Raw genomic sequence first — 57,671 nt, forward strand, 5'->3', positions numbered from 1 at the left:
CGTCGAAAGTGCATACTACACTTTGGAAGAAGCTCTCAATCGACTGATCTTTAAAGCCGACTTGAGTTCTTTACAGGCTGTGGTCGACTATGCTAAGTCGCTCTGTCTTGAGGATTATCGCTCAGAGGGGCAAAAAGAATTCCAAGAAGCGCTTACAAAGGCAGAAACCATTCTGGAGAAAGGCGCAGGGGCTGTCACGCAGGAGAAGGCCGACGCAGCAGCTGCTGCGCTTACCAAGGCGATAGAGAATCTACGCAGAATTCCAGATAAGGACGCTTTGGAAGATCTCATTGCACAGGTAGAGAACATGGATTTGAGCAATTATACGGCTGCATCGGTGCGAGCGTTAAATGGCGCATTGCAAAGCGCACGGGAGGTAGTGAAGGACCCGCAAGCGACTCGCGACCAAATTGTCAAAGCGTATGACGAGGTAGAGGATAGAGTCGAGCAATTGGAAACGAAAAAGCAGAATGGTTCCCATTCCGGAGGTTCCAGCAGCAGTTCTTCAGCGGGGAATTCCTATGGAGTAGGAACGGCTCCCGCAACAACGGTTCCAGTGCTACCGACAGAGAATTGCCAGACACAGGTGTTTGTTGTTTCCGACACAACACTTCCGTTTACTTTAAAACGAGGCAGTGCCTATTGCTTTAAGATGACTGTAAACGGCAGTATGACGGCTGTTCCAAGCTTTACCGTTGGCAATGGTGATGTACTCAAAACGCAATTTGTGGCAAAGGTTGGGAACGACTATTACTTCAGGGTTTGGGCAATCGGTACCCCAGGAACCAGTACAGGCGTATATACCACTTTGCCGGGCCAGAATGCACAGCTGCATTGTACAGTGACCGTTGGTTGAGTACTGGATAACTTGCGAATGGTATAAACCCATTCGGTTAGGTAGCAGTCGACGGAAACGCGCTTTCATAGAAAACGCCGTAGGCGCAGAAGACGCTATGCGTCCACCGGGCGAGGGTACGGGAGGTCTATACGACCTTGCCGGTGCGGAATGCGCAGCTGCATTGTATAGTGACCGTTGGTTGAGTACTGGATAACTTGCGAATGGTATAAACCCATTCGGTTAGGTAGCAGTCGACGGAAACGCGCTTTCATAGAAAACGCCGTAGGCGCGGAAGACGCTGTGCGTCCGCCGGGTCAGAGCACGGAAGTCTATACCGCATTACCTAGTCAGAATGCACAGCTGCATTGTACGGTGGCCGTTGGTTGAGCACTGGATAACTTACAAATGGTATAAACCCATTCAGTTAGGTAGCAGATGACGGAAGCGCGCTTTCATAGAAAACGCCGTAGGAGCGAAAGACACTGTGCGTCCGCCGGGTCAGATCATGGGAGGTCTATACAACCTTGCCAGTGCAGAATGCGTAGATGCATTGTACGGTGGCTGTCGGCTGAGTACTGGATAACTTGCGAATAGCATAAGTCATTCAGTTAGGTAGCAGATGACGGAAGCGCGCATTCGTAGAAAACGCCGTAGGAGCGAAAGACACTGTGCGTCCACTGGGTCAGAGTACGGGCGTCTATACGACCTTGCCGGGCCAGAATGCACAGATACATTGTACGGTGACCGCCGACCGAGTGGAAATGGCAACCTTTGCTCTATGCAGAAGAGGCGCAGTTATTCCAGTGAAAATAAGGGATCGGTTGTCCAGATAAGTGCATATTATGTGTAGCTTTCGATAGATCCGATCTTTCCAAAGAAGTAGTCACCGTAAAGTGAATGAAACCAGGAAAAGCAAATAATAAACCAAGCCCCCTGATGTAGAGACACAGAACTACATCAGGGGGCTTTCCTTTTAAATATGCAGTATCGAAGTATACCATTGATCGAATATTGAGACGATCACCTCAGTTTAATTTTATAAGAACCCAATTACATCGACTGGAATAAACTGAACGCGCAGAGCTATGGGATAGACTTCTTCCTGAAAGATCAATCAAATAGGCTGAGTTGCTTCACCTCAGAAGGGCGTTTCCTGCCACCAGCAGATACAGTGTGGAGTTGTTCCTTGGGAATGCTTTCCAGAAAGCAGGAAGGTTCTTTGGAAGTCAGAAGAATTAATTCGTCCTGCGCACGAGTCATCCCGACATAGAAAAGCCGGCGTTCTTCTTCGAAGTCCACAGGATGTTTTGGGGATTCCAATGGTATTTTCCCTCGACGGACACCGCTTAGAAATACTACAGGATATTCAAGGCCCTTAGAGCCGTGTAAGGTCATTAATGTTACCGCGCCAGCTTCATATAATTTGCCTGTGGCACTGCGCATCAAATCGCTCTCCTGGCCAAGGAGCAGGTTTTGCAAGAAGGATGCCATATCCTTATGAAATACGGCAGTATTCAAGAATCGCTGGAAGGGTTCGGAGGAAGTGAGGTCGTGTTGTTTGGCCCATGTATCCAACATCTTCCGCGGCTTGTCTTTTCCCACACGCGGCAAGAACTCCTGTGCTTGTAAAAAGAAAGGTTGTAAAACAGCAACATCCGCATATTCAGAGGCCGCCATTTGCAATGTTTCTTGAAGGGAGGCTTGCCCATGGGAACGGGTCCAAAGTTGTGTGAGATGGTCGATCAAGTCTGCCGGACAGTTCCAAACAAGCTTTAGACAGGCGCGAAGAGCGGGAACATTATGGGAGTCCATTAAAAAGTGAAAGAATCCTACAGCACCGCGTACGGCGTCATCCGCTAAAAAGTCGTCGCGGCCAGAAATTATACAGGGAATTCCTTCACGGCGTAGACATTTTTCAATGATGTCAGCCTGACGGTGAGTACGATACAACACGGCAATATCGGAAAAGCTGCGCGGAGGAGCGTCTTCGGAACGGGAGAAGCCAGCATCGCTGTCCAACATGTCGATTCCACCCACCATGCGGTTGATCTCTTTAGCAATATAGATTCCCTCGGACAAATCACTTTCTGTGGTGACACAACTCACACGCGGCCCTTTCGGACGTTGCGCTTCTAAACAGCGCGTTTTCCCCGGATTTTCGGCAATGACGGAAAGAGCACAGTTTAAGATTTCCGGCGTAGAACGATAGTTTTTCAAGAGAACAACCTCACGCAGATTGGGAAAATCAGCCCGCAAGCGTTCGAAACAGTGGGCATCGGAACCACGGAACCCATAAATGGATTGGTCGGGATCACCAATCACGAAAAGATTCTTTCCATTTCGATTCCAAGCCTGAATCAGCCGAAACTGTAGCGCGTTGATGTCCTGGAATTCATCGACCAGCAGATAATGGAAACGCTTCTGCCATTTTGCATGTTTGTCCACTTCTGTTTCCGCCATTTCTAAAGCTTGAATCAACAAGTCGTCGAAGTCCAGAACCTGCGTTGTACACAGATATTCCTGGTAAGCGTCGAACGCCTCTGAAGAAAGCGTACTGTCCTCCGCTGCAATTCCATTCTTTTTGCGAGAAACTTCCTGCAAAAAAGCAGTGGGGGATAATTTGCAATCATGTGTTTTCATGATCTCCTCGGCGATTTCCCGTGCATCATATGCATCCAGAAGAGCGATGGTTGGATTCTGTTCGGTCAAAAGTTGGAGACTGATTGCATGAAAGGTGCCGATGGTCATAGCGCGGACAGCTCGTTTTCCACCGAGCTGTTTTTCCAAGCGTTCGCGCATCTCCCCAGCAGCCTTGTTGGTAAAGGTCACAGCCGTGATTTCGGCAGGTTTTACGCCGCGTTCCTGGATCAGATAAGCAATTCGTGAGACCAATGTCTTAGTTTTGCCCGTACCAGGACCAGCGACAACCGATATGGCTCGTTCCGGTGCGGTCACAGCGGCCAGCTGTTCCTCATTGAGGCTGTCGAGAGGTCCGGAAACTTTTTCCTGTACGGTTTCTACAGGAACGGATTTACATGTCGCTGGCGAATGTTCTTGCTGTTTTACCGACGCTTTTTTGGCTTCGGAAGCAGGGCGGATAAAGAAGCAGATTTGCCCGTTCAGCGCATCGATTTCGTCCGGACGCAAGAGCTGAATTCTACCATAAGCGCCATCGTATCCGGGGGAACGTTGGACCTTTCCGGCCCGCAGCCGGCGTATTCCTTCGGCAACACAGGGGCCGGCAATGCGTTCAATATCTTCCGGAGCAATTTCGCGCAGAATGGAAAACTCCGGCCCAAGCTGTCGCAACATGGATTCGTATTGTGTAGTTACTTTACTTCCGGTAGCTGACAACCCGGTCGACCCAGCAATGACTTCCGGCAGAGGCGCTAGACTTTCAAATGGGTTTGCGTTTGGCGCGCGGGCGCCGTCGTCTCGATCTGCAAGCTGTTCCACACGATGTTGCACGCCAATGGTTAACTTACGCCCGCAGACGGGACAGATCCCACCATATCGCTCGGCCTCGGCTGGACTCAGACAGAGATTGCAGTTTCGGTGGCCGTCAAAATGGTACTTTCCCTCCTCTGGGAAAAATTCAATGGTTCCGGCAAGCCCTTCCCCTGTTTGCAGGGCATGGGAAAGGGCCGGATAGGACAGCGGCCCCTCCAACAGATTGGCCTCCCGCCCCAATTTGGAAGGAGAGTGTGCATCCGAATTGGAGACCAGATGATAGCCGTCCAATGCGGATAAGCGCCAGTTCATCGGCGGGTCCGAAGAGAGGCCTGTCTCCAAAGCGTGAATATGAGGGGTTAAGTCCTCAAAGCATTCTTCAATAGTGTTGAATCCAGAAAAGGCGCCAAACAGGGAAAAATGAGGCGTCCAAATGTGTGCGGGAATGAACACAGCATCGGGACAAGCTTCCAATGTGATTTCAAGAAGATCGCGGCAATCCAGCCCCAAAATGGGTCGTCCGTCCGAGTGAATATTACCAATTGCCTCCAGCTTTTGCGAAAGAAGCTCTGCTGCTTCCAGGCTAGGCAATAGGATAACATTGTGAACCTTACGGACTTTACCCCCTTTTTTGTAGATGGAACTGATTTCACCCGTTACGACAAAACGTGGACGCAACAATCCGTCGGTACAGGCATCGTGCAGCCGGAAATCTTCCCGCAGAATGTAAAGACCTTCCTCTGCGGGAATCAATTTTTCGTTTAATTCCTCCCGCCAGGCTGGATGGGTAAAATCTCCCGTACCGATCAGATGAATTCCCTTGCGGCGGGCCCAGAGCTCCAAATACTCGGGGATACATTCCCGACTGGTCGCTCGGGAGTACTTGGAATGGATATGTAAATCGGCAATATACATGCTTCTCACCTATTTTCGTCAAAATTCGCATCCTTATTATAGAGCGTCTTTTGGTGACTTGCAATCAATGTGCCACCGAACGCACTAGACGAAACCTTGCCTTTTTCGACAGAACGCGATACAATAAGTTTGTTATGCCTGAGAAGGGCGCGCCCTTCTTGCTGGAACAAGTACCCGCTGCGCGGGAAATCCAAAATGAGGAGAATGGATCTATGAAAAGTTTGGGCTTCTATCCGGCAAATGTCCTTCTGCCCGATGGAGTGGACCTCAAAAAGTGGAGCGTTGTTGCATGCGATCAATATACATCACAACCTGCTTACTGGCAGGAAGTGGAAGAGATTGTAGGGGAAGCTCCCTCCACGCTGCGGATGATCGTACCGGAACTCTACCTGGAGGAACCGGGTGTCCAGCAGCGGATTGAGGCGGTGAACGCAGCGATGGACCGGTATCTTACAGAAGGACTCTTCCGCACGGTGGACAACTTTATCTATGTGCGCAGGACCCTTCGAGACGGAAAAGTACGCCGAGGTCTGATGGGCGTAGTAGACTTGGAAAGATACGACTTTACTAAGGGATCACAGTCTCTGATTCGGGCGACAGAGGGAACGGTTTTGGAACGAATTCCACCGCGTGTGAAAGTACGCGAGCATGCGGCACTGGAATGCCCGCATATTATGTTGCTGATTGACGACCCCATGAAAACCGTGATTGAGCCGGTCGAGGACCGTGTGGCTGAACTGGAATCGGTATATCAATTTGACCTGATGCAGGATAGCGGCTCGCTTGAAGGAATCCTCTGCGATGATTCCGAAGCACGGCGTATATTAGCTGCTTTGGATGAGCTGGGTGATCCAGAGGCATTTAATGCGCGGAACCAACTCACAGGAAAAGCTCCTCTGCTTTTTGCAGTAGGCGACGGCAATCACTCCTTGGCAACAGCAAAGACCTGTTATGAAAATTTGAAAAAGACCCTTTCTCCGGAGGAAGCACGGATACATCCGGCGCGTTACGCACTGGTTGAAGTTGTGAATCTGCACGACGATTCTTTGGAGTTTGAACCGATTCACCGCGTCGTTTTTGGTGTAGATGAAGAAAAACTGCTGCATTCGCTAAAGGCACAGTGCGGGGCATCGGATGGCCAGCGTGTGGTCGTTTGCAAGGGAAAACAAAAAACAGAGCTGTATTTTTCCCAGACGTCGTCCAATCTTCCGGTCGGTACCCTCCAGCAGTTTTTGGATGCTTATATAGAAGAGAACGGTGGTAGAGTCGATTACATTCACGGAGCGGAAGTTGTGGAAGAACTCTCCGCGCAGACGGGAAATGTTGGATTCTTACTGGAAGCCATGCCGAAAAGCGAGCTTTTTAAAACCGTTGTTCTGGACGGCGCTTTGCCACGGAAAACATTCTCCATGGGGCATGCGTGGGACAAGCGCTTTTATATGGAGTGCAGACAGATTCAGGAATAAATTTCTTAAAAGGGGAAGAGCTTTTGCATCTCAGTAGAAGACGCAAGGCCTTCCCCTTTTTGGATTAGGAACCGGAGGGCTTGTCCCGATTCGTGCGCTCCAAGTCACCAAAGTATTTCGCAATGGCATATAGCTGATCCAACTTGCAATAGAGTTCATTCTGATTTTGAATGATTGCGTTAAGATTCTGGTTGATGAGCTTTAATTCCTGACACATTTTCCGATTACGATGTCGACGTTTCATTACAAATCCCCCCATTCTACGTCTCAAGTATACCATATTTTACTTCATAGGCAATATCTCGTAAAGAGACACAGCCCGGAATTATGAGAATAAAATAGGGGGGAAAGGAGGAAATCGGTTTGAACACCCAACAAATGCTCTATCAATTGGAGACCGTACGCCGCTCTATTTTGACCATACAAAAGCTTCAAAGCCGCGCATGTCAGACCCAGGCTTTGCTTCAAACAGTGGGGTATGCAGCAAATTTGTATTCATGGATTGACGCGATAAACCACTTTCGATATCCGGTGCGAAGCTGTCCGCGAAGACGCAGGTTTTAAACAATTCAATTTTCTCTTACATTTTTATCCAATAATGTGCTAAAATAAAGATACAGTATGCAAACTTGCGATGCCGAGGATCGGTAAGATCGTTGCATACAACGATGTTCGAGCAAATGGTGAATGCATGTTATGAAAAGGAGGCCAGAACGTGTGTAAGGGTCTGGAATCCCGATGAGAATGGATGCAAAATCGCCCATTTGTTGACGTTGCAGAAGATACGTTGGTGAGATGTACGTTTGGAGGGCGAAAAATGTTTCAGAAAAATGATTTAATTGTTTATGGGAACACAGGAATTTGCCGTGTAGAAGAGATTGGCACGCCGGAGAGCCTGCCAGGGGTTGATAAAGGGAAACTCTATTACAAATTAGTACCTGTACGAAGTGCCAGCACCATCTATACTCCGGTGGATACGCATGTGTTCATGCGTCCAGCGATGACAAAAGAAGAGGCCGACCAATTGATTGATCGGATTCCACAGATTTCAGAGGATTCCTTTGAATGCCGTGACCCACGCGTCTTGGCTGAGCATTATCGTACCTCGCTGCAAACACATGAGTGCGAAGACTTGGTTCGTTTAATTAAAACGGTTTATCAAAAGAGTCAAAAGTTGGTTCAGAATGGAAAGAAACCTGGAAAGACCGATCAGCAATATCGCAAACGTGCAGAAGAATTGCTCAACGAAGAATTGTCCGTGGCGTTGGGCATCCCCTATGATGAGGTACCTGCCTATATTGAGCAGCGAATTTCCGGTTTGGAAGTGGCGCAGGGGGCATAAATCTGCGAAAAATCCAGATGATAAAAAACCGGGCTGTCTGCTTTTCATCAAAACAGATGGCCCGATTTTTTCAGCTCGTTTTAGAAATATCAATTGTACATACAATCATGTATCCATTTACTCATGCAGACCACAAGCACATTCTTCGCATTCGGTGAGTTTCCCTACGATTGAAGTGGGATCCATGCCTTGCCGTTTGTAGTAGTCCGCAATTGCTGCCTTGATTGCCTGCTCGGCCAGGACAGAGCAATGAACTTTGACGGACGGCAAGCCGTCCAGGGCTTCCATCACAGCCTTGTTTGTAAGTTTGAGCGCATCATTGATGGTTTTACCTTTGATGAGTTCTGTCGCCATCGAACTAGTAGCAATTGCGGCGCCACATCCGAACGTTTTAAATGTCACATCTGTGATGACATCGTCTTTTACTTTAATATACATACGCATAATGTCGCCACAACGGGGATTTCCCACCTCTCCGACGCCACTAGGTTCTTTTATTTCTCCCACATTGCGGGGATTTGTAAAATGATCCATGACTTTTTCACTGTATGCCATAAAGAACAACCTCTTTCTTTGTTATCATTCATACGACGTTTGACCAGCAAGAATTTTCTCCCATAAGGGACTCATAGAGCGCAGCCGCTCCACAATGCCGGGTAAGACTTCGAGAATATAGTCGACATCCTCCTCGGTGTTTTGGTCACTCAAGGAGAGGCGTAGTGAACCATGCGCGATTTCGTGCGGCAAGCCGATCGCAAGCAGTACATGGCTAGGGTCCAGAGAACCAGAGGTGCAAGCAGAGCCGGAGGAACCGCATATACCATTCAGATCAAGTAAAAGCAGAAGAGATTCCCCTTCAATTCCTTCAAAACACAGATTCACATTGCCAGGCAAACGTTTCGCACGGTCACCGTTGAGGTGGGAACGTTCGATTTGTAGAGCGCCGTCAATCAGGCGATCCCGCATAGAACGCAGGCGTTTATTACGCTCATCCATTGTGGCACAGGCCTCTTTTAAAGCTACGCTAAGGCCCACAATACCAGCCACATTTTCGGTGCCGGCCCTGCGGCCGCGTTCCTGTGCGCCTCCATCGATCAGATTTGGAAGGGAGATGCCCTTTCGAATCGCTAATACCCCTACGCCTTTGGGACCATGTAATTTGTGCGCAGAAAGGGATAGTAAGTCGATGTTTTGCTCCTTCATTTGAATCGGTACGTTTCCGGCTGCTTGGACCGCATCGGTGTGAAACAGTACACCATGTTTTTTGCAGATTGCTCCAAGCTCTGGGATCGGCTGAATGGTACCGATCTCATTGTTTGCATACATAATAGTGACTAAAGCGGTATCTTCCCGAATTGCCGCTTCAAGTTCCTCTGGGCGGACAAGACCGTCGGAATGAACATCTAGGTAGGTGACAGAGAACCCCTCTTGTTCCAGAGCCGCACATGTATGCAATACAGCGTGATGTTCAAATTTTGAGGTGATGATGTGTTTCTTGCCCTTTTTGGCCAGTTGATGGGCAACGCCTTTAATCGCCCAGTTGTCAGATTCACTGCCGCCAGACGTAAAAAATATTTCATGAGGTTCTACCCCAAGGCAGCTTGCCACATCTGCACGAGCCAATTCCAGATATTTTTTTGCGTCCCGCCCGATGGCGTATAGGCTGGATGGATTTCCGTATAAATCGGTATAAAATGGTTTCATTGCCTCAAATACTGTGGGAGAAACCGGAGTAGTTGCAGCATTGTCTGCATAAACAAAGCGTGCCATAATTTTCACCTTTACTTTCTTCCTTTAGAAGGGGGATTTCCACACCCCTATGCTAAGCTTTCCCTATGAAGGAAATTTTAATCCTTACTAATTTACTATGAATTGAATATACACCATTTCAGTCTACATTGCAAGGGCTTTTAGCAAAAAGTTTCTGTAGGCTGATTTTTTGAAAGGGCAAAATGTGCAGCCGTGGAAACCATTCGGAAGTTTTCCACGGCTGCACATTTTATTGATATATAGAATATACATATTTGTTATCAATCTTTGTCTTTTGAAAACGGAAACAAAAACAATGGCATGTTTTGCATATGAGGAGTATAAACAATGATTTTATCGAGAAAAGGGCGTATCCAATCTATCTGAAACCGGCTTCATAGCAGGGATTCTTTTCAGCGGAATATGAACTCATCGGATAGGCTGCCTGTGAAATTAAATGGTTTTTCCCGTAGCTTTGGCACGATCGGCTCCGGCGACCGCCAAACGGTCGCATCGTTCGTTTTCAGGATGCCCGTTGTGCCCGCGTACCCATACAATATCCACTTGATGAACATCCAGCAATTGAAGAAGAAGGTCCCAAAGGTCGGAGTTGAGTGCAGGACTTTTATCTGCCTTTCGCCAACCGTTTTGTTTCCACTTTTTCGCCCAACCTTTTTCTATGGCATTGCATACATATTGTGAATCGCTGCAAAGGGTTACCGAACAAGGTTCCTTCAAACATTGCAGGGCACGAATTACCGCAGTAAGCTCCATTCGGTTGTTGGTAGTAGCGGGATCACCACCGCTGATTTCTTTTTCGATACCGTTAAAGCGTAGAATAGCTCCCCAGCCCCCTGGACCAGGATTGCCTTGACAGGCGCCATCGGTGAATATTTCTACATGTTTCATGTTTTTCGTCCTTTGTCCCCGCAGATGCGGTTGGTTTTATACTCTCAGCCGCCGGAAGGAGGCGAGCTTTTGCAAAATCGACTTCCAGTCACGGCGTGAGGTTATCTAAAACATCCAAGCTTGAAGAATGGAAAGGCACTAATAAAAAATTTGCGAAACCACAAAGCCGGATGTTTCAATGCTCTCTCAGCCGTCGGAAGGAGGCGAGCTCTGGCGAAGCCGGCTTCCGGTTACGGCGTGAGGTTATCTAAAACATCCAAGCTTGAAGAGTGGAAAGGTACTACTAGAAAATTTGCGAAACCACAAAGCCGGATGTTTCAATGTTCTCTCAGCCGTCGGAAGAGGGCGAGCTCTGGCGAAGCCGGCTTCCGGTTACGGCGTGAGGTTATTATAACACATTTTTCCCTACTCGTGATATTTTTGTATTTGTATCCCCTGTGGCGTTTTAAAAAAATTGTAATAGGGCAATAATAGAAACAACGACGGATGTTCAGAACGTGTTCATACCTTGACAGCCATACGGAATCAAGGTACAATAATGACAATCAAAACCGGTCAGGTTTGGCTTACTGTTATTATGGACATCCAGCCTGCGGTCGGCATACAAATGATGCAGAGCGATTTAGAGGCGCCGGGCAACGGGCCTCTTTGCTGTATAAATTGGAATATTCTTTAATACGCGCAGTTTCGGGGCGTGTGGGAAGGCACAGCGCGGGACAACACAGCGCGGATTAAAAATATATATCATTAATTTTTATTATTGGAGGGCCAACGCCGTCAGGCACCGTTTGCAGGCGGGCGTTTTACTTGGCATCTCCAGAAGACAATGGAGGTTGTATTTTGACAGAACGAAATCTGAATTATGAGGGAACATCTAATCCGTCTGAGAAAAATGCGATGGGCACAATGCCGGGCATCCACCCTGCCCTGTACGGGAAAGTGACGCTGCCGGTAAGGTCGGAACAGCCCATGCAGGCGGAAGTGTTATCCGAGAAATCTGAGCCGCAGAAACGCCGTACCGTACGTCGTGCGGCAAAAAAGGCAGACTCGGAAAAGGCACTGATGCAAGGACACAAAGAAACAAAACCTGCTCCTTCGCGAGGCAAAAAACGCGGACAAAACGGCGGAGGCAAGAAACCATCGATTCGAATTTACTTTCTGGGCGGTCTGAATGAGATCGGAAAAAACTTCACCCTGTATGAATGTGAAGGGGACATGATGATCGTCGACTGCGGGATGTCTTTCCCCGATGACGATATGCTCGGAGTAGATCTGGTGTTGCCAGACTTTACATTTGTAGAACGCAACGCAGATAAGATTCGTGGAATTGTGCTTACTCATGGGCATGAGGATCACATCGGCGCGCTGCCGTATTTGCTCAAGCGGGTCAATTTGCCGATTTATGGCACCATGTTGACCCTTGGGTTGGTGGATGGAAAGCTCAAAGAGCACGGACTCTCTGGAAAGGTAAAAATGAATGTCGTCAAGCCGGGACAAACGGTCAAGCTGGGGTGCCTGGATGTGGAGTTTATCCATGTGAATCACTCCATCCCAGATTCGGTGGGATTTGCCATTCATTCGCCGGCGGGTACCGTCGTCTATACAGGCGACTTTAAGATCGATTGCACTCCGGCTTGGGGAGAAATGATCGACTTAGGCCGTTTTGCGGAATTGGGTAATCAAGGCGTTTTGGCCCTGCTGGCTGACTCTACCAATGCAGAACGCCCCGGTTATACCAAAACCGAGCAGATGGTGGACAATACCTTTGAAAGTTTGTTCAAAAAAGCGGAAAAAAAGCGTATTATCATTGCAACGTTCGCTTCCAATATCAGTCGTGTACAGCAAATCATCAATTGTGCTGTACGTTATGGCCGAAAGGTTGCGCTATCGGGCCGCAGTATGTTGAATGTCATGGGCATTGCGGTGGAAATGGGCTATTTACAAGTACCGGACGGTGTGTTGATTGACATTGACCTGCTCAACCGTTATCCGCGTGAAAAAGTTGTCCTAATCACGACGGGCAGCCAGGGGGAACCAATGAGCGCTTTGACGCGCATGGCTTTTGCCGATCATCGAAAAGTGGAAGTAGGGCCGGAGGATTTTATCATCATTTCGGCGCGCCCCATCCCTGGCAATGAAAAGACCGTAGGGGCAGTGGTCGATGAACTCCTGAAGCGCGGTTGTGAAGTGATCTATGAGTCTATGTATGAGGTTCATGTATCCGGCCACGCCTGTCAGGAAGAGCTCAAGATCATTCAGGGTATCACTAAGCCCAAATTTTTCATTCCATTCCATGGCGAACAAAAGCATCTGCGCAAGAATGCGGATATCGCTATTTCCATGGGGATGGACCCCTCCCATGTCTACATTGGAGACATCGGAGACGTTCTGGAATTAAATCAGGATTATATGAAGAAGCTTACCTCGGTTCCTGCGGGCCGCATTTTGGTGGATGGTTTGGGCGTAGGAGATGTAGGCAGTATTGTTTTGCGGGACCGCAAGCATTTGGCAGAGGACGGTTTGATCGTCGTAGTCTGTACAATCGACGACAATGGCCAGGTTGTGGCGGGACCGGATGTGGTTTCGCGCGGTTTCGTCTATGTGCGTGAAGCAGAACCCTTGATCGATGAGGCGAAGAAGCGCGTCTTGGCAGCTCTTGAGAGTTGTTCCGAACATCATATCCACGATTGGGGGACGCTCAAAACGCGCATTAAGGACGAACTATCGCGCTTCCTTTATGAGCGTACCCGTCGCAGCCCAATGATTCTCCCGATTATTATGGAGGTCTAAGAGGCTGAAATGTGCAAACAGCACTGGAGTGTTGAAGGAGAACGACCGTGAAGAAAAAAGTTTGGGTGGCGTCGCCGGTCTGCTTTATATTGGCAGCGGCGATGCTGATTATGGCGCTGATAAGCTGGGCCATGGACCACCGGCTCCTTTTCATCGCGGAGGCGGTGATGGCTGTTTTGGCCATTGTTGCGATTGCCATTGTGAATATCCGCTTTCAGGGATACGTCTATACCTCTGTAAAGGCGGCCAAAAAGGCGCTCTTTGGAAAGAACTATGACGCCCTGGAACGCTTTACAATGCCTACTGCGATTGTTGGCGAAGCAGGAGACATTGTATGGGCCAACGCGGCTTTCCTAGAAAGCGCCGGCGGGGTACGCGATTGCCGGGGAGAGAACGTGATGAAGTTTCTCTATCCCCATACAATTCAGCAGGTGGTAGCATCCAAAGGTACGGATGTAACCATCGGCGAACGGCGGTTTACTGCGTTTGCCTCTAAAACGGAAAGTGGACACATTCTCTGTTTCGTGGATGATACGTACTATAAAGCAATCAATCGTGAATACGTGGAAAAGCAGCCTGTGGTGGCGTTGGCTCATTTTGACAATCGGGAAGAGCTTGCACGCGATTCCAGTGGCAGCGAGGATGCCCGGATTGCCTCGGAGGTAGAACAGATACTGACCAATTGGGCACAGAGTATGGGGGGATTTTTGCGGCGGCTTTCCGGTGGGCGGTTCCTGATTTTGACCGATGAAGCCCATATTCGCCAGGCGATAGAAAAGCGCTTTGAAGTTTTGGACAAGATCCGGGAGATTAAAGCGGGAGAACGCCGCAGCGCGACCGTATCGATCGGCGTGGCGCGCGGTGCAGAATCCCTGCAAGAAGCGGAACAGTGGGCACGTAAAGCTTTGGAGATGGCCTTGGGGCGGGGCGGAGACCAAGTGGCAGTCAAGCAAAAAAATGATACATATGAATTCTTTGGCGGATTGAGCAAGGGCGTAGAGAAGCGTGACAAGGTGCGTACACGTGTGATCGCCGCAACCTTGTCAGATCATATCAAAGAGGCGGACAATGTGCTCATCATGGGGCACCGTTTTTCCGATTTAGATGCGATGGGGGCGGCGGTCGGCCTGTGGAGCGCGATCACCAAGGCTTTGCATAAACCTGCATTTGTTGTTGTAGATCGTCAGCAGACGCTTGCAGGGCAGATTGTAGAGCGGATCGATGCCCAGTCGGGCGACCGCGTGGTATTTCTTTCGCCCATGGACGCCATGGAACAGTTATCTTCCCGGACGCTGTTAATCGTAGTGGACACGCATTCGCCAGATTTTGTGGAGAGCCGCGAACTGTTGAATCATGTCAGCCGTGTAGTTGTCATTGACCATCATCGCTTGATGGTCAAGCGAATTGACAATGCGATTGTCTTTTACCATGAGCCCTATGCGAGTTCTGCTTCAGAAATGGTGGCGGAGTTGGTCCAATATATTGGGGACAGCACGCTTACGCAACAGGAAGCGGAAGCACTTTTGGCTGGAATCATGCTGGACACCAAGAGTTTTGTGCTCAAGACAGGTGTGCGGACCTTTGAGGCAGCCGCCTATTTGCGCCGCCGTGGCGCGGACACGGTGGAGGTTAAGCGGATGTTTGCCGACTCCATTGACAGTTACAAAGCAAAGTACAAAATTGTCTCCGAAGCGGAGATTGTACAGAATTGTGCGATCGCCTGTGCAGAAAAAGAATTTTCGGATATTCGAGTGGTTTCTTCACAAGCGGCAGATGAACTGCTTTCGATCCGTGGGGTAAAGGCATCCTTTGTGATCTTCCCGACAGGGAATGTGATGAATATTTCCGCACGTTCGCTGGGGGACATCAATGTCCAGGTGGTGATGGAGGTTTTGGGGGGTGGAGGCCATTTGACCATGGCGGCGACCCAGCTTCCCAATTTGACCGCTGAACAGGCCAAGAGCAAGCTGTTGGCTGCGATCAAGGAAAAGGCGCAGCTTCCAGTTGGTCAGAAATAGGCAGTATAATCGGAATCATGGATAAAGGCAGGAGTTCCCTGTCCTTATCTGTGATTCCGGTTCTTCTCCGGTTTTCGCCGGAATAAAGTTTTTGCTATGGAGGAAATAACTATGAAAGTCGTATTGCTTCAAGATATCAAAGGAACGGGAAAGAAGGGCGAGCTTGTCAGTGTGTCGGATGGCTACGCTCGCAATTTTTTGTTTCCACGCAAGTTGGCCAAGGAGGCCAATGCACAGGCCATGAATGAATTGAAAAATGCAGAAGCTGCCAAAGCGCACAAAATCGAAGTGGACATTGCCAACGCCAATGCCGCGGCGGAAAAGTTGGAGGGAAAAAGCGTCAAATTGTATGCTAAGGGCGGCCAGGGTGGACGCCTGTTTGGCTCTGTGACGGCAAAGGAAATAGCAGAAGAGATTAAGAAAGTCTATCATATCGATATTGACAAGAGAAAGATCGAAATCGACGGAGACATCAAAGCTTTTGGCACATATGAGTGCGTCATCAAGCTTTACACAGGAATTAGCACAAAGATTTATGCGGTGGTTTCCGAGGCGGAATAAGCGCTGTTTTTCTCAATTATAAAGGTGTTTGAAGAGGAGGTCTTTGCAGGATGGACAGTTTTTCAACGGGTTATAGCGCCTTGAATTTGCCGTTTAGCCCAGAAGCGGAACAGTCCGTGCTGGGCGCCATCCTGTTGGATTCCTCCTGTCTGGATCGTGTGGCGGAGATTTTACCGCGGCCCGATTATTTTTATCAAACCAACAATGGTCTGATTTACGGTGCGATGCTGGACATGTTTACCTTGGGGAAACCGGTGGACTTTGTCACAGTGTTGGAAAAGCTCAAGGAGAGCCGAGAATTTGACGAGGCGAGTGGAAAGACATACCTGTTACAACTTGCACAGATTGTTCCATCCATCAGCAATGTAGAGTCATATGCTCGGATTGTCCGCGATAAATATGACATTCGCACGCTGATTGTCACGGCGCGGGAGATCATAGAAGAGGCGGCAGACGGCACCGCGGATGCTACGACGCTTTTAGATTCTGCGGAGCAGAGGATCTTTGATATCCGTCGGGGGAAAAACATGCAGGGTCTGCAACGGATCGACGAGATCATCATCCAGACACTCGACCGTTTGGATTTGTTGAATTCACCGGACAGCGACCAATACAAAGGGGTGCCCACTGGAATCAAAGAGCTGGATGATACCATCACCGGCCTCAACCGATCGGACTTAATCCTGCTGGCGGCTCGCCCTGGTATGGGTAAAACAAGCTTTGCGCTGAATATTGCACGCCATGCTGCGGTTAAGGCGGACAAGCGTGTCGCCTTCTTTTCTCTGGAAATGACCAAGGAACAGTTGGTATCGCGTCTGCTCTCCACGGAAGCGCTTGTGGGCGGCACAAAACTGCGCACAGGCAAGCTGACCGAGGAGGAGTGGGTTCGTTTGATCGAAGGCGGAGACATTCTCTCTAAGACACAGATGTTTTTTGACGACAGCTCGGGGATCACGGTTCCAGAGATGAAGGCAAAATTGCGCCGCCTGAAAGATGTAGATCTTGTGGTGATCGACTATTTGCAGTTGATGTCCGGTTCCACAAAGCGAAGTGGAGATGGTAATCGAGTACAGGAGATCTCGGAGATCACACGAAATTTGAAAATCATGGCGAAGGAGCTAAATGTCCCTGTGCTGACGCTGTCTCAGCTTTCCCGTGCGAGCGAACAGCGCACAACGCACCGTCCAATGCTTTCAGACCTGCGCGATTCCGGTTCCATTGAACAGGATGCGGACATTGTCCTGTTCCTGTATCGAGAGGATTACTATGCTGGCGCGGATGCGCCGGGCGAATCGGAGGACCGCAACAGCGGCGAGTGTATTATTGCGAAGAACCGCCATGGCGAGACAAAGACGGTTCCACTGCATTGGCAGGGTGAGTTTATGCGCTTTACCGCGCAGGAGGTGCTGCGCCGTGAATGAGGACATGCAGCAAATTTTTGAACAAATCAAAGGGGTAATCGCTGCGTTCGGTATGTTTCCACAAAAGGGCAGGGTGATTGTTGGTCTGTCTGGAGGAGCCGACTCGATGGCGCTTACCCATTTTCTCATATATCATACCGATCAAACGGTATTGGCTGCCCATGTGAATCACGGCTTGCGCGGGAAAGATGCCAATCGAGATGAAGAGGCGGTGCGGCTCTGGTGCCAGGAGAATCGAATTCCCCTGCGCGTCTTACACGCCGATGTAAAGCGTTTGGCGCAGGAGCGTGGAATGGGACTGGAAGAATGCGGACGCGAAGTCCGCTATGCTTTTTTTCGGGAATTGGCAAACCTTGAAACAGACCGTATCGCTACTGCGCACACCCTCTCGGATCAGGTGGAGACGGTGTTGTTGCATTTGACCCGTGGCGCAGGCCTGCGTGGCTTGAGTGGGATTCCCCCCGTGCGGGGCAAGATCGTCCGGCCCTTTTTGCGCATCACACGGGAACAGGTGGAAGCCTATTGCCGGTTTTACCGCCTTCCCTATGTGACCGATCAGACGAACGAGGAGCGGATATTCGCTCGCAATCGAATTCGTTTGGATGTAGTGCCTGTACTTGAATCCATCAATCCTGCGTTTGTACAGGGGATTGCTGGGATGGTCGAGCGCATTTCACGGGATGAGCAATATCTGCAAGAGGAGGCTGAACAGGCTCTTCGGCGGGCGAAGACGGACTACGGTTACAGGCGAGATATTTTGGCTGGACTGCCCATGCCGGTTCTTGTCCGCGCTCTGGAACATGTGATTCAGTGCGTAGGAGGTGTGCAACCGGAAAGTCAGCACTTGGAACATGCAGCGGTTGTAGTCCGTACAGGGCATGGCGGTTTGAGCACACCGGGTGGAATACAACTCGTCGTGCAGGGCAATACTCTCTTTGTGGCGCAGAGGCCGGTTTCCCCTTGGACTTTGCCTGCACAAGAAGGAACGATTCCTTTACCGGACGGTCGTTGCGTGACTTTAAGAAAAATCCACAAGAAAGACATAGAGAACCAGAATAAATTTAAAAATTTGTTATTTCATAATTGTATCAACTATGATACAATTACAACTACACTGTTCTTTCGAAATCGGCGGGCGGGAGATCATTTCCGCCCGGCGGGCCGCGGTGTCACAAAATCGTTGAAGAAGTTGTTCAACGAGGCGAAGATTGAGCCGCTACTGCGGGACCGCGTACTTTTATTGGACGATGGGAAGGAAATCGTATGGATGGAGGGCTTCGGCCCCTCTGAACATGCCCGGGTTCCGAATCATGCGGAACAGGTGCTCCTGATTACGGTCACGAACGCCAAAGAGGATTCGGAATCGCAGATACTTCGGGTAAATGATATCAGAAAGGAACGGGTAGATCATGGTCAATGACATCAAAGAGGTGCTTTTTAGCGAAGAATACCTGGCGAACATTGTCCAGCGTATCGGAAAACAAATCAGTGAAGATTACAAGGACAAAAATTTGTTGATGGTGAGCGTCTTAAAAGGGTCCGTTGTCTTTATGGCAGATCTGATGCGTGCGATTACCATCCCATGCCGCGTGGATTTTATGTCGGTGTCGAGTTACGGTTCCGGCGTAAAAACCTCTGGGGTGGTTAAGATCGTCAAGGATTTGGATATTCCGTTGGCTGGATATGACCTGCTGGTGGTAGAGGACATCCTCGACAGCGGTATGACGCTGAGTTACATACTGGAGCTCCTGCAATCTCGCGGCCCCCGGAGCATCCGGCTGTGCACGCTGTTCGATAAGCCGGAGCGGCGCACCGTAGACATAACCGCAGACTATGTTGGCACAACCGTTCCGGATGCCTTTATTGTTGGCTACGGACTGGATTATGATGAGAGATATAGGAATCTTCCCTTTGTGGGCATTTTAAAGCCGGAGGTGTACGGCGGCTGACCGTCCCTCTGTGAAGGAGTGGATAACTTGGACAATAGAGACAAAATGAAACGCCTGCTGATCTATCTTGGCATTCCGATTGCGCTGTTTTTGGTGATTGGTATGCTGTTTAGTAGCCGTCCGACGGAAAAGAGCTATGTCTATTCGGACATTGTCAGCTACTTTGAAGATCAGCAGGTGACCGCATTCTCGATCAATATGGGTACAGGCGAAATGCGCCTTCAGCTCGACGATGAGAAAAAGTCCATCATCAATTATACAGCGCCAAATTCAGCATACCTGTTGCAGGAGATTCAGCCCTATGTAGATGAATACAATGCTGACCATCCGGGCAATGCGCGGATGAAACGCGACATACAGCGGGCGCCGGAGACTTCCTGGCTTGTGAGTATGCTGCCGATGTTGGTGGTATTGGGGTTGGGAGTTTTCCTTTGGTGGTTCATGATGAAGCGCCTGAACTCGACCATGGGGGATGCCGGCAAGCAGATGAATTTTGGCAAGGCCAAAATCAAACAGATGGCCGACGAAAAGAGGAAGACGACCTTTGCCGATGTGGCAGGTGCGGATGAGGAAAAGGAAGAACTGCGGGAGATCGTGGAATTCCTAAAGAACCCGAAAAAGTACAACGAACTCGGCGCAAGAATTCCGAAAGGTGTCCTGCTGGTGGGCCCTCCTGGTACTGGTAAAACCTTGCTGGCCCGCGCGGTTGCAGGGGAAGCGGGGGTGCCGTTTTTCTCCATATCGGGTTCCGATTTCGTGGAGATGTTTGTCGGCGTCGGTGCATCCCGTGTACGCGATCTGTTTGAACAGGCGAAGAAGAACTCTCCCTGTATCATTTTTATCGATGAGATTGATGCGGTAGGCCGTCAGCGCGGCGCAGGATTGGGCGGCGGCCACGATGAGCGCGAGCAGACATTGAACCAATTGCTGGTGGAAATGGACGGTTTTGGCGCGAACGAAGGCGTAATTATGATTGCAGCGACAAACCGCCCGGATGTTTTGGACCCCGCTTTGATGCGCCCCGGCCGTTTTGACCGCCAGGTGGTGGTCAGCTATCCCGACATTAAGGGCCGTGAGGAAATCCTCAAGGTTCATGCACGCGGAAAGCCGCTTGCGCCAGACGTTGAACTCAAAACGATTGCCAAGTCTACGGCGGGTTTTACCGGCGCGGACTTGGAAAACCTGTTGAATGAAGCAGCTCTGTTGGCAGCGCGGCGGAATCTGAAGGCGATCACTATGGCAGAGATCGAGGAAGCTACCATTAAGGTTGTAGTGGGAACAGAGAAGAAGAGCCATGTGATGACAGACCACGAAAAGAGGCTGACAGCGAACCATGAGGCTGGCCATGCTGTGGCGACCTATTATTGCCCCACGCAGGACCCGGTGCATCAAATTTCCATTATCCCGCGTGGCATGGCGGGAGGGTATACCATGCATCTGCCTACGGAGGATCGCTCTTATCAGTCTCGCAAAGAGATGAAGGAGGACCTGGTGGTGCTCCTGGGAGGCCGCGTCGCAGAAGCCTTGACGCTGGACGACATCTCTACAGGCGCGTCCAACGATATTGAGCGCGCCACAAAAGTCGCCCGGTCCATGGTGACAAAATATGGTATGAGCGAAAAGCTGGGGCCAATCCAATACGGTACGGATGACAGCGAACCGTTCCTCGGCCGCGATATGGGACATATCCGAAACTATTCCGAAGAGACCGCCTCCGCGATTGACAATGAGATCAAAATGTTGGTGGAGGATGCTTACCACAAGACGGAACGAATCCTGACCGAGCATATGGATCAACTGCACGAGGTGGCCGAATTCCTTTTCCATAATGAAAAGATGAGTGGTGAGGAGTTCCGGGCTGTGATGGAGGGTACTTATCAGTATCCTGAGGAACAGCCGCAGGAACCTGCTTCGTTCGCCAGCGATTTCGATACAGATAAACACTGATTTTCGTCTATCGTTTTGGCCTATAGATTGTATGTGTCAAGGGGTCGCTGCCAATGCAGAATTTGCATTGTGCAGCGTCCTTTTTTTGCCAAACCGAACCAAGCAAATTTATTTGCAAAATGTATTGTTTTGGCATATAATTACGTATTGTATATGATTTGGCTTTATGAAAGTTTGAGGAGAGAGCAGAGAAATGGCAAAAAAACCGGTTTACGGCAATGAGAGCATCTCTTCCCTGAAAGGCGCGGACCGTGTCCGCCGCCGTCCGGCAGTAATCTTTGGCTCGGATGGAATCGAGGGATGTGAGCATTCGATCTTTGAAATTTTATCGAACTCCATTGATGAAGCACGCGAAGGATATGGCAAGGAGATCACAATCACCCGTTTTGCCGACGACTCAGTTGAGGTGATTGATCGCGGGCGCGGATGCCCGGTAGACTACAATCCCAAGGAACAGCGTTACAATTGGGAGTTGGCTTTTTGCGAGCTGTATGCGGGCGGCAAATATAACAATGCTTCCGCAGAGAGTTACGAATATTCGTTGGGGTTAAATGGTCTAGGGCTGTGTGCCACGCAATATGCTTCGGAATACATGGACGTGGAAGTCTGCCGGGATGGCTTCCGATACACTCTGCATTTTGAACGTGGAGAGAACATCGGCGGATTGAAAAAGGAGCCTTATAATGGAAAGGTCACAGGGACCAAAATCCACTGGAAGCCGGACATACAGGTTTTTACAGACATCCATATCCCTGTGGACTACTATTTAGACATCATTAAACGTCAAGCGATTGTGAATGACGGCATCAAGTTTGTTTTTCGCAATCAGGTGAACGGTAAGTTTGAAACGACGGAATTCCTGTATCAAAATGGAATTGTCGACCATGTAAAAGAAATTGTTGGAGAGGATGCACTGACTTCCGTACAGTTCTGGCAGACAGAGCGCAAAGTCCGTGATCGCGCCGACAAGGCGGAATACCGCACAAAAATCAATGTGGCGGTTGCCTTTTCCAATCGCAATAGACAGATTGAATATTACCACAATTCCAGTTGGTTGGAACATGGCGGGGCACCGGATAAGGCGGTTCGAAATGCATTTGTCTATCAGATCGACGCTTACCTGAAGCAAACAGGGAAATACAATAAAAATGAAAGCAAGATTACCTTTGCAGATGTAGAGGACTGTTTGGTGTTGGTTATTTCCTCCTTTTCAAACCAGACTTCCTATGAGAATCAGACGAAAAAGGCGATCACCAACAAGGGCATTCAGGAGGCGATGACGGAGATGCTCCGCCATCAGCTGGAGATCTATTTTATTGAAAACCCCATGGAAGCGGACAAGATTGCTGCACAGGTGTTGATTAACAAGCGCAGTCGTGAAGATGCAGAAAAAACCCGCCTGAATATCAAGAAAAAACTCACCAGCACCATGGATGTCACCAGCCGTGTGGCAAAATTTGTGGATTGCCGCAGCCGCGATGCAAGTGAACGTGAGATTTTTATCGTGGAGGGAGATTCCGCGTTAGGGGCATGTAAACAGGCGCGCGACCCCAATTTTCAGGCGATCATGCCGATTCGAGGCAAAATTTTGAATTGTCTAAAGGCGGATTATGATAAGATCTTTAAGAGTGAGATTATCACAGACCTGTTAAAAGTTTTGGGGTGTGGTGTGGAAGTAAAAGCAAAGGCAAACAAAGAGCTTTCGACCTTCGACCTTTCCCTCCTGCGCTGGAATAAGGTGATTCTTTGTACAGATGCGGATGTGGATGGGTTTCAGATTCGCACGCTTTTGTTAACGATGCTGTACCGTCTGACGCCGACCCTCATCAATGTAGGAAAGGTATTTATCGCAGAATCGCCCCTATTTGAAATCACAACCAAAAGTGAGACGTATTTTGCCTATACCGAGAAGGAGAAGGACGATTTCCTCAAACAATTGGAGGGGAAAAAGTATACCATCCAGCGCTCCAAAGGCTTGGGTGAAAATGAACCGGATATGATGAACCTGACCACAATGAATCCGGAAACGCGCCGTTTGATTAAGGTTATGCCGGAGGATGCGGCGCGAACAGCGGAGATGTTTGACCTCCTTTTGGGGGATAATCTCTCTGGGAGAAAGGATTTCATTGCGGAGAATGGATACCGCTACATCGACACAGCGGATGTAAGCTAAGGAGGGGGAGAACAGATGCCAAAAAAACGTAAGGACCCACCCCAGGCCCGTCCAAAGGCCAACGGCGTGATCGAAGGAGCGGGCGAGGTGGTAGAGCAGCGCATTACAAGGACGCTGGAAGAAAATTATATGCCCTACGCGATGAGTGTCATCCTCTCACGTGCAATTCCAGAGATCGACGGCTTTAAGCCTGCGCATCGAAAGCTCCTGTATACCATGTACAAAATGGGGTTACTGGGCCCGACCCGCACCAAATCAGCAAACATTGTGGGACAGACGATGAAGTTAAACCCGCACGGCGATGCGGCAATTTATGATACGATGGTGCGATTGAGCCGCGGTTATGAGGCACTGCTCCATCCATATATTGATTCCAAGGGAAACTTTGGAAAGTTCTATTCCAGGGATATGGCCTGGGCGGCTTCGCGTTATACGGAAGCACGCCTGGATGACCTTTGCAAAGAACTCTTCAGCGATATTGATAAGGATACGGTGGACTTTGTCGACAACTACGACAATACGCTGAAAGAGCCCACTCTACTGCCTGCAAGCTTTCCGTCCGTTCTGGTCAATGCAAATACCGGCATTGCGGTTGGTATGGCGAGCTCCATCTGCCCGTTCAATTTAGCGGAGGTTTGCCAGACGACCATCGCGCAGATGCGCGATCCGGACCATGACATTTCTTCCACTTTGTTGGCGCCGGATTTTCCCGGAGGGGGACAGTTGGTCTACGATGCCAAGGCAGTACAAGAGATTTACCGAACTGGGCGCGGTAGTTTCCGAGTGCGCGCGCGATATAGCTATGATAAATCGGCCAACTGCATCGATATTACGCAAATTCCTCCCACAACCACGGTAGAGGCCATTGTAGAAAAGGTTGTGGATCTGGTTAAGCATAGCAAACTCAAGGAGATTTCAGATATCCGCGATGAGACCGGGCTTGATGGGTTGAAGATCACCGTAGACTTAAAACGCGGCGTCGATCCGGACCGTCTGATGCAGCGTCTTTATAAGCTTACACCCCTGGAAGACAGTTTCTCCTGCAATTTTAATGTATTGATTGCGGGGGTTCCGCGTGTGTTGGGGGTGGGAGAGCTTCTGCAGGAGTGGACTGCGTTTCGCATCGAGTGTGTACGCCGCCGCACACATTTTGATTTGAGCAAGAAACGTGACAAACTTCATTTGCTCAAGGGACTACAAGCGATTCTCTTGGATATTGACAAGGCGGTGTCCATCGTACGAAATACAGAAGAGGAAACCGAGGTCGTGCCGAATCTGATGATCGGCTTTGGAATTGACGAAGTGCAAGCAGAGTATGTGGCAGAAATCAAGCTGCGCCATCTCAACAGGGAATACATCCTCAAACGAACGGAAGAGGTTGACCAGCTCGAAAAAGACATCGCTCAACTTCAAGGAATCCTGGACAGCAAGGCAAAGGTTCAAGGAATCATTATCAAAGAGTTACAGGCTGTCGCCAAGCAATATGGACAGCCACGCCGAACCATGCTCATTTATTCCGATGAGTTGGAGGAATACCAGGAAGAAGAGGAGATTCCAGACTATCCGGTGCATCTCTTCTTCACTCGCGATGGTTATTTTAAAAAGATTACGCCCCAGTCGCTTCGCATGAGCGGCGAACAAAAGTTGAAAGAGGGCGATATGATTGTTCAACAGTTAGAGAGCACAAACAATGTGGACTTGCTGTTCTTTACAGACAAAGCACAGGTGTATAAGGCGAAGGCTTCCGACTTTGGAGATACCAAAGCGAGTGTTCTGGGAGAATACATCCCTGCGAAACTCGGAATGGATGAAGGTGAAAATGCGCTGTATATGGCGGTGACGAAGGATTACAGCGGTTATATGCTGTTCTTCTTTGAAAATGGAAAGGTTGCAAAGGTCAGTATGGATTCCTATGCAACAAAGACCAACCGCCGTAAATTGCTTGGAGCTTATAGCGATAAGTCCCCAGCGGCATCCATTGCCTATATACAGGAGGATTGTGAGTTTCTGCTTGCCAGCGCACAAGGACGAATGCTTTTGATGCACACGGGCGCTGTTCAACCAAAGACAACGCGCAATACCCAGGGCGTCGCAGCAATGACCCTTCGCAAAGGTGGACGGCTGTTGAGAGCCGTCCCCTATGTAGAGGGAATGCTCAAAAAGCCAGATCGCTATCGGAAAAACATCCCAGCGTTGGGGGCATTGCCCACTCCGGAAGAATCCGAAGGAGAACAGATGACATTCGGATAATTCTTTGTCAAATGCCATAGGAATGGGATATTTGTATTTAGAAAAAGTAAACGTGCGGTATACCCGGAAAATACATGGAATGGTGTGGTATAAACAGAAGCGTTTCAGATTTCTGTTATGCTTTGCTTAAAACAGTTCTATACACGGCAAAAGGGCGCCAACGGCCAATAGCCGCCAGCGCCCAATGCGGTTTCCGAAACGGCAAACGCATGCATTCCGGAAGTCCTTTGTTAGATTGTCCAAATCCATATAGACTTATACATCTTCTGTCTTTGGTTCCAATCGGGTGTGGATTGAAATGACGGAGTGATCGAAGCGGAGAAACGGGAGGCGTTAGGTAACCCTCCATGCGGAGGGTGTGGATTGAAAGGATGAATCGCAAATTGTCAAAACCCAAGCGGAACTTGTCACCCTCCATGCAGAGGGTATGGATTGAAAAGCTCCATTGCGGGCGAACATTTCCAGCGTGTCAGTCATCCTCCATGCAGAGGGTGTGGATTGAAATCTAAAAGTGCAATGTCCCCGGTTGTATAGATGTGTTACCCTCCATGCGGAGGGTGTGGATTGAAATATTATCAGGAGATGTTACTGGATACTCTAAATGATGTCACCCTCCATGCAGAGGGTAAGTATGGAGATCGGTTTCATCAAGCCGGGACGATCAAATTGGACAGGTTTTCTGAGACGTAATCATAGACCGACAACGCCCAACGGAAATCATAATCGGGAAACGTTTTTTCTCGCTCTTGAATTCGCTCTTCGAAGCTTTTGTCCGGATAAAGGAATCTTGTGACATCACAGATGAGATAGCCGTCTTTTTCCAGAAGGCAGGTTTCTCGGATTTCTTCGGTGGGAACCGCCTGTTCCTTCAAAAAAACGTAGGCTCCATCGACCAGTTCGTCTTTTTGAAAGCATTGTAGAAGGTACATCACCTGGGGCTCAAAGTCGACGACCCGTTCAGAGGTGTCCACATGGATGCGGGTTGCATTTCCATAAAATTCGCCGTTGTTCCAATATTCAGAGATGGCTGTGTGCTCTGCGCCCCAGAGGCCGTCGGCATTGCGGTTGGGATCTTGAAACGTTTTTGATGTGTCCACCTCTAGTCCAATGTCCATGAGGGAATAACCTTTGACAATTCTGGCATATTCTGCTGAAAAGTCAGTGGGCAAAGATTCCGAGGATTGCGAAAGCTCCGTACTTTGGCTGGAAGAGTTAAGAGCAGAGTTATCCGTAACCGATGTTGGGAGGTTTTCATGGTTGGTGCAAGCACAAAGAATCAATACGAATAAAACTGCGGAAAATAGACAGTAGCGTTTTCTCATAAAAGGCCTCCTTTCAAGATCGACCATGGAGAGTTAATATTGGTAACTATACACCCTATGGATGATAGATCCCTGGTTCATGTAGTCTTGGAGGGTGGGATCGTTATAAAAAGCGGGATCTTTGATATAAATCAGTTCCCCGCTGTATGCATAAGCTACAACGAAATGAGTGTCATTCCCTTTGGCCATACCAATCATTACGGGCCTTTTTTTATTACTGATAGAGTCTGCAACAATTGGCGCTAATTGTGCAGTCGTATACGTTCGGGAGCGATCATGTAAATCTAATGTTAAGCTGCAACGGCTTCCCGCTTGTTCATAATCGAAAGGACAGGCGTAATTGGCGACAATTTTATGTACCTGACCAGGGTTATAATCGAGTCCTCTTAAATAGTTTGCTATCATTGTGAAGCTTGTCCATGTGCAGCCATAAGTTCCTATGGGAACATTCTGCGTTTGCGTGAGGTCGTTGCTATACGATTGGCCGCTTTGCTGCCAGCGTTTTATAGAGATTTCTCCACGAGCTCTTGTGCGAAGTAACCGTTGTCCTCTTGCTGTTGCCACTTGAATTTCTGCCGTACTGGGAGGTAAGGGATCATCATCTAAGGAAATTGGACCTGTTGTCTGACTTGGCGTAGCAGAAACTGGTAGGGAAATCGTAGTTACAAGTAATATGTGTAATAAGAGAAGAGAAAAAATTTAAGTGCGATAGAGCTTCTGCTTTAAATTAGAAATATAAATGATTATAATAATAAAATGTAATATGGATAGCCGCAATGGGACCACCTTCCTATATGGCCTATTTTTAGAATATATAATTAAATTTGAGTTTGTCAATAAAAATTACAGATTTGAAATTACTTAAAACAAAATTTGTAAAGAATATGTGAGAAATATAGATTTGTTTGGTTTAAAAGGATACCTTGATGAAAAGATGCTTGCAATGAGGCCCTTTTTGTGCTATTATATTCTAAGCTAAAAGCGGATTGGGTGAATCGTCCCAATTCAATTTTCGGAGGTGCGCTATGGGCGTTTGGCAAATTGTTTTGGGGGTCGTTTTGGCCTTGTTCTCCGTTGCTATCATCATCGTTGTTTTGTTGCAGGAAGGCCATCAGGCGGGACTCGGAGCAATTACAGGCGGTGCGGATACATTTCTTGCGAAGAATCAGGCTCGTACAGTGGACGCATTTCTTGCCCGGTGGACAAAGGTGATTGCAGTAGGTTTCTTTCTCCTGGTCATTGGCCTGAATGCGCTTGTATTTTTTGCCCCGTAAATCAAAACGTAAAAAGCCCCGCTTTCTAAGCGGGGCTTTTTTCTGCAAAGAATCGGAAAGAAAAGCAATAATTTGTGTAGGAATCGGGAAGAATTTTCGTTGAGAAGTGCCGCAGAAGGCGGAACAGGAGTATTAAGAATGTTGGAAGAAATGAAGGATCAGATTTTAAAATTTGTGCAGAAGATGCCCCAGGCGTTTACTTCGCGTAGTTTAATGAAAAAATTACGGGTCAAGGATGCAAAGCTGTTTTATCAAGCGTTGGATCAGCTGCAACAGCAAGGGCTTGTAAAAATCAATAAAAAACATCGAATTCGCCCAGCTGATCCGTCGGCTCGAAAAAAGCGTTCTAATTCGAAAAGAGGAAAGCAGCCGTTGGGGAGTGCCTTGCGAGAAAAATTGCGCGGTCCCGTTGAAAAAATCGACGGTGTTAAGAAGGCTGTCATTGTCTCTCTGAGCAAGGGGTTTGCTTTTGCCCGCCCGGAGGATGGTGGGGAAGATCTATTCATCCATGCAGACCACTTAAAATCGGCGTTTCTTGGAGATACGGTTGTATTAAATCACCTGGAGCGCAGCGAACGCGGGCTTTCGGCTGACGTGGAACAAATTACGGAAAAGGCGAGCCGCTTACTCACGGGCACACTGGTAGAGGGAGAAAGTGGGCTGGAATTTGCGCCGGATGAAGCGATCCGTTATCATCTTCCCTTGGAAAAAAAGAGCTTGCAGCATCTACGTCCACTGGTCAAGGCGCAAGCAGAAATTCGTCGGATTCCCGGGACGGACCGGCTGACCGCTCGTGTGATGAAAACTTATGGCAGTTCAGACCGCGCAAAGATCTGCGCAGATGCAATTATTGATCAAAACGGAATTCGAACCGAGTTTCCGAAGGAAGTTCTGGCAGAGGCAGAAAAGATTCGAAAAGCCAAGATTACGGATAAGGATCTCAAAGGGCGCTTGGACTTGCGCGGAACAAGCATTTGTACGATTGACGGTGCAGACGCAAAAGATTTGGACGATGCTATTTCTGTCAGCCGCACCCGATTGGGTTACCGCTTAGGCGTGCATATTGCGGATGTATCCCACTATGTAAAAGCTGGCAGTGCAATGGACCGTGAGGCACAGGAGAGAGGAACGTCGGTCTACTTTGCGGATCGCGTCATTCCAATGTTGCCCGAAGCATTGAGCAATGGGGTGTGTTCCCTCAACGCAGGGGAAGATAAGCTCACATTTTCAGCCATCATTGAATTGGACAAACAGGGGACAATTCTTTCCTATCGGTTCCGCAAAAGCGTGATTCAGTCCAAGGTGCGCGGCGTCTACTCCGAAGTCAACCAGCTTTTTGATGGAACAGCCGATAAGGCATTGCGCAAAAAATATTCGCCGGTTATCCGCTCTTTGCACGCGGCAAGGGAACTTGCGGAGGTTCTTAAAGCGCGCGCAAAGCGGAATGGAACGGTAGATTTAGACAGTGTGGAGTCGCGCTTTGTATTGGATGAGAATGGCGTCTGTATCGATGTACAACCCCGTGTGAGTGGGGAGGCAGAGCAGATGATTGAGCAGTTAATGATTACTGCCAACCAAGCTGCTGCCAAGCTGGCAAAGAGTGCAAAGCTTCCCTTTGTGTATCGAATTCACGAACAACCGGATCCAGACCGGGTGGATTCTTTGGCAGAATTGGTAAACGCCTTGGGATTCAATCCTGTAAGTTTACGGCATCGCACAAGCGTCAAAACGGCCGATTTTGCTGCTATCATGGAACAGGCGGAAGGAAAGCCAGCCCAAAAGGTAATTTCCCACCAGCTGCTCCGAACTATGGCGAAGGCACGATATGATACACAACCGATTGGTCATTTTGGGCTGGCCCTCGAGGACTATTGCCACTTCACGTCACCGATTCGACGCTATCCGGATACTGCGATTCATCGGATCCTATCGGCATACCTGGCAAAGGACAAGGAAATTGCAGCGCACTATACAGAGTTTTCGCGTGAGGCTGCATCGAATTCATCTAAATGCGAAATCCGGGCGATGGCGGCAGAAAGAAGCGCAGAAGACTGCTATATGGCGGAATATATGCGGCAACATCTTGGAGAGGAAGAAACCGGCGTAATCAGCGGGGTGACCATGCGCGGAGTTTTTGTCGAATTGCCCAACACGGTAGAGGGATTTGTCCCGATTACTTCCTTTGAAGGAGCAAACTTTACGTTTGATGGGATGATTACACAATATGATGAAACCACAGGCCGGAAGCTGACCATCGGCCAAACTTTAAGAGTAAAAGCAGTTGCAGCAGATGTAGCAACCGGCCGGATAGACTTCATTCCTGTAGAAAATACTGCGGTTAGCGCCAATTAGGCGTATTTGCCCAAGGTTCCTTTTTTAGAAGGATACTTGGGCTTTTTGTTTGTGGTTTTTCTAGAATCTGGTATAAAGCGTGGAATAAATGCCCACCATATTGACATAAAAATAAAAATACACGCGGAGAATTCATGTAAGGGTATCTGTCGTAGTTTGACCCTCACAGAATAGATGCGGATGGAAAGTGGTGTGCATATGGAATCGGTGTTAAAACTGATACAACGTGTAGACAGCCGGGAGACCGATAAAAAACAGGATCAGGAGAAGCGGCAGCTCCTGGAAGAAATTCGGGAGGTGGCGCGCCTTATGGCCTGTAACGACCTTTGGTTTGAGTTGGAATGCAATGAAGACCTGATCGAAGCATGCATTTATCAACGTGAGGCATTGCAGGCACGGTATCGCTATCTATTGGCGACTGCACGGCGCAAAGGAATCAGCTGTGCGCCGTTCCAACCAAAGAGGGCAGAGGGATAAGTCCATCGCTTGGGCTTGTCCCTTCCCTTGTTTTACAGGTGTTTTCCAGAGACATCCGATGAATTTGTATAAGGGGAGAGCCGCTTATACAGTGGTCTATACGATGGGATTGTCTACAGGCATCTCCGCGGAAGAAAACAGATGGTGAAGAACCGCATATGGAAAGGGGAATGGGAAAATGAACAGTTGGAACATGCTTTTGATCGGATTGGGAATCTTTGTGCTCTTGGTCCTTTTGCAAGCAATTGTACGGGCGGCACATCCGGTACAGCGTGCAGTTGGCGGAATTGCAATAGGTCTTTGTGCGCTGGTGGTGGTCAATTTAACGGGTGTTTTCACAGGGGTATCCATTCCGTTGAGTCCACTTGCAATTGGAGTATCAGGAGTAGCGGGGATTCCTGGGGTAACACTTTTGCTCCTGCTCAATTTAATCCTTGTATAGATTGCGCCTTTGCTCCAAAGAGGTTTTAAAGGAGGTCAAATAAAAAGAGATTGACTGGATTTTGAAGGATAGATATGATACAATCGAAAAAAGAAATACATGGGAGGTTGCATATGAAGGAGTTTCTTTTGGAGGCGTGTGTAGATAGTCTTGCGTCTGCTGAAGCGGCTAAACAGGGCGGAGCAGACCGCTTAGAACTCTGTACAGGCCTGGTCATTGGAGGACTGACACCAGGGTTGTCTTTTTTTCGTCAGGTCAAGAAGCGTACAGGTTTGCGAGTACATGTACTGATTCGACCGCGTTTCGGAGATTTTTGTTATTCTGCGGATGAGTTTGAAGGAATGAAAGAGGATATTCAAGCCTTCGTACAGGCAGGTGCAGATGGAATTGTCACAGGCTTTTTGCGTCCGGATGGCCATTTGGATTTCGAACGGATGAGACAGGTGCGCGAACTTTGTGGAACTTGTCATTTTACATTGCATCGTGCCTTTGATGTTTGCGTCGAGCCATTTCGCGCTCTGAGAGAGGCCAAAGAAATTGGTGTGGACACCATCCTAACTTCTGGGCAAAAGGACAGCGCTCTCGACGGCGCAGATCTTCTGCACGATCTGGTACAGGCTGCTGAGGGAAAAGTGGATATTCTTGTTGGAAGCGGGGTTCAAGCCAAAAATCTTGCGGAACTGGCTTCACGGACAGGAGCCAAAAGTTTTCACCTTTCGGCTAAAAAAGAGAAAGACAGTGCCATGGCCTATCGGAAAACCGATGTGCACATGGGACTGCCCATGATGAGTGAATATACGATTTTTGAAACAGATGCACAGGAGATCGCCGCTGCACGGCGTATCCTTGAGCAGTTGAGTGGGAATCAGCTTTAACCTTTCATTTCCTTCAAAAGGTCGGAAACCATATCGCGATTATTTGTGACAAGCGCCAGCATCATCCGGTACACATTCTGTGGAGCACGATGAAAATTGCGCTTCACCATACGCGCCTGAAAGAGGTCTGGAACATAGAGGGAAAAGCTCATCAGCTCCATGTCGCCGCCAGAAACATGACAGGTTACATTATATCCACGTTCAGTCCGATTGATCTCTACTTTGTTTTCACGTTCTCGTTTGGCAGCTGCCAGCAGATTCACAGCCGCAGACACTGCGCGTTCACGTACCGAGAGGGGAACGGCTGCATCGAGCTGTTTGGCAATCATACGAGCCTGCCGTGTAGCAGAGAGCAGATCGGGGTGCTCGGCATCAGCCGTGATATTCCCCTTATCGAGGAGTTCTGCCAAAGCGTCCGTCACTTCAAAATAATTGGCCAGCCCATTGTCCTGCATAATTCCAATGATGTCTTGCCGGGAAAGAGGGGCATCTACACTGGAGAGCAGATAACAGATCAATATACGAATCTGATTTTTGGTGCGGAGTCCCCCCGGCTCCACGCCTCCGGTAAAAGCATCATAGTCCATGAGAAACCCTCCTCTTTTATCCTAGCAAGGTACACACAGCCGTTCTGTACGCACAAATGTTGCGAGAGGAATTATCACACAAAAGGCGTTACAAAAAAGTCAAAGCGACTCATCCCGCCTGGATGATTTTGCTTTGACTTTTACAATTCCTCTTTTAGTTTAACATATGGCACGGCACCTTGCAAGACGAAAGAGCGGGTTTTATTTTTTCAGACCACAGATGTCGTTTGCGCTCTGAAGAATCTGTTCCTGTTCTTCTGGTGAAGCAGAACGGAAAACTCCGACTAACATCCGTTCGTCGGCCGATAGATCGTAAATATATTTGATATGATCAAAACTATCCCCTCTGCTGGAATCACGCAGCTGTCCTGCCTCTGATTCATCCATCAACAGTTCCATCAAAGAGACGTTATAGATTTTTGCCAGCAGCTTTAAAACAGAAATAGAAGGCGTCGTTTTGCCGGTTTCATAGTAAGTATAGGTGGAACGAGAACAATTTAGAATTTTCGCGATTTCCATCTGTTTAAAACCATTGTTTTCCCGCAAAGTGCGCAGCTTCTCGCAAAGCTTTTTGTTCGTCAAGGCCTATTCCCATCTTTCTTATAAATTCTGAATCTATATGCTATATTATAATATAACTGTTTGATTTTCGGATAAATATGTCAATAATCTTCACTGAATATAGAGATAATAGAGGTAGTATTCGCGGATTTTAAAGAAACTTGATGGGATGGACAAATATTTTTTGTAAAACTCTTGACGTTTCATTGAAAATTTTGTATACTATCAAAGTCAGCGATGCTGTATGGTTCTTTATATCGGTAGCTGATTAATGGTTTATTCCTTTGGAAGATTGGTCATCCAGAGGGAGTGTTATAGGAGTTTTATGCTGGTGTGGCTCAGTCGGTAGAGCAGCTGATTCGTAATCAGCAGGTCAGCGGTTCAAGTCCGCTCACCAGCTCCAAAAGAGTCGAGATCATTTGATTTCGGCTCTTTTTGTTTTTACTGAATTGTTATTCTACGTTGGAACTGTTTTGCCCGAAATTCCCCGGCAAAGAGATGGTTTTGTAACGCGACGATGTAGATTCTTGGCCGCTCATAGGTGTAAGATGGAAAATCGTTCTTTACCATCATATAGGGTTCCCTTAGAATACAGAAGGTTAATATGGTTTTAGTTTTTCAGAAGAAGTGAATCATTAAATAAAGGGTAAAACACCCCATAATAGCCGTTTGTTCTGCTATTATGGGGTGTTTTTTGCAATAAATTTTGAATAAAAACAATAGACTGAGTGCGAAAGAGCGTTAAAGGAATCAGAAAATGGAGTTGCCGATTCCACACTTTTAGAGATATTCGACGGATAGTTCGATTTACTCAGGTTGATTTTCTGTATATGTTCGTTGAACTAGCATAAGGGTATAGGCAGAAGCCGGCTAGGATATAAGTACAGAAAGCGCCAAGAACGAGAGTAGACCATAGAATGCCAAAATTTTGTAGCAAGATCACCCCTATGACTCTGTATCCCTGTCCCATTGTAATTCTTTCGGCGGATACAAGGTTTATTACTATGTAATGTGGAGCTATGCCATATGAATCCGTGTATCGGTTTACCGGGAAGTATTGCAGTTATCAACAATATCTGACCGATACACATCAGAAGGGGTAGAGAGATCAAGAAGTGCAAGCCGCCCACAAAGGGATTAAGAGTAATAGGTGGAAGAAGTGCCAAAAGGGATGGATGGAGGGTTGGAAAGTTATAGATACAGATATATTAGGAGTTTTTTATATTCTTTAATAATCCGGTCGGCCAATGGTTTGAGTCCGCTCACTAGCTTCAAATGGACCACATAGTTAAACTTTTGTGAAATCATATGACACGTTGTTTTTGTTTATCTTTCGTGCTATTGTAAAAAATTCGCTGTCTTGTTTATTCTTGGAAGGAAAACGGTATCATGATTTTACATGTTCGAGAGAGGAATATAGCTAAAATAACTAAAAAGTTGTGGAGAAGAAAAACAAAAAAATTACTAGACCTAAAAAATATACCAGTACAGTAAAAAATAAACACAAAAAAAGTACAAGAAGTTCAAAAAATAGTATTATATATTCTGGACGCATTTTCATTACAATGTATAAAAGAAAGATAGATAAACAACGAGAAAATATAAAAATTGAAAGGTTCTTTGATGCATCGTAACAATAGCGGAAAATATGAACCAATTGATCGCTGTTTAGTCTATTTATATATAAAAAGAACGGGGGGAAAGGATAGAAAGAAGATTACGCGATGAAGAAGAATGAACAGAGGAACAAATATTTTGAAGACATTTGTCCGGTTCGAGGAAACATTTTGGTAAAGGAGAAACATGATGAAGGAAAGAAAAGGCGTATTTTGGCGCTCTAAGCTGCAAAGGATCTTGGCTTCGACGCTGGCGGTATGTATGGTAGCAACCAGTATACCGGTGGCATCGGCCATAGCGACTTCGGACGATACACAAGTAGAGTCCGCGCAGGAAACCATTTATGTGAATTCTTATAGTGGGAATGAACGGTCGATTGATTTTAACGACCATTGGCGTTTTTATCTGGGGGATGCCAGTGGTGCGGAAAATGTCATATTTAACGATTCCTCTTGGAGTGATGTTACATTACCGCATGACTATAGCATTGACCAGGGGTTTACACATGCGGCTCCTGCGGAACAGGAGAGCGGATATGTGTTGGGCGGTACCGGATGGTATCGTAAAAGCTTTATTCTGTCGAAGGATATGCAGGGAAAGACGATCAGCCTGGATTTTGACGGCATTTATATGAATGCGACTATCTGGGTGAACGGGCAGAAGCTTGGTGAACACCACTATGGTTATACTCCATTTTCGTTTGTCCTTCCCAATGATATATTGAACTTTGGCGGCGAAGAAAATGTGGTTGCAGTCAAGGTGGACCATCAATTGCCTTCCAGCCGCTGGTATTCCGGAAGTGGTATTTACCGCAACGTATATATGACGGTAACTGATCCCGTACATATTGCTTACCATGGCAATTATGTGACAACGCCGAAGATTGCCGATGAGTATGCTTCTGGTGTGGGAACCGTCCATGTGGAGACCACAGTGGAGAATGATCGCACAGAAGCAGCAAAGGTTTCCATTCAGAATACGGTTTACCGCTATAACGAAGACAATTCAGCGGTCGAAGAAATCGCGGTTGTGACGAGCGAACCGACAGAGGGGACAGATATTGCCGCAGGTGAGAGCAAGACGATCGAATCAGACGTTATAGTGGATGCTCCTGCGCTCTGGTCCACAGACGATCCGAATTTATATCGTGTTCGTACGGATGTATTGGTAGCAGGAGAAGTGGTGGACAGTATTACATCCGATTTTGGTTTCCGTTGGTTTAAGTTTACGAGTGACGGCTTCTGGTTGAATGGTGAAAAAATGCGTATGCACGGCGTATGTCTCCACCACGACCAGGGCTCTTTGGGCTCAGAGGCTTGGTATGCTTCCATGGAACGCCAGATTGAACTGATGAAAGACATGGGCGTCAATGCCTACCGAACTTCACATAACCCTGTGTCCGACGAGATGATCGACATCTGCAATAAAAAGGGCATGCTGGTAATGGAAGAAGCGTATGATGGTTGGAAGGCCTATAAGGACGGCAATAACCATGATATGGGTGAATGGTTTGATGTACAGGTTGGGGAAGACAATCAGATTGTTTACGGCGAACCAGACATGACATGGGCTGAGTTTGACCTCAAGGCCATGATTCGTCGGGATCGCAATGCTCCGAGTGTGTTCAGTTGGAGCATTGGCAATGAAATCTTCCAGCTGATTACGGGTTCGACCTCCGACTATACACAGCGCGCGCAGGACCTGGTAGACTGGGGTGCGGAAATCGACAACAGCCGTGTGTTTGCTTATGGATGCAACCAGAACACAAGCAGTGCCAGCGACGGTGTAGCCAGAGTACTGTATAACCATCAGGATGACTATGGCAATCGTGGATTGTCAGGTTACAATTATAGCAATAACTTCTCGAATGGCCACAGTAAGGGGTATAATGTCTTTTCAGCAGAGACAGCCTCTGCGGTAAACAGCCGCGGCGTGTACGACCGCAAGACGACCCGGCAGGATCTCAACGATGACAAACGCCTGACCTCTTATGACAAGAGTGCAGTCAGCTGGGGCGCTACCGCTAGCAACGCCATGTGGAAGATGACATGGGCCCCTTACCTTTTTGGCGAGTTTGTATGGACGGGTATCGATTATCTCGGTGAACCCACCCCGTGGAACTGGACCGGACCTGGTGCGAATGGCCAGTCCAAGAACTCTTATTTTGGTATTGTGGATACGGCAGGTTTCCCCAAGGATACATATTACCTCTATCGCAGCCAGTGGAATGACAACGAAAATACGCTGCATCTGCTGCCCACTTGGGACGAAGAGGATGTTATTAAGGATAACCAGGGCCGCGTGGAAGTGGTTGTATACAGCAACGCTCCGTACATTGAGTTAGAACTCAACGGAGAGGTGGTTGGCACGGCAACGGCAACGGTTCGTAAGATGGAAGAAAACGATGTTTATATCACTTATGATGCGGGAACGGGCGCATTTTCTAAGGGGAACGATGCGAGTTCGCAGTATGCAACCTTCTGGGTCCCCTATGAAGAGGGAACATTGGAAGTAAAGGGATATGATTCTCCCGAAAAAACCGAGCAGATTACAGAGTTTGAAGGCCGCAATCAGGTTTCCACTACAAAGGGAGCAACGCAATTAAGCGCCTATGTGGATAGTCCCTCGATCAAGGCAGATGGAAAGGACTTGAGCTTTGTCACTATTGATGTAACCGATGCGGATGGTCATTTGGTCAATTCGGCAGAACCGGAAATTACGGTCACTGTAGAAGGCGATGGTAAGCTGATGTCTTTGGACAACGGTGTACACGACGACTGGACCAATTATTCCGATCCTACTCGGAAAGCTGGCCGCGGGAAACTTTTGGCGATTGTGCAGTCCACCGAAGAAGGCGGCTCTTTTACCGTGACGGCCAGCAGCAGAGGTTTGCAATCCAGCAGTGTGACCGTGACAACCGAACCGGTTGCAGAGGAAGAGCCAGAGGCAGGCGCAATTTCTAGCTATGTGATGTCACGCAATCTCTATGTAAAGGTTGGCAATATGCCGAAACTTCCTGAGACGGCGACAGTCAACTATGCAGATGGCAAAACAGAAGAAAAGTCCATTGTCTGGGATACAATTCCAGAGGAAAACATCGAGACAGATGGTTCTTTCTCTGTCGTGGGCAAGTTGGATGGTATTTCGGTTACGGTCAATGTGACCATGATTAGCGAAGCAGCGGCTTTGCTCAATTATTCTGCGGCAGTTTCTAAGGGTTCTGATCCAAACCTTCCGGCCACACGCCCTGCCATTTTAGCAGATGGTACCATCTTAAATGCGGAATTCCCAGTGGATTGGGAGATCGATGGAATTGATTTCAGTACGGAAGGCCTCAAGAAGATAACTGGTACAGCAAATGTCTTTGGAAAACCACTCACTGTGACCGCAAATGTGCGCATTGCAGCAGGGGAAGATATCTTGACGGAGAACATGACCCCCGTTGCCCCGAAGAGCTTTGTCAATGGGGAACCGTCCAATGGTGCGCTTGATCCGGTAAGCGACGGAAAGAAAACGGCCGACAGTGCCGGCTGGACAGGAACCGGTAGCATCTATTTTGAGTATGCAACAGCGGTTAACTTTAAACAAGCAAAACTGTATTTGAAGGATACAGCTCCTACATCGGACACCATGCGTCTCTATCGGTCCGGTGACGAAGGCGCGACTTGGCAGCCTATCGAAAATGGCCTGGAGGTCAGCAATGCCCGTGAGGATGGAGTGACCATCCGCACATACGACTTTGATATGACTCCTGGTACGGCGTTCAAACTGGAATTCGATGAGCAGGTTACCCTTTTGGAAGTCGAATTGATGAACAGTGTACCGGATTTTCCGGTCGGTTCTGAGGCGGCGCTTGATTTCCTGCAAGTGGGAGGATATATTGCCAGCTCTTCCGCATTGGAAAACGGTTTGTTTGAAGTCATTGACACGGATTTGAATGCGGACGATGTTACGGCGCAGGGGAAAGACAACGCCAGTGTGACGGTTTTGCCGAAGAATGATGAGAATATCATCCGTATTCTATTGGAATCTGAAGATCATGCAGAGCGCAACGTTTTTGATGTTGTGCTCGGGGAAGATGGTTCTGCCTCCGACGATCCCGACGATGCGACCAGTGATTATCCGTATCAGGATATGATTCTGACGGCGCCGAGCGTAGAAAAAGGCGGTTCCGCAGCAAATGCAAATGACGGCGACAGCAATACCATTTGGCATACGAACTGGGGCGGCGGTGTTGGTCCGGCCGACTTGACAAATGATCCGGAGAACCGTTATCTCCAAATTGAACTGCCAACCGCAGTAAAAATCAATGGTATGCGTTACCTACCGAGAAATAAAGATCAAAATGGTATTGTCACTTCCTACAGCATACAAGTGAGTATGGATGGGGACGAATGGACGGAAGTAGCAACAGGTGATTGGAGCACTTCAGTGGAGTGGAAACTGGCTCAGTTTGCACCAGTAGAGGCAAAGTATATCCGGCTGTATGGTGTAAAAACCGCGACAAACGAAGGAAAGCCGCAAAAATATATGTCCGCTGCAGAAGTACGTGTGCGTTGTGCAACGACAAGCCTCTATGCTGGAAATACGTCTATTGCACTGGATGCAGAAAGTTTCGACTATACAAGTAACCCGATTACCCCTGAACCAGTTGTAGTCTATGATAACGGTACAGAAAGTATCACGTTGACCAAGGACGTCGATTACACGGTTTCCTATCGGAACAATACGGAACCGGGTACGGCAACCGTGCGGGTTACTGGCAAAGGGAATTATTCCGGTATTGTTGAAAAGACCTTTACAATCCGTCCGGTGGATGTAGTAATTGAAGATTACGAAGAGGTAGAAGTTACGACAGGCGTAGGCGAGTATCCGCAATTGCCAGGCACGGTTCTGGCATATACAAATATTGGCCAGACCCTGATGGAGGTTCATTGGGATAGCATCAGCAATGAGCTTTTGGATGGACTTGGTACATTTAAGGTATATGGTACAATTGCAGCGGACGACAACCACCGTATTGTTGCAACCGTGACGGTCAGCGGTGTTGTGGGTGTGGAAAGTGTCAGCTCTGTCACAACGATTGGCAAGGTGCCGAATCTTCCAGAGAAAATTCTGGTATATTATAGCAACGGGGATGTTGCCCGGAGAGATGTAGAATGGACTCTGGACCATGTAAGCTTTGATGGCGAAGTGGGGGATATTGTTCCAGTCGCCGGCATGGTGGGAACCACAGAGACCCTGGCGAACGTTCGCTTAGTAGAGGAAGGTTCGGTGGATAACACAACCGAAATCCAAAAGAATTTGGCTTTGAATCCGGATGCCTTTAATCAGACGCAGATGACGGATCAATGGCCGGTTGTCCGTGCGCATGCCAGCACAAAGGGGATGTATGTCACCCGCGTGGTCGATGGAAAACGCGGAGAAGACCATGGTGAGATCTGGACCAGCAGCACCAGCAGCATGCGGAAGGATTTCTATGCAATCACTGTTGGCTTTGGCGAAGGAGATAAAACAGGTAAACTTCAAACGATCAGCAAGGCGGTCCTTGATTTTGCTATCCCAGATGGCAGCGCTTTGCCAGAAGGATACAAAGTTCAGTACTATTCCGGAAACGGCGGTATGTTTGATGCGTCCAGATTCTTTGGAACTGGTGATATTGAGCATGTCGGAAACACACAGAACTGGAACAACACCAACCCAATCAATATTGACGACAATTGGACGGATGTAGTCCTATTGGATGAAGAGTATCCCGTTCCGACCGAAGAAAATCCAACCGTGTCCGTGCAGTTTGAACCGGTGAAAACCTCGGCAATCCGCGTTGTGTTTACTCCGGCTGCGGGCAAGCAGGTAAGTCTGTACGAATTGGAATTCTATTATATGCCGGATATTATGAGCGATCGAGTGACGGATGTTTCCATCCAGTGTGGTGGAACGCCGGTCACGTTTGACGATGAGAAAACAGCGGTTGTTCATTTGGAGAGCGGAGAAGGCTTGCCGGAAATTCTCGCCACAGCTGGTGAAAATGCATCGGTTACCGTGGTCCACGCCACCGATGTTAACGGAACAGCACGCGTAATGATCACTCCTGAAAATGGCAATATAGCCAAGCAGGAAGTATATACCATTCAATTCCAGTCCGAGGGTGGCGCAAGTGCAGGCGCGTATTTTGTTTCTTCCCAGAATCCAAATATCCTTGTAAAGCCCGCTAGGACCGATGAAGGTATGACCGTCACAGTGGAGCCGAAACCGGGCTATACCATCCAGGAAGACAGCTTAAAGGTACTCAAGAGTGCTGATTTGACCGATGCTGGCGTAGAGATGGCGGCTGGCCAAGTTGCCGGAACCTATACTTTCTTGATGCCAGAATTTGACGTTACGGTCACAGGTGAAACGGTTAAGGGCGGCGAGCAGTCATTGACGGTCACCTACAACTCCAAGGATGTCACCTTGAAAGTAAATGGAGAGCCACAGAATCTGGCGGATCTGGTCGGCAAATATGTAGCGGAAGACCTTGAAAGCGGAACAGCGGTAGAGTTGACCTTCGAACCGCGGATCGATGGCCGTGCATTCCGTTCCGTAACCGTTGATGGAAAAGAACCAAAGCTCATCGAAGGCAATACCTACACGCACTTAGTAGAAATGGAAGACCATGCTGTGCAAATGGACTTCGTATTTGAGTTGATAGACAAATCCATTTTACGTCAGATTTACGATTATGCCACGATTTATGTGGAGGATGGAACCGTTGACGGACTGATCAGCAGTGTGAAGGATGCCTTCATGGAGGCGTACAGGACCGCAGAAGACGTGTTGAATGATCCAGCTGCTTCCCAGAACGATATTGACCGCGCGTGGTCCAAGCTTCTGGACGCGTTACACTATCTGGAGTTTAAGCCTGGTGATAAGAGCGGGTTGGAAAACCTGTATGAGATCCTGAAAAACCTGGAAGAGGACCACTACACCAGTACGGGATGGGATGCATTTCAAGAGGCGCTTGATCGGGCAGAAGAAGTCCTGGCAGATGATGAGGCGCTTGCAGGGGATATCACAAGTGCATATGATGATCTTTTGAACGCATTTGAACATTTGGAGCCCACGGCAGATCGCTCCGCGTTGGATGCAGCGCTTGAAAAGGCGCAGACCGTAGCAGACGAAATCCAAGAAGGAAAGTATCTGCCGGATGGCCAGAAAGATTTCCAGGATGCATGGAGAGCGGCATTGGACATCGGCCGAGATGCAAGTCAGGAAGAAGTCGATACAGCAACCGAAGCTTTGGTGAAGGCAATGGCCGCTCTGCGAAAAATTCCCAGCAGAGACGAGTTGAATGCATATATCCAAGAGGTGGAGCAGATCGATTTGGATGGTTATACGGATCGCAGTGTGGCAGCCTTTAAGGCAGCTTTGAATATTGCGAAGGCTGCGGCAGACGATATGGATGCAGATGGCCAAGTATTGGCAACCGCATTCTATGGACTAAAGGATGCAGTCAATGGACTTGAGAAGGTGGAGAATCCTGCACCGGGTCCAAAGCCGAATACCAACAAAGGGAATAGTAACCGCACAACGATAGCGGACAACACATATGGGACTTCTGGCGTCGTTTCTGCAGCCCAAGCGATTTCTACGCAGGAAGCATATGTAATCAGTGACACGACAGTCAATTTCGTATTAAAGCATGGTCAGGCATATTGCTTTAAGATGAAGGTTGTAAACAGCAGTGTGGTTCCAAACTTTACAGTGGGCAACGGCAGTGTACTCAAGACACAGTTTGTCGCAAAGGTTGGCAATGACTACTATTATAGGGTTTATGCCATTGGTACACCAGGGCAGAGTACAGGTGTATATACGACGCTGCCGGGCCAGAATGCGCAGAAGCATTGTACTGTAACGATTGCTTAAATAAGCAGTAGCTTTTAAAAGGCCGCTGTAGTGGAGAAAAAAGGTGGACAGCTTCCAAATGGGAGCTGTCCACCTTTTTTGTCTTTAGGTTTAAGAAAACCCCTGGTTCTACCAGGGGCAAATTAAAAAGCCTTGGCAAATAAAACCTTCATGCTGCAATCGAGCTGGTTTGACAACCGCATCGCAAAAGAGCAAGGAGGTTTTACACAAGTGAAAAATGAAAGAAAACACACGGCGCGCTCTAGCGATCGGAGTGAGTATCATTTGGTGTTTGTGCCGAAATATCGCAGGAAAGAGATCGATAAGGCAGTGCGCAGAGACATTATCGAGATCATCAAAAAACTGTGTAAGGAGATGAAAGTCGAGATTATCGAGGGCGGGGCATGCCCGGATCACATTCATCTTCTAGTGAGTATTCCGCCGTACATGGGTATAGCGCAGTTCGTGGGGCCGCTCGAGAGCAAAAGAGCGCTGATGATCTTCGATAGGCACGCAAATCGGAAGTATAAATATGGGAGTAGGAACTTCTGGTACAGGGGATATGTCGTGGATACGGTAGGAAAGAATGCAAAAATAATTCAGGAGTATATCCAAAACCAGTTGGTGGAAGATCTTGCAAGCGGCCAGATTTCCCTTAAGGAGTACATGGATCTGTTCACGGGCAGCAAGAGAAAGTAAGACAAAAGAAAACAGCCGCTGTAAGCGGCTGCCTGTAGTAGTGATGCGATGGTAAACCCTCTGTGCCCTTTCCAGAGGTCAGCAAGTGCTGACCCCTCTGGGGTCTGAGCAAACCACTCGTTTACGAGTGGTTTTGGTTTGATGATTTACGTTTTCCAGAAAAATCGGCCATTTTAAAGTCCTTCGTCGCTCTCACATATCTTGTAACCATCTTTTGTACGTGGTATAGTCATAATCATCCCAGAAAAAGGTTAGGAGAAAAGGAGTGGCGAAATGAGATTGGAACGTGTAACCGATATTGGACACAAAATGTTCGAAGAAGCATTACAGGTATACCGCATCAGTTTTCCATTTCACGAACAGAGGGAGATCCATTCACAGATAAACATCATACAAGATGACGAGTATCATTTTGATCTGATTTACGATGAGGGACTCTTCGTCGGGTTGCTTTTGTTCTGGAAGACAGAGGACTTTATTTATATAGAGCATTTCTGCATTTTACCCGAAATGCGCAATAAACAGTATGGACGTAAAGCTTTGGAGCTTTTGGGACGGCAAGGAAAAACAATGATCTTAGAAATAGATCCGCCAGTGGATGCCATTTCCTGCCGTAGAAAAGAATTTTACGAGCGGAGTGGTTTTGTAGAAACCCCCTATCTTCATGTCCATCCCCCTTATCACAGAGGGAATACCGGGCATAGTCTGGTCCTTATGTCCTATCCCCAAAAAATCGCTCAGGAAGGATACGGTTTATTCCGCCGTTATTTAGAGCGCCGTGTAATGGCAGATGCCTACATCTAATCTTATAGTTTGCCGGATAACCACTCGCCAATGGAACATGGGAGTCTCCCAGCCATTCTGATAGGGAAGCGCGATACATTTGACTGAATGGATGTACCGCAAAAGCCCACCGAAACAGTGGGCTTTTGTAAAAAGGTTCTTCTCTCAGATAGCATCTAAGACGACGTCGAATAAATGAATCGGGTCTAACTGACACCTTGTGCAGCGCTGTGCAAGTGCCGTTACAAAAGATAGACAGGGGGAGACGTCAGAAATAAAGTTGACTTGCTCCCATTCAAGGTCGATAATTTGTAAAGCGATAATTCCAAAGGACTGATAACACCCTATGTAGGGAGAAAAGAGCGTTTCTTTAAAGGGAATGTATTGAACCACGATTGCTGATACCCTCCCTGCCAACTTTTATGTTCCAATCAAAAAAGAAGGCAGGCCGAAGGAATATCTCCGTACTTAAGGATCGTTCTCCTTTTCTGATTTTTGAAAATGTATGCGAGAAAGTTGGTACGATGTTAGTAGCATAGTGTTGTGTTTGTTCAGAATGATCGTTACAAGTATCATGGAGAGCGTTTTCAAAGTGTGTTAAAATTGACATAATATTCCTCCTCGAAAAAAGGATATTCGAATGATTTGTACTCAGCTACGAATAATCGTTCATGTTGTGGAATATATCAAAATTAGCGATAATTTTTGTTTGTTTTAATGATTAATTGAGAAGAAGAACTCGGTGAGTTGGAAACGGTTCAGATTCTTAAATAGAAGGACTGAGAAAGTACCAGCCTAATAAGACAAATAGAGGGGATCTTTTTGTGAACCGATTCAGTTTGTAAGGACAGCATAAAAAGAAGTATGATTGTAGGAAATAAAATCGAGTTACGAACGGACGCCACCGCAGTTCCAGCGGTATCCGTTCTGTTTTAGTATGGGTACGCTGATGGTTGTAAAAGAATATGTAGCCATCAAAGAACCAGCTGGCGTCTTTAAAGGTAGGAATCTTCGAGCGGTAAATGCACTCCGTTTTAAGGATAGAGAAAAATTTTTAGCGCGAGCATTGTCATAGGGGGTTACCTCGTTTTGACCGAGATGGCGTAACGCTGTATTCTTCAATCGGCTTGAAGTATGCTTGAAAAGTATACTTCAAGTTTCGGCCGCTGTGGAGTTGCAGCTCTACAGTGCTTTTCTCTATTTTTAGCAGTCCGTATGGTGTTCAGGACAAGATCGATCGTTTACCTGAAAGTTCAGCTCTTTGGGCACTGGCGCCTAAGCAGCGCGACAGGTTCTCTCGGTTCCTTCCAATTTTTGAACCTATTATTTGCAAGCGTAGTTTTTTCTAGAGAAGTGGTACAGAAAACAGGGATGGCTGTATTTTTCTACAGCCATCCCTGTTTTTTGATACTCTTATTTCGCCGCACAAAAGTTAGCGCGGCATATGTAGCCTTACGAGACTGAAAAAGCTTTGGGGTAATCCAAATAAAAGCAATCCCGGCAGTCCGGGGGATTCTCCCCAACGACTGCCGGGATTGCTTTGTGTGAAATTGAGAGATCTATATACACTCTTTTAAGAATAAATACCATGAGAAGGTGTAAAACGGCGATCCGTTGTGGGAACTCTCCGAAAATAAACGGAAAGGCCCCATTTTGGAAGAAAAATGCAACCAAGCAAAAAAGATCTCCCCGCGATGTAACATTTCGTAAGTAATAAAAAAGGGCGCGCAATCCTCTGCACGCCCCTCATAATGACCTGAAAGATTCTCCCATGAAAGGGATTGCCTCTTCGGTGCCGTTTTCCGATCGATTATATCAATGGAACACGGCTTTTCGGAGTTTTGTCGGATACCAGTCCTTTTTGCCTGAGAGTTTCCGGCACAGCCCCTTCGGCGTCGCATACAGTATGCGATCTCTCCTGGTATCTTCATCCATTTTATACACTTTATAAATTTAGTATAGTAAATTTTTCTAGGGAAGTCAAGCTTTTTTGTAAAACGTTTTTATAATAACGCCGGGCCAATTCGAACAGAAAGAACGGGGACATAATCACATACTTTTATGCCATATATTTTGATGCACCTTATATTATGTACCTTATCATTCGATATCTCGCTCCTTCGAAAAATATACGGAATAGAAATCCTCTCTCCTGTGCTCTGGACGCCCTCATGATTTGGAAAACACTGTAGAGGGAGGAACGAATGGGGCGGACTATTCTCAGATAATATGTTCCTAGATGATGGGGAGATTGCGTTTTGAGGGGGGGGAAACGTTTATAGTTTCAGGAGACATAATCGCTGAAAGAAGGAATGTAGGGCCCAGTTTTACCGTTGGAAACGATTGTACACGAGAGATTTTATTCCATAAAATATTTTCAAAGGAATTTTTGTTCCAATGCCCGTCCTATTCAAAAGGAAAAGAGGAAACCAGAACAAGAACGTCCGGTTCCCTCTGCTCCTTCTCCACATTTAAAGGCTCTGTACAAAGTCTTTGATGTCGCCCAGCTCCTCCAGAAGAGGGGCACCAATGACCTTTGAAAGCGCCTGGTTTAACTCCGAATACTCATTTCCAGTGATCTCAATTTGGTCATACTGATGTTCCCGCAGAAGATCCATGCGACGATCCAGTTCGGCGATAATTTCCTTTTTGATATCTTTTGCCATGGAAACACTTCCTTTTGTTCAATATAGGTACATGCGCATCTGCGCTGTACAAAACATATGGGAGTAGTGTCCCCGGGTGGATCGCGCTTATGCGTCTTATTTGCTCATCTCCTTCGACTTTTCTGTACAGACATGGACTGCTTGGATGACAGCAGCGCGCATACCGTTTTGCTCTAAGCTGGCAACCGCTTCGATTGTAGTGCCTCCGGGGGAACAGACCATATCCTTCAGAGCTCCTGGATGCATACCGGTTTCCAACACCATACGCGCAGAACCTAAGACTGCCTGTGCAGCAAATGTATATGCCTGCTGACGCGGCATCCCCTGTAGTACAGCGCCATCGGCCAATGCTTCAATGAACATATAGACGTATGCTGGGGAAGAACCGCTGACGCCGGCCACAACATCCATCATGCTTTCTCCAACAAATTCCGCCTTACCAAAGCTCTCAAAAATTTCTTGAATGTCTTTTTTTTCCTCTTCCGTTACAAAACTGTTGGCGCATAGCGCCGCCATCCCCTCTCCAACTAAAGCGGGCGTGTTGGGCATGGCGCGTACAATTTTGATATTGCGGCCGAAACGCGCTTCGTTGACAGCGATCGTCTGTCCAGCGGCGATCATGACAATTATAACGTCCTCTTTGACGGTATCCCGAATTTCCTCGATTACATCTGCGTATAAATAGGGTTTAACCGAGAGTACGATAATATCACATTTTTTTGCAGGAATCAGATTGTCCTGTGTGATGCAAATCCCGTATTCCTCCTGCACATGGGTTAAATTCTGTTCACTGGGGTCTGCTGCATATACCTGTTCTGGCGAGACTAATCCGGACCGTACGATTCCTCCGATCATCGCTTGTCCCATGTTGCCACAGCCAATAAACCCGATCTTTTTATTCATAGTAATGACTCGCTCCTTTTTCAGACGCCATGTCCCATTTGGACAAGGTGTTTTTCTTTTATTTTACAGCGTGGGGCAAAGAATGACAAGGCGAGCGATTGGAATGCAGAAAATAGGCATGCGAAAATTTTTGCTGCATACAATGGAATGGCGGGTGGATAGACCGGATTTTTCAGTGAAATTTCCGAACTTTTCAAAGTGTCTTCAAAAAACGGTCACATTACGCCAGTATACTAAAGGCAAATCTAAGAAAGGAGATGAGAGACAAGAATAAAGTATAGAATTGTAAATAGAAATTGAAATACATAATATACTACTGTTGAAGCTGACCGGGTGGCTGGAATACCAGCCCGGTCGGCGGGACAGACAAACAGAGAACTCATGCAACTTTGTGCATGGGCTTTTTTATTTTATCCATGTTGCGATTGAAATCAGGAATGTTTTTAAGTTCATTTCAGTTTTGAAGAAAATTTTGGGCGGAATTTTACTCAGATTATGTAAACAGTCGACGCTTTTTTCCTTGAACATTTTGGGCGTTTACGGTATAATCAAAACATATTTTGGGAAAATAGGTTTTTTTGGTCATGACAGATATTTTTGTATTCGGAATAAAAATTCTTTCGTAAAGCGATAGGGATTTGTAGTGAAAGGGAATCTGCTTTGTTGGTTTGTGGTAGGTATCCGGATGGGGAATAGGAGTGAACAAATTTGAGAAAGCAATTTCGGCGGATGGGTTCTGCCGTAGCAGCTATGTTGTGTGCCGTTTCGTTGACAGTGACAGCCCTGCCAAACGTTGCAAGGGCTGTTACCACTGCGCAGACGACGGATTATCTGAATCTGCGTACAGGTGCTGGCAAGTCCTATTCGGTTCTTTTGACCATGCCCAAGGGAACGGAAGTTACCGTTCTTGAGGATTCGCAGGGGGAATGGGCGAAAGTACGGCTTTCTTCTGGCCAAGAAGGGTATTGCAGTAAAGCATACCTGACAACAGAAGGAACTCTGAGCACCTCCACCTATGGGGCATTGGGGACAGGAGAAGCAGCGGTTACGACAGCAAACCTCAATGTACGCAAGGGTGCCGGCACCAGTTATGGAATTGTGACGACTCTTGCGGAGGGCGCCTCGGTGACTATCCTAGACGGCTCTCATGCAACATGGGCGAAAGTGCGCACGGCTAGCGGGCTGGAAGGATACTGCCTAAAAGAATTTTTGAGCAGTACAGGAAATGCCGCAAATTCTTCTAATACAGGCGGGGAAACGGCTTCTACGGGTAGGACTGCGGTAACCAAAGACTATCTAAATCTGCGCAGCGGCCCTGGAACCAATTACGATCGTATATTGACGTTGGCGCAAGGCGTCTCAGTAGAGGTATTGGACAATTCCAATGCGGAATGGGTCAAGGTTCGCACTTCTTCGGGCCAGGAGGGTTACTGTAACCGGACCTATTTATCGGTTTCCGAAACATCCGCCAGCGATAGTGCGGGGGCATCCAACTCCAATGCGGGGACTACCGCCGGGTTGACTGCCACGGTTAAGGAAAATTTGAATCTACGTGAAGGCGCTGGTCCCAGCTATGCGATTATCAAAACGATGCCAAAAGGCGCGACCGTCACGGTGATTGACAATTCCCATTCCACTTGGGCGAAAATCCGGACATCGGATGGAACAGTAGGATGCTGTTCCAAGGAATTTTTGGATATCCAAGCCAGCTCTACAACTTCCCCATCCTCCCCACCGGCAGGAACGGCTGATTCCGCTACTTCTTCTGGTTCGAATATGACGGCCACAGCAAAAGAGAGCGTGGCACTGCGCTCTGGAGCAGGGCCGAGCTATGATGTGATCCGTGTACTCTTTCCGCAGGAAACTGTCACGGTAACCGACAACTCTCATGCGACTTGGGCAAAGATCAAGACGTCGGATGGGACAGAAGGATACTGTATGAAGCAATATCTAACGATTCAGGCTTCTACCACAGGCACCGGTTCGGAAACAGGAAATTCCAATGGCGATCAAACAATCACTGGGGCAACGGTCACTGCGGATGCATTGCGTTTGCGCAGTGGGCCGGGAACGCAATATGATCAGGTTGCGATGCTGCTCAAGGGAGCCACGCTCACGGTGCTCGATACCTCCAATACAGAGTGGACCAAGGTGCAGACAACCAACAATCTAACAGGTTACGTCAGTAATGAGTACATACAGTTCCTATACAACGGCCAGACGGGAGTTCCGGCCAATTCGCTGGCCATTTCGCGCACGTCTGGTACGGTTTCCGCCGGAAAAACACTTTATATCAAAGCGACAGCAAGCCCGAGTACTGCTTCGATCACATGGAGCAGTAGCAATTCCGCAGTAGCAACCGTCACCAATGGATACATCTACGGAGTATCCCCCGGCACAGCTACGATTACAGCCACTTCGGGTTCACAGTCTAAGACCTGTACGGTCACAGTTACGACAGCTGAGCCAGTCCGGACTGCGTATACCTCACCGAATATTGCAGGAGTAGGTTCTGCGGTCACCTTTACGGCCATTACGGATACCAGCCGGGATGGAGTTCGCTTTACTATCCAGATGCCAAACGGTACGGCACAGATGATTACGGCTACATCCAGTACAACGGAGACTACTGGTCAGACAAGCACAAAGGTCTGGAAAGCAACAATGAATTTGACCGAACAGGGAACTTATCGTGTGGTGGCAAATTCGTCCCAGGGCGGTGTTTACAGTACAGAGGGGTTTGCAACCAGCGCTTATGTGGTATCTTCACAAGACTATACGGTGACAACCACTGAACAGCGGCGTGCCAGTGACAAGATGATCGAGTTGATCGCCAATTGGGAAGGCTACAGCGCTTCGGTTTATGCGGACAAGTTGACCTCCAATCAGGTGCCGACCCTCGGCTATGGACTGACGCTCAAAGAGGGGGATACTTTCTATAACGATCTTTCTAAGACCGAAGCGTGGTCTTTGCTGGTCAATACCATCAATGATGCGTCGTATACGACCGAGGTCAACAAGTTTATCACACAGAACAACTTGCGGATGAGCCAGTGCCAATTTGACAGCCTTGTGAGCTTTGGCTACAATGTGGGCGCAGGATATTGGAACAGCACGTCCTCCGAGATTGATTTGCGACGGATTATCCTAAACGCAGTGGTACCGCCACAGAGCTTTGGCGCAGGAATGTCCGCTACCGTCAGCAAAGCTACAGTCGTGCGTTCGGCACCGAGTCTTTCCGGTTCGCAAGTATGCGAGGTTGCAAAGGGTACGACCATTTCGGTTACCTCAGCCGACTTTACGAATCAAAAGGATGGCTGGTATTTGGCGGCTTTGCCGAACGGTTCTGCAGGGTGGATTAATTCCGGATATGTGACCCTGAATAGTTCCGATTTAGTGCACGACCTCAATTATACGAACGCCTATGCATTTGGAACCGACATGTTGCGTTGGAACCAAGCAGGTGGAAAGAGCTATGCAGGCCTGTTGTACCGCCGTTTAGGAGAGGCAAATGTCTATAATTACAACGATTACAGCGCATCCCGTGTCAACACCTATGGATATACGTATCCTTCTGCGTTGGCCTATTTGGACACGAAATCATGAGATAGCAAGAACCGATTTTGACATTGGATGTTCTCTGAATCAAGTATATGAGATAGTCCATCTATAAGGGGGAGACAATTTGACCGAGCGTGAAAAAATGGAAAAGGGACTCTGGTATGATGCCAATTATGATACCGAACTGGTGGAAAAGCGTTTGGAAGCAGAGAAACTATGTTTTGCTTTTAACCATACACGTCCGAAAGAAGTCGATCAGAAAGAGGCCCTTCTCAAAAAAATTCTTCCCCATAAGGGAGCGGGTGTTGTTATCCTGTCTCCATTTTACACGGATTACGGCTATAATTGTTGGATAGGAGAAGCCACATTTATCAACCACAATGCTTATCTGATGGATGGCGCCCCCATTGTGATCGGGACACACTGTTTTATTGGGCCAAATTGTGGAATGTATACAGCCAATCATCCCGTCGTGGCGGAAGAGCGAAATATGGGATTGGAGCAGGCCAAACCGATTACAATTGGAGATCATGTATGGGTTGGAGCAGATGTCACTATTTTGCCGGGGGTCACCATTGGAGAAGGAAGTGTGATTGGAGCCAAGAGTGTTGTGACCAAAGATATTCCAGCACACGTGCTTGCTGTAGGCAATCCATGCCGCGTTCTTCGCCCAATCACAGAGGACGATCGTATTCGCTGAAGATCAGGTGAAAGACTGGCGCGAGAGAATGACAGGGTGTTTTAAAATACCTGTTCGATCCGTTTTTGCAGGGAGATCTGGAACAAAGCCCGTTTCCGAGGGATTTTCCTCCCAAAAGAGATTTATTGAAAACGATAAAAGGACGCTCTGCGAGCTGGCAATGTGCCGGATGCAGGGCGTCCTTTATATACTTGCTGATTTCAATGTACCATCGCTCTTTTTGTACGAAGCGCTTTTTGCATTCACCTCCTAGTGAGATAGAAGTAAGGGTTAAACGAATATTTTGGATGATAATGTGAGTAAGTTTCACGATTTTTATATTGACTTCTATAGTATGTCATTGTAGCGTAGAAGATGCGAAAAAGAGAGGTGATGAAGCAACGTAAAGCCAGCTTGGAATCATAGGCTCTGTATAAGGAGGATCGTTCGTATGTGGCCTAAAGGGCAGATAAGGGTATGCTGGTGAAACTTTGGAAAAGTAGTAGAGGCAAAACGAGAAAGGCTGACCGTTTTTTAGGCGGATACCAGCGAATTAGAACGTACGGAACTTCTTTTCCTGTATAAGGCCGTTTCAAGTAAGTTTGAGGATTGCATGTAGAAGAACTTGGGAAAGGAACAACACTATGGACAGCATTTTAAAACACTTATATGAAGGGGAACTCTATCCAGAGGAAAAGATCGTTTCCACAGATCCGAAATATCATTCCCTTGTGCGTGAAATCAATGAAGAACAGAACTACTTATATGAACTTTTGGATGAAACAGACGGCAGGCGGCTGGAGCACCTGGGGAAACTCTATATGGAGGAAAATGCCATGGACTGTTACGCGGGTTTTGCCTACGGGTTTCGATTGGGGGCGCGCATGATGTGTGAGATTTTCGCGAAGGAGAACCATTGACAGAGGTTAAAGAGCAGAATCATTTTCGAATTTCACAGCGCAAAAGGCCGGAAAGCCGTTTCGTGGGCTCCGGCCTTTTGTGTTTCTGTTATAGGGCCCTTTTAGCTTTTACAATTCCCGTGTCCAGTACTTTCGGTCCAATGCGCGATATTGTACGGCTTCCGCCGCATGAACAGCCTGAATCTGCTCGCTTCCATCCAAGTCTGCGATGGTTCTGGCGACCTTTAAAATACGATCGTATGCACGTGCAGATAGGCCGATGGTTTCAAAAGCATGTTTGAACAGATTTCTGGCGTCGTCGCTCAATACGCAGATCGTATGTAAACATTCTGGGGTGATGCGGGCATTACAGGAGATTGCTGTCCCGCGATAGCGGTCGTTTTGTATTGCGCGTGCAGCATCGACCCGCTGCTTGATCGAGGAAGAGGGTTCTGACGGGAGGGAAGAATCAAGCTTATCAAATTCCACGGCAGGTACTTCGATATGAAGATCCAAACGGTCCAGCAGGGGGCCGCTGACACGGGAGAGATAGCGGGAAACTGCGCCGGCGCTACAGACACACCGCCTGGTAGGATGCCCAAAATATCCACAGGGACAGGGGTTCATGGCGGCCACCAGCATCACGCTACACGGGTACGAAACCGCTCCGCTGGCGCGAGAGATCGTCACCCGGCCATCCTCGATGGGTTGCCGGAGAACCTCCATAGCACTGCGGGAGAATTCCGGGAGTTCATCCAGAAACAAAACCCCATTGTGGGCAAGGGATAGCTCTCCCGGCTTGGGAAGAATCCCTCCTCCGGAAAGCCCAGCTGCTGATACGGTGTGATGTGGCGAACGAAACGGCCGCGCCCGTATGAGTGCTGTACAGGTGGGGAGTGTCCCTGCAATGGAATGAATTTTTGTTGTTTCAATGGACTCTTCGAAGGTCATATCGGGCAGAATGGAGGGAAGCCGCTTGGCCAACATACTTTTGCCAGAGCCGGGTGGACCGATCAGGAGAACATTGTGCATCCCAGCCGCTGCAATTTCCAGCGCACGTTTCGCCTCTTCCTGTCCGCGAACTTCGGCAAAGTCAGGGAAAAGCCCGTCGTTTTGGCTTGGAGTGTCTCCTGGAAGGATGGGAGATAGCGGGACACGCCCTGTTAGATGGGCAAGAAGAGATTCGAGGTTGCGCACCGGGTAAACCTCAAGCCCCTGAACGACAGCACCCTCGGCAGCATTTTGTGCAGGGGCAAATAAACGCCGAAACCCTGCCTCTTTTGCGGCAATTGCCATTGGCAGCGTCCCACGGATGGGGCGGACAGCCCCGGAAAGGGAAAGCTCCCCAAGGAATATGCTGTCTTCCACCGATACATCCAGTTGACTGGAAGCACGCAACAGGGCAATAAGGATCGGCAGATCATAGAGGGAGCCCTCTTTGCGCTTGTTCGCTGGGGCGAGATTGACGGTGATCCGGCTGACGGGAAACTGGAAACCCATATTTTTCAATGCTGCACGGACGCGGTCCCGCGATTCGCGTACCGCAGCATCGGGCAGGCCGACTACCTCGAACGCGGGAAGCCCCCGTGAAAGATCCACCTCTACCTCTACGACAAATGCGTCCAATCCATATAATCCCATGCTGTATACATGTTCTACCACGGTTGTATCCCCCACTCGATCAAAGTCTCCTGAAATTATACGCTATGGTGGGGAATCCTGCGAAAAAGGAGATAAAACTTCACCTCAGAGTGTTTAAGAATATTGGTCGATTATGGCAGAGACCTGTTCCGGGCGAACAGATGGGTGGATGGTGGAATCAATCATTACATTCGGAGCGTTACCACATTTTTTCAGGCAATTGCGCGTTTCCAGATGGAACCGGCCATCCGTTGTGGTTTCGCCCGGTAAGATTCCAAGGGCGTCTTGTATGGCGCGTAAGACAGCTATGCCCCCTTTTGACGAACAGCGTGGCCCCGTACATACCGTGATTTGATGGCGGTATTCCGCTTCTGTAAGACCAGGTATCCGTTTGACCAACGCAGCGACCAGAGAAGGAGACGTTTCTGTCGCTTGGGCAATGCGCTGCTGAATGACGGTTGGCACACACCCGTAAAGCTGTTGGACCTCCCGCAGAAGAGCGATTAGGGCCTGCTGGTCGCCCGCGCCAGCAGTTCCTCGATAACGTTCCAGCGTAGACTCCAAAATGGTTTTCTTTTCTTCCATGCACGAATTCCTCCTTTTATCAGTCTATGGGATATTCTTTCTAGGGAACCATGGGGTATACAAACGCCCTGCCAGGACTGGCAGGGCATTGACGGTTAAGCAAGCTGCATATTTGGATAGACCTTTTTCAGATATTCGTCTGTATAATGCTCATCCAAAAAAACGGCTACGGGATTATTCGCAGGAATTCCTAGATGCCGGTTGGTTTGACGGCGAATCGCCGCACCGGATATCAGAATATCGAATACCATAAAAATTAACAGGATCCATGCGATCATTTTTCCCGGCCGGTTGGGGATGCTTTCGATCAGATTGGTAAAGAACGGAAGCATATGCTTTAAGAAAATCAATCCCAGGATTCCCCAACATGCCGAGTAAAATACATTTGTACGGCCATGGACGTTCAAAGGAGAGTTGCTATATTCCCAGGATACCGTCCCGAAGATCAGTTCCTGGAATAGAGAACACAGATATTCAAAAATACCGCCAATCACGCCGCTTGCCAGGAAAATCACCAGGCTGCTGGAATGACGGAACCGATAGAGTACAACCGTAAAGATGACGGCCCCCATTCCATAAACTGGGCTGAACGGGCCGTAGATCAATCCCTGCCGGCTTTCAAAGTAACCGAGACGCAAATAACACCAGAGCATTTCCACGCAATAACCGATGATGCAGCCAATGATAAAAACAAAAAATAGCTTGTAAAAGTTTAATCCATGCGCGAAGGAATCCTTCCGTCCTTCTTCGGGGGTATAATTGTGAACTTTTTCTTCCTGTTTTCCAAACCGAATCATGGGTACACCTCTTTCTCTGTCAAAGTATGTTGTATCATGTCGATAAAGGACATCTTAACATAAAGCGCCTGCATCTGTAAAGCAACCAAAGAAATAGGGGAAACCGGAAAAGTCTTTGTGAAAAACCATTCAAGGCTTTTGTGAAAAGACTCTTGCCTTTCACATTGACGAAATAAAACAAATATATTTTTTTAGAAGGACAAATATTTGTTGACTTTATAGAGAGAATGCAGTATGATATAGAAAGTCATAAGGAATGTGAGTCTCATGAGGTGTTATGTTTGGCCACAGAAATCCAAAACAACCGTATGGAATCTTATTCGGATCAACAGTTGGCCACACTTGTGAGAGAGGGAGATCCGGATGCATTTTTGGAATTGACGTCCCGTTACATGACGCTCATCCGGGCAAAGGCTGCACCGTTTCACGGCACTATGCTGGAAGCGGATGACCTATGCCAGGAAGGACTTTTGGGGCTGTTGGATGCGGTGCGCAATTATCGGGAGGACGGCGGTGCAAGCTTCCGTACGTATGCGGGTGTCTGCATTACGAATCGCATTATTATGGCATACCGGTGGGCGGCCGGCCGGAAAAACTTTCCGTTAAACAATTTTGTTCCGCTCAGTGAGGAAGGTGCTTCCTGTGGCGTGTTTGCCGGGGAAGAGGCCAACCCCGAAAAAATGCTGGTGGAAGAGGAGGATCTGCTTCTCCTCAAACGATTCATCAGCCGTGGTTTGTCTAAAATGGAACGCCAGGTGCTTATGCTTTATTTGGGCGGTTATAGTTACAAGGAGATCGCCGATTCCCTTTGTATTACCTCGAAGGCTGCAGATAACGCCCTGCAACGTGTGCGCCGCAAGCTCAAGGAACCGTTTTAGTCCCATTCATATGCCCAGCTCAAGAGGAGCGTTGTTTTATGGCAAAGGCGCGGTGCAAATCCGGCAAGGGCAAATATCTATAATCTGAAGCGAGGTATATCAAATGTACGAAGACAAGACTCTCATCTGCAAAGAATGTGGCGCTGAATTTGTTTTCACCGCCGGCGAACAGGAATTCTATGCTTCCAAGGGTTTCGTAAACGAGCCCCAGAGATGCAAGGCCTGCCGCGATGCGCGCAAGAATGCTGCAAAGCCTGAGCGCGAAATGTTCACCGCCATCTGCGCGAGCTGTGGCAAGGAAGCAAGAGTTCCCTTTAAGCCCCGTGAAGACCGTCCTGTATATTGCAGCGAGTGCTTTGCAAAGATGAGGGAAGAATAAGATATAAATTTTTTCAATTTGTAGCTGAGACG

Annotated in this window: 41 protein-coding genes, 1 tRNA gene and 1 riboswitch; of the genes, 26 read left to right on the forward strand and 16 right to left on the reverse strand. The window is 48.0% G+C overall.

The features are described 5' to 3' along the window. Positions 1-856, forward strand: an 856-nt coding sequence (locus tag B9Y59_RS02900; RefSeq protein ID WP_198945588.1) for a coiled-coil domain-containing protein, incomplete at its 5' end; no start/stop codon positions are given. 1,092 nt (positions 857-1,948) lie between these two features. Here B9Y59_RS02900 and B9Y59_RS02905 read toward each other — a convergent pair. Beyond that, the gene (locus B9Y59_RS02905; protein ID WP_085531683.1) at positions 1,949-5,203 is read right to left on the reverse strand and encodes a UvrD-helicase domain-containing protein; all 3,255 of its coding nucleotides are present in this window, start codon (positions 5,201-5,203) and stop codon (positions 1,949-1,951) included. Positions 5,204-5,415: 212 nt separating this feature from the next. Here B9Y59_RS02905 and B9Y59_RS02910 point away from each other — a divergent pair, with 212 nt between their 5' ends. Next, on the forward strand, positions 5,416-6,669 hold the full coding sequence (locus B9Y59_RS02910) for a DUF1015 domain-containing protein (protein ID WP_085531685.1): 1,254 nt from the start codon (positions 5,416-5,418) through the stop codon (positions 6,667-6,669). A 64-nt stretch (positions 6,670-6,733) separates the two neighbouring features. Here B9Y59_RS02910 and B9Y59_RS02915 read toward each other — a convergent pair whose 3' ends face one another. Beyond that, positions 6,734-6,913: a hypothetical protein gene (locus tag B9Y59_RS02915; RefSeq protein WP_085531687.1), complete on the reverse strand. Its 180-nt coding sequence runs from the start codon at positions 6,911-6,913 to the stop codon at positions 6,734-6,736. A gap of 573 nt (positions 6,914-7,486) precedes the next feature. Between B9Y59_RS02915 and B9Y59_RS02920 the strand changes: the two genes are divergently transcribed. After that, positions 7,487-8,011 (forward strand): CarD family transcriptional regulator, encoded by a 525-nt coding sequence (locus B9Y59_RS02920; protein ID WP_085531689.1) that lies wholly within the window; start codon positions 7,487-7,489, stop codon positions 8,009-8,011. A gap of 117 nt (positions 8,012-8,128) precedes the next feature. On the opposite strand, the gene nifU is transcribed toward B9Y59_RS02920, so the two are convergent. From nifU to rnhA, 3 genes are all read right to left on the reverse strand, one after another. After that, the gene (nifU, locus tag B9Y59_RS02925; protein ID WP_085531691.1) at positions 8,129-8,566 is read right to left on the reverse strand and encodes a Fe-S cluster assembly scaffold protein NifU; all 438 of its coding nucleotides are present in this window, start codon (positions 8,564-8,566) and stop codon (positions 8,129-8,131) included. A gap of 24 nt (positions 8,567-8,590) precedes the next feature. Then, positions 8,591-9,781, reverse strand: coding sequence for a cysteine desulfurase NifS (nifS, locus tag B9Y59_RS02930; RefSeq protein WP_198945630.1), 1,191 nt, complete (start codon positions 9,779-9,781; stop codon positions 8,591-8,593). A 432-nt stretch (positions 9,782-10,213) separates the two neighbouring features. After that, the gene (gene rnhA, locus B9Y59_RS02935; protein ID WP_054323922.1) at positions 10,214-10,669 is read right to left on the reverse strand and encodes a ribonuclease HI; all 456 of its coding nucleotides are present in this window, start codon (positions 10,667-10,669) and stop codon (positions 10,214-10,216) included. 969 nt (positions 10,670-11,638) lie between these two features. Here rnhA and B9Y59_RS02940 point away from each other — a divergent pair. From B9Y59_RS02940 to B9Y59_RS02980, 9 genes are all read left to right on the forward strand, one after another. Further along, complete coding sequence (locus B9Y59_RS02940; RefSeq protein ID WP_143255354.1) at positions 11,639-13,459, forward strand: ribonuclease J; 1,821 nt, start codon at positions 11,639-11,641, stop codon at positions 13,457-13,459. 47 nt (positions 13,460-13,506) lie between these two features. Then, positions 13,507-15,477, forward strand: a complete 1,971-nt coding sequence (locus tag B9Y59_RS02945) for a DHH family phosphoesterase (RefSeq protein WP_085531693.1) — start codon at positions 13,507-13,509, stop codon at positions 15,475-15,477. Positions 15,478-15,588: 111 nt separating this feature from the next. After that, a complete protein-coding gene (gene rplI, locus B9Y59_RS02950; RefSeq protein ID WP_085531695.1) occupies positions 15,589-16,038 on the forward strand; it encodes a 50S ribosomal protein L9 in 450 nt (149 codons plus the stop codon). A 50-nt stretch (positions 16,039-16,088) separates the two neighbouring features. Further along, the gene (dnaB, locus tag B9Y59_RS02955) at positions 16,089-17,459 is read left to right on the forward strand and encodes a replicative DNA helicase (RefSeq protein WP_085531697.1); all 1,371 of its coding nucleotides are present in this window, start codon (positions 16,089-16,091) and stop codon (positions 17,457-17,459) included. Continuing rightward, on the forward strand, positions 17,452-18,879 hold the full coding sequence (tilS, locus tag B9Y59_RS02960) for a tRNA lysidine(34) synthetase TilS (RefSeq protein ID WP_158088929.1): 1,428 nt from the start codon (positions 17,452-17,454) through the stop codon (positions 18,877-18,879). Before dnaB ends, tilS begins: the two co-directional genes overlap by 8 nt. After that, a complete protein-coding gene (gene hpt / locus B9Y59_RS02965) occupies positions 18,869-19,408 on the forward strand; it encodes a hypoxanthine phosphoribosyltransferase (protein ID WP_054323918.1) in 540 nt (179 codons plus the stop codon). The genes tilS and hpt overlap by 11 nt, the downstream gene beginning before the upstream one ends. Positions 19,409-19,435: 27 nt before the next feature. Continuing rightward, entirely contained in the window at positions 19,436-21,355 is a 1,920-nt protein-coding gene (gene ftsH / locus B9Y59_RS02970) for an ATP-dependent zinc metalloprotease FtsH (protein WP_082402175.1), read from the forward strand. Between the two features lie 193 nt (positions 21,356-21,548). Beyond that, positions 21,549-23,528, forward strand: a complete 1,980-nt coding sequence (locus B9Y59_RS02975) for a DNA gyrase/topoisomerase IV subunit B (protein WP_085531701.1) — start codon at positions 21,549-21,551, stop codon at positions 23,526-23,528. A 15-nt stretch (positions 23,529-23,543) separates the two neighbouring features. After that, positions 23,544-25,778 carry a DNA gyrase subunit A gene (locus B9Y59_RS02980; protein WP_085531703.1) on the forward strand — a complete coding sequence of 745 codons (2,235 nt, stop codon included), beginning with the start codon at positions 23,544-23,546 and terminating at the stop codon, positions 25,776-25,778. A 647-nt stretch (positions 25,779-26,425) separates the two neighbouring features. On the opposite strand, the gene B9Y59_RS02985 is transcribed toward B9Y59_RS02980, so the two are convergent. Continuing rightward, entirely contained in the window at positions 26,426-27,100 is a 675-nt protein-coding gene (locus B9Y59_RS02985; protein WP_085531705.1) for a hypothetical protein, read from the reverse strand. A gap of 33 nt (positions 27,101-27,133) precedes the next feature. After that, on the reverse strand, positions 27,134-27,664 hold the full coding sequence (locus tag B9Y59_RS02990) for a cysteine peptidase family C39 domain-containing protein (RefSeq protein WP_143255217.1): 531 nt from the start codon (positions 27,662-27,664) through the stop codon (positions 27,134-27,136). 461 nt (positions 27,665-28,125) lie between these two features. Here B9Y59_RS02990 and secG point away from each other — a divergent pair, with 461 nt between their 5' ends. The 5 genes from secG (at position 28,126) to B9Y59_RS03015 (ending at position 32,520) form a co-directional block, all read left to right on the forward strand. After that, the gene (gene secG / locus B9Y59_RS02995) at positions 28,126-28,374 is read left to right on the forward strand and encodes a preprotein translocase subunit SecG (RefSeq protein ID WP_054323914.1); all 249 of its coding nucleotides are present in this window, start codon (positions 28,126-28,128) and stop codon (positions 28,372-28,374) included. A 138-nt stretch (positions 28,375-28,512) separates the two neighbouring features. Continuing rightward, positions 28,513-30,726, forward strand: coding sequence for a ribonuclease R (gene rnr / locus B9Y59_RS03000; protein ID WP_242967211.1), 2,214 nt, complete (start codon positions 28,513-28,515; stop codon positions 30,724-30,726). A 198-nt stretch (positions 30,727-30,924) separates the two neighbouring features. Continuing rightward, on the forward strand, positions 30,925-31,203 hold the full coding sequence (locus B9Y59_RS03005; RefSeq protein WP_054323932.1) for a DUF2508 family protein: 279 nt from the start codon (positions 30,925-30,927) through the stop codon (positions 31,201-31,203). Positions 31,204-31,381: 178 nt separating this feature from the next. After that, complete coding sequence (locus B9Y59_RS03010; RefSeq protein ID WP_085531707.1) at positions 31,382-31,645, forward strand: pro-sigmaK processing inhibitor BofA family protein; 264 nt, start codon at positions 31,382-31,384, stop codon at positions 31,643-31,645. Positions 31,646-31,758: 113 nt separating this feature from the next. Next, a complete protein-coding gene (locus tag B9Y59_RS03015; RefSeq protein WP_085531709.1) occupies positions 31,759-32,520 on the forward strand; it encodes a copper homeostasis protein CutC in 762 nt (253 codons plus the stop codon). Here the strand turns inward: B9Y59_RS03015 and B9Y59_RS03020 are convergent. Beyond that, the gene (locus tag B9Y59_RS03020) at positions 32,517-33,107 is read right to left on the reverse strand and encodes a DUF4364 family protein (protein WP_054323910.1); all 591 of its coding nucleotides are present in this window, start codon (positions 33,105-33,107) and stop codon (positions 32,517-32,519) included. The two genes, B9Y59_RS03015 and B9Y59_RS03020, sit on opposite strands and share 4 nt — an antisense overlap. A 201-nt stretch (positions 33,108-33,308) precedes the next feature. Continuing rightward, complete coding sequence (locus B9Y59_RS03025; RefSeq protein ID WP_085531711.1) at positions 33,309-33,689, reverse strand: helix-turn-helix domain-containing protein; 381 nt, start codon at positions 33,687-33,689, stop codon at positions 33,309-33,311. Positions 33,690-33,995: 306 nt separating this feature from the next. On the opposite strand from B9Y59_RS03025, the gene B9Y59_RS03030 reads away from it, so the two are divergent. From B9Y59_RS03030 to B9Y59_RS03045, 4 genes are all read left to right on the forward strand, one after another. Beyond that, positions 33,996-34,071, forward strand: a tRNA-Thr gene (locus B9Y59_RS03030). Between the two features lie 1,403 nt (positions 34,072-35,474). Beyond that, positions 35,475-43,190: an Ig-like domain-containing protein gene (locus B9Y59_RS03035; RefSeq protein ID WP_158088930.1), complete on the forward strand. Its 7,716-nt coding sequence runs from the start codon at positions 35,475-35,477 to the stop codon at positions 43,188-43,190. Positions 43,191-43,400: 210 nt separating this feature from the next. Then, complete coding sequence (tnpA, locus tag B9Y59_RS03040) at positions 43,401-43,868, forward strand: IS200/IS605 family transposase (protein WP_085531715.1); 468 nt, start codon at positions 43,401-43,403, stop codon at positions 43,866-43,868. A 273-nt stretch (positions 43,869-44,141) separates the two neighbouring features. Then, positions 44,142-44,672, forward strand: coding sequence for a GNAT family N-acetyltransferase (locus B9Y59_RS03045; protein WP_085531717.1), 531 nt, complete (start codon positions 44,142-44,144; stop codon positions 44,670-44,672). Positions 44,673-44,816: 144 nt separating this feature from the next. On the opposite strand, the gene B9Y59_RS15115 is transcribed toward B9Y59_RS03045, so the two are convergent. The 4 genes from B9Y59_RS15115 to proC form a co-directional block, all read right to left on the reverse strand. Next, positions 44,817-45,044, reverse strand: coding sequence for a DUF6514 family protein (locus tag B9Y59_RS15115; RefSeq protein ID WP_143255218.1), 228 nt, complete (start codon positions 45,042-45,044; stop codon positions 44,817-44,819). A gap of 373 nt (positions 45,045-45,417) precedes the next feature. Further along, positions 45,418-45,693: an IS3 family transposase gene (locus B9Y59_RS16720; RefSeq protein WP_085534478.1), complete on the reverse strand. Its 276-nt coding sequence runs from the start codon at positions 45,691-45,693 to the stop codon at positions 45,418-45,420. Between the two features lie 800 nt (positions 45,694-46,493). Next, positions 46,494-46,582, reverse strand: a riboswitch (glycine riboswitch). A 540-nt stretch (positions 46,583-47,122) separates the two neighbouring features. After that, positions 47,123-47,317: a hypothetical protein gene (locus B9Y59_RS03065; RefSeq protein ID WP_054323903.1), complete on the reverse strand. Its 195-nt coding sequence runs from the start codon at positions 47,315-47,317 to the stop codon at positions 47,123-47,125. A 96-nt stretch (positions 47,318-47,413) separates the two neighbouring features. Then, a complete protein-coding gene (gene proC / locus B9Y59_RS03070; protein ID WP_085531723.1) occupies positions 47,414-48,220 on the reverse strand; it encodes a pyrroline-5-carboxylate reductase in 807 nt (268 codons plus the stop codon). Positions 48,221-48,928: 708 nt separating this feature from the next. Here proC and B9Y59_RS03075 point away from each other — a divergent pair. From B9Y59_RS03075 to B9Y59_RS03085, 3 genes are all read left to right on the forward strand, one after another. Further along, positions 48,929-51,826: an SH3 domain-containing protein gene (locus B9Y59_RS03075; RefSeq protein WP_085531725.1), complete on the forward strand. Its 2,898-nt coding sequence runs from the start codon at positions 48,929-48,931 to the stop codon at positions 51,824-51,826. 79 nt (positions 51,827-51,905) lie between these two features. After that, positions 51,906-52,481, forward strand: a complete 576-nt coding sequence (locus tag B9Y59_RS03080; RefSeq protein ID WP_085531728.1) for a sugar O-acetyltransferase — start codon at positions 51,906-51,908, stop codon at positions 52,479-52,481. Positions 52,482-53,104: 623 nt separating this feature from the next. Next, positions 53,105-53,380: a DUF6809 family protein gene (locus B9Y59_RS03085; protein WP_054323899.1), complete on the forward strand. Its 276-nt coding sequence runs from the start codon at positions 53,105-53,107 to the stop codon at positions 53,378-53,380. Between the two features lie 108 nt (positions 53,381-53,488). Here B9Y59_RS03085 and B9Y59_RS03090 read toward each other — a convergent pair whose 3' ends face one another. The 3 genes from B9Y59_RS03090 to B9Y59_RS03100 all read right to left on the reverse strand — a co-directional run bounded on the left by B9Y59_RS03090 (position 53,489) and on the right by B9Y59_RS03100 (position 56,382). After that, entirely contained in the window at positions 53,489-55,021 is a 1,533-nt protein-coding gene (locus B9Y59_RS03090) for a YifB family Mg chelatase-like AAA ATPase (RefSeq protein ID WP_143255355.1), read from the reverse strand. A 93-nt stretch (positions 55,022-55,114) separates the two neighbouring features. Then, positions 55,115-55,585, reverse strand: coding sequence for an NADH-quinone oxidoreductase subunit NuoE family protein (locus tag B9Y59_RS03095; protein ID WP_085531730.1), 471 nt, complete (start codon positions 55,583-55,585; stop codon positions 55,115-55,117). A gap of 95 nt (positions 55,586-55,680) precedes the next feature. Further along, positions 55,681-56,382, reverse strand: coding sequence for a putative ABC transporter permease (locus B9Y59_RS03100; protein ID WP_085531732.1), 702 nt, complete (start codon positions 56,380-56,382; stop codon positions 55,681-55,683). A 281-nt stretch (positions 56,383-56,663) separates the two neighbouring features. Between B9Y59_RS03100 and B9Y59_RS03105 the strand changes: the two genes are divergently transcribed. Together B9Y59_RS03105 and B9Y59_RS03110 are read left to right on the forward strand one after the other, a co-directional pair. Further along, positions 56,664-57,260, forward strand: a complete 597-nt coding sequence (locus B9Y59_RS03105; RefSeq protein ID WP_242967217.1) for a sigma-70 family RNA polymerase sigma factor — start codon at positions 56,664-56,666, stop codon at positions 57,258-57,260. 103 nt (positions 57,261-57,363) lie between these two features. Beyond that, positions 57,364-57,639, forward strand: a complete 276-nt coding sequence (locus B9Y59_RS03110; protein WP_054323897.1) for a zinc-ribbon domain containing protein — start codon at positions 57,364-57,366, stop codon at positions 57,637-57,639. Positions 57,640-57,671: the final 32 nt, after the last annotated feature.

The organism is Anaeromassilibacillus sp. Marseille-P3371 (genome assembly GCF_900169665.1).
In the GTDB taxonomy this organism is placed as follows: Bacteria; Bacillota; Clostridia; order Oscillospirales; family Acutalibacteraceae; genus Anaeromassilibacillus.

What these genes read in the sequence shown, in the direction of transcription:
- B9Y59_RS02905 (WP_085531683.1), bottom strand. Translation starts at nt 5,203, where the DNA reads ATGTATATTGCCGATTTACATATCCATTCCAAGTACTCCCGAGCGACC.
- B9Y59_RS02910 (WP_085531685.1), top strand. Translation starts at nt 5,416, where the DNA reads ATGAAAAGTTTGGGCTTCTATCCGGCAAATGTCCTTCTGCCCGATGGA.
- B9Y59_RS02915 (WP_085531687.1), bottom strand. Translation starts at nt 6,913, where the DNA reads ATGAAACGTCGACATCGTAATCGGAAAATGTGTCAGGAATTAAAGCTC.
- B9Y59_RS02920 (WP_085531689.1), top strand. Translation starts at nt 7,487, where the DNA reads ATGTTTCAGAAAAATGATTTAATTGTTTATGGGAACACAGGAATTTGC.
- nifU (WP_085531691.1), bottom strand. Translation starts at nt 8,566, where the DNA reads ATGGCATACAGTGAAAAAGTCATGGATCATTTTACAAATCCCCGCAAT.
- nifS (WP_198945630.1), bottom strand. Translation starts at nt 9,781, where the DNA reads ATGGCACGCTTTGTTTATGCAGACAATGCTGCAACTACTCCGGTTTCT.
- rnhA (WP_054323922.1), bottom strand. Translation starts at nt 10,669, where the DNA reads ATGAAACATGTAGAAATATTCACCGATGGCGCCTGTCAAGGCAATCCT.
- B9Y59_RS02940 (WP_143255354.1), top strand. Translation starts at nt 11,639, where the DNA reads ATGCAGGCGGAAGTGTTATCCGAGAAATCTGAGCCGCAGAAACGCCGT.
- rplI (WP_085531695.1), top strand. Translation starts at nt 15,589, where the DNA reads ATGAAAGTCGTATTGCTTCAAGATATCAAAGGAACGGGAAAGAAGGGC.
- dnaB (WP_085531697.1), top strand. Translation starts at nt 16,089, where the DNA reads ATGGACAGTTTTTCAACGGGTTATAGCGCCTTGAATTTGCCGTTTAGC.
- hpt (WP_054323918.1), top strand. Translation starts at nt 18,869, where the DNA reads ATGGTCAATGACATCAAAGAGGTGCTTTTTAGCGAAGAATACCTGGCG.
- B9Y59_RS02975 (WP_085531701.1), top strand. Translation starts at nt 21,549, where the DNA reads ATGGCAAAAAAACCGGTTTACGGCAATGAGAGCATCTCTTCCCTGAAA.
- B9Y59_RS02980 (WP_085531703.1), top strand. Translation starts at nt 23,544, where the DNA reads ATGCCAAAAAAACGTAAGGACCCACCCCAGGCCCGTCCAAAGGCCAAC.
- B9Y59_RS02985 (WP_085531705.1), bottom strand. Translation starts at nt 27,100, where the DNA reads ATGAGAAAACGCTACTGTCTATTTTCCGCAGTTTTATTCGTATTGATT.
- secG (WP_054323914.1), top strand. Translation starts at nt 28,126, where the DNA reads ATGGGCGTTTGGCAAATTGTTTTGGGGGTCGTTTTGGCCTTGTTCTCC.
- rnr (WP_242967211.1), top strand. Translation starts at nt 28,513, where the DNA reads ATGTTGGAAGAAATGAAGGATCAGATTTTAAAATTTGTGCAGAAGATG.
- B9Y59_RS03005 (WP_054323932.1), top strand. Translation starts at nt 30,925, where the DNA reads ATGGAATCGGTGTTAAAACTGATACAACGTGTAGACAGCCGGGAGACC.
- B9Y59_RS03010 (WP_085531707.1), top strand. Translation starts at nt 31,382, where the DNA reads ATGAACAGTTGGAACATGCTTTTGATCGGATTGGGAATCTTTGTGCTC.
- B9Y59_RS03015 (WP_085531709.1), top strand. Translation starts at nt 31,759, where the DNA reads ATGAAGGAGTTTCTTTTGGAGGCGTGTGTAGATAGTCTTGCGTCTGCT.
- B9Y59_RS03020 (WP_054323910.1), bottom strand. Translation starts at nt 33,107, where the DNA reads ATGGACTATGATGCTTTTACCGGAGGCGTGGAGCCGGGGGGACTCCGC.
- B9Y59_RS03035 (WP_158088930.1), top strand. Translation starts at nt 35,475, where the DNA reads ATGAAGGAAAGAAAAGGCGTATTTTGGCGCTCTAAGCTGCAAAGGATC.
- B9Y59_RS03045 (WP_085531717.1), top strand. Translation starts at nt 44,142, where the DNA reads ATGAGATTGGAACGTGTAACCGATATTGGACACAAAATGTTCGAAGAA.
- B9Y59_RS03065 (WP_054323903.1), bottom strand. Translation starts at nt 47,317, where the DNA reads ATGGCAAAAGATATCAAAAAGGAAATTATCGCCGAACTGGATCGTCGC.
- proC (WP_085531723.1), bottom strand. Translation starts at nt 48,220, where the DNA reads ATGAATAAAAAGATCGGGTTTATTGGCTGTGGCAACATGGGACAAGCG.
- B9Y59_RS03085 (WP_054323899.1), top strand. Translation starts at nt 53,105, where the DNA reads ATGGACAGCATTTTAAAACACTTATATGAAGGGGAACTCTATCCAGAG.
- B9Y59_RS03095 (WP_085531730.1), bottom strand. Translation starts at nt 55,585, where the DNA reads ATGGAAGAAAAGAAAACCATTTTGGAGTCTACGCTGGAACGTTATCGA.
- B9Y59_RS03100 (WP_085531732.1), bottom strand. Translation starts at nt 56,382, where the DNA reads ATGATTCGGTTTGGAAAACAGGAAGAAAAAGTTCACAATTATACCCCC.
- B9Y59_RS03110 (WP_054323897.1), top strand. Translation starts at nt 57,364, where the DNA reads ATGTACGAAGACAAGACTCTCATCTGCAAAGAATGTGGCGCTGAATTT.